We start from the raw sequence: 57,671 nt of genomic DNA on the forward strand, positions 1-57,671 counted from the left end.
TTGAATCCGCTGACTTTTCCCAAGTCAATCAAATGGTTGATGGGACCGCAAAACTTCAAGACGGACTGACTGCTTTAACTGACGGCCTGGAACAGATTCAAGCAGGGATCGATGATGGGACGAATAATCCACAAACAATTTTCAACGGGTTGGCTGCAGTTGAAAAGAATCTCTCCAATATGAGTGGCGGAATTGCATTGCTTGCAGAGAGTTATGGGAAAATGCAGGATGGTTATACCGAAATGGGCACTCACTATCAAGATGCGACCAATGCCTTGGTCGGAGTTAAAGGTGCAATTGCCCAAATGAAATCGATGATAGATTCATTAGGAAATAGTTATGTAGATTCTGATAGTGATGAAAATTTCCTGGCGTTGAAACAAGCAATTGATGGGCTCTCAACATCATTAGCCCAAATTACGCCGGAGAGTATTGACGTATTAAACAAAAATTATAATTCGGTCACTGCAGGCTTTGCCACTGCAAACGAAAATCTGGCAAGTATGAAAGACGGTCTATCCCAGATGGCTGGTGGTTTGAAAAAGTTGAAGGATGGACTTGGACAAGCTTCTTCAGGCATTGAAACAGTTGTAGCCAATATGAACACAGTAAATGCCGGATTGAGTGAAATGAAGGCAGGTCAGCAGCAGCTTGTAGCAGGGCTAAATGGATTCGGTGAATTTGGCGAAAGATTAACAGATGTCAATAATGGGCTGGAAGGAATATCGAATGGACTTGAGCAAACAAATGGCTATTTGACACAGCTTAATACAAACAAGACATTTTTCATCCCAGAGGAAGCATTAACAAATGAGGAATTTAAGAAATCGTTGGACGCATTCATGTCCGAGGATCGCAAAATCACAAAGATGACGATAGTTTTAAAGGATGACCCTTATTCTGATGAAGCCTTGGCAACAATCAATACAATCAATGACACGCTTTTTGCTGGGTTAAAAGGGTCGGTACTTTCTGATGCGAAAAGTGGCACAGTGGGAACGAGTGCAACTACAAACGATATGAATGAAGTTTTATCGGGAGATTTAAGCAGAACAACGGTTATCGTGATCATTGGTGTACTGCTTGTTCTATTCCTGGTGATCCGTTCATTCTGGACGCCGGTATTTATTACGGCATCGCTCATTGGAGCGTATTATACGGCGATGTTTATCATCAATTTTATCTTCTTGGATTTGTTGGGGTACGATGGAATTTCCTCCTTTGTCCCATTCTTCTCCTTTATCATCATTGTTGCCCTGGGAGTGGACTACAGTATATTCTTGATGATGCGCTTTAAGGAATATCCGGATCTATCGCCAAAAGAAGCAATCGTTTTGGCCTCCAAGCATACAGGGGGTGTTATCATCTCGGCCGTTATTATACTTGGCGGTACATTTGCCACATTAATGCCGGCTGGAATAATTCTGTTGACGGAATTAGCGATTGCGGTTATTACAGGATTGACTGTCCTTTGCTTTATTTTGCTGCCGCTCTTTGTTCCGGCGTTGATGGCGCTGCCGGATGCACTAGCATCTTATGTTTCCAAGAGAAAAGACAATAGTTAACTTAGGACAAAATGAGGATATCCATAGTTATGCATATCTATTATTATTAATCAGGAGCGGTTGTTCATATTGAACAATCGCTCTTTTGCTAGTTTTGAAAGTCAGAAAGATATTTAAAGAAGTTAAAATATAGGAAATGATTGAAAAAATGATATGATACTGATATGAATAGAGATATTGGAAAGGGGAAATCATTTTGAGCCTGGATACTATTAGACGAAATAACGTACATATTAGTGGCAAGGGGGAGAAAGCAATCATTTTTGCGGCTGGTTTTGGATGCGACCAAACAGTTTGGAAAGATGTTTCACCCGCTTTTGAAGAGGAATACCAAGTTATTTTATTTGATTATGTTGGTATGGGCAGTTCAGACGTTTCAGCTTTTGACCCTGCTAAATATAGTAAACTATCTGGTTACGTGCAGGACGTCATAGATGTTTGTTCGGCTTTAAATTTAAAGGACGCGATATTTGTCGGGCATTCCGTAAGTAGTATGATCGGTTTATTGGCATCTATTGAAAAACCGGAATACTTTTCACAATTGATTATGATCGCACCTTCACCGTGCTATTTGAATGATCCTCCCCAATATAAAGGTGGTTTTGAAAGAGAAGACTTGGAAGGTCTATTGGCCATGATGGAGAAAAACTATATAGGTTGGGCCAATGCTTTCTCTATGAATCTTATAAATAATAATAAGCGTACGGATGTGGCAAAAAATTTAGAAGATCGTTTCTGCTCAACGGATCCTTTCATTGCTAATACTTTTGCAAGGGCATGCTTCTTTACGGATAATCGCCCTGATATCGCAAAAGCGACTATCCCTTCACTTATTTTGCAGTGCTCTGAGGATATAATTGCACCGAGGGAAGTTGGCGAATATTTGAATACCAATATGCCAAAAAGTTCACTAACATACTTGAATGCAATTGGTCACTGCCCGCATATGAGTGACCCCGATGAAACGATCGAGACGATAAAAAATTACTTAACTGATCGAGCTACATTACTGATTGGGGAGGGTGTAGGTGAAGTTTAAGTGGACGAATTAATAGATAATGCACCATGTGGATTTTTAACTCTAACGAAAAACGGTATAATTCAATCCATTAATAGGACATTGCTTGAGATTTTGCAATGGCCATCACCTAAACTTCTTATAGGGAAACATTTTAATGAGATACTGCCTAATTCAGCACAAATCTTTATGCAGCTTTACTTCATTCCGCTTATTAAATCTAAGCACAATGTCGAGGAAATGTATATTTCATTGCTTGCAAAAAGCGGGGCTGAAATTCCAGTTTTATTAAATGCATCTCTTCAGAAAAACAATGAAATCATATGTGTGATTGTCCCGATGTACAATCGGAATGCATTTGAGGATGAAATCATCAATGCCAAGAAAATGGCTGAAAATGCTTTTCGGGAAAAAGAAAAGACGCTTATAGAATTGGAGTGTGCCCTTGAATCACTTGAAGGCAAGCAACAGGAACTTCTTATAGCCAATAAACAGAATGCAAAATTCAAGATGGATACCGAGCGGGAATTGCAGCTTGCAAAAAGAATACAAGAAACGGCCCTTACAAAAGATATTGTTAATGATCAAATACAAATGTTATCCTATTATCATGCTTCAAAAGCATTGTCGGGGGATATTTATGGGTTTTATCAAGTAACACCGGAAAAATATGGGGTTATCTTGTTGGATGTAATGGGGCATGGAATATCGTCAGCCTTAATTACGATGTCACTTCAATCGTTGTTTCAGAAGTTGATTTCGCAAGGAGTAAGTGCGGAAAGTGTAGTGCAGGAGCTGGACCAATATTTGCATGAATTATTCAGGAATAACCAAGATGCATGGCATTATTGCACGGCTATTTACTTAAATATTGATACTAGTAATCAGACTGTCGAATACATTAATGCAGGGCATCCACCTGCGATACTGCAAAACTTGAATGGCGAGCAGCAAGAACTGTTGGCAACCAGCCCTCCTTTGGGGACATTTGAAAATATTGCTTATAAAACAAAAACGATAAACTATGAGCAGGGAACGAGAATTCTATTATATACCGATGGAGTGTCGGAGGCCTTTGAGATCAACACTCTCAATTACTTGCTGCATGACTCGTTATCAAGCCCGGTTTCAGAGACAAAAGAAATTATTCAAAGCGCACTGGAAAATAGGGAAAATAAATTCGAAAAATACAACAATGATGATCAATGTTTCATTTTGATTGAGTTGTAACTATATTTCATCAAGAGAGAATTACTCAAAGATTTATTCTCTTGATTGACAGGAAAAGGGATCGAAATTTAACTCATTTCGATCCCTTTTGGGCTGTATATTTCTTTAATATTCATTCATCGTATCATTCAGTTGATCGGCTAGTTTGGATACCTTCATACCCGCTTCACCTATTTCGTGCAATGTGCGTGTAAAATTAGCCATTTGCTCATTATTTCGTTCGTTTTGTTCCCTATTTGTGTTGCTTGCTGTCAGGATTTCATCAAAACTTTTTGCTGTTTCTTGGACATTTTGATTAGCCGATAACGATTTATCATTAACATTATTGATTTGTTGGACGACATTTTCAATTTGCTTCGTTGTTGTGATAACCAATTCCGTTATATTACTTGAAGAGAACTTTGTCTGCTCGGCTAACTTCTTCACTTCTGCCGCTACTACAGAAAACCCTTTTCCGTTCTCCCCGGCTCTTGCCGCTTCAATCGCTGCATTGAGGGCCAAAAGGTTTGTTTGGTCGGCAATGGAAGTGATCACTTCGACGATGTTTCCAATTTCTCTTGAATTCGTTTCAAGGGAGCTGATGCTTGATTTGATTTCAGTTACACTTTCGTTTAAAGAAGCGGTTTCCTCGATAACCGAATCTAACTGGTTTCTTCCTTTTGAGGAAATTTTCGATGTTAGGATAGAAGATTGCATCCCCTCATTTAGATCTGTTTTCATAATTTCTGAACGTTGAACAACGCCGGCAATCGTTGACTCAACTTCTTCGGACATTGCAGCAAGTTCTTCAGTGATGGTCCCGATTGTTTGTTTCACGTTCTGTTTTGCCTGAATTACCTGCTGGACCGTTTCTGCAATTTGCAATTCTTGCAGTGCGGATAAGCAAAGTAGTGTTTCCAGGTTGAATAATTTATTTAGAACACTGGAAGCAAGTGCCAGGCTTTCCATATCATGATCAAATTTCCTTTTAAGAATATCGAGTATGTTGTTGACGAGCATCTGGTAAGCACAGAGGTACCATTTTATCTCGACGCCTGACTTCAGATAGAAACCGCCAAGTCGTTTCCGAATAAGTGTATAATTATCATCAATGATTCCACTGAACAAGCCTACAATGTATTTTTTGGAATTTGCTAAATCAACTCCAATTGGTGTCATGTCCACCACTTTTCGTATGCCATCATGCAGATTGTTGTAAACAGGTGCATATATCTCCTCGATATGTTCGTGAATAATAGGCTGCAGAGCTTTGGCTACAGCCAAGTCCTGTATCGTAAGGTTCATAATAGATAACTGTAATTCTAGTTCATTATCTTTTAATATTTGTATCTTTACATCTTGTATATGTCGTTCGCTTTCTAGTTTCAATTTAGAGATTTGTTGTTTTTTTGTTAAAAATCCCATGATCGGTTCCCTGCTTCCAAATGATTTATAATATAGTCTTGAGTAATAAAGTTAAATATATGAAAATAATATCATAACCATTGAATGTGGACTATATCTTTTTTACTGGTTTTTTGGACATGAATGGATATAGGTACTAAAAATGTGTCTAGGAATTTTTAAATATAAGATAGATAATCGAGATGGGCTGGATGAATCCGCCATTTTATAATTTATATACACATTCCAAGCAGAAAGAGGAGGTTAATCATGACACTGCAGCAATTGAAATATGTAATCGAAGTTGCGAGGAGTCGGTCCATCAGTAAGGCTGCTCAAAATTTGTTTATTAGCCAACCAAGCTTGTCCAATGCGCTGAAAGAGTTGGAGAATGAAATTGGAATAATGATTTTCTCCAGGACGAATAAAGGCATTATACTGACAGCGGAAGGGGAGGAGTTTTTAGGTTATGCAAGGCAGGTAGTCGAACAAGTGGCGCTTCTAGAAAACCGATATTCAAACACCCAATCGATACAACAACATTTCTCTGTTTCGGCGCAGCACTACGCATTTGCTGTCAGTGCATTTGTGCGGTTGTTAAAAGAGTACAAAAGAGACGAGTACGAATTCACGCTAAGGGAAACAAAGACCTATGAGATTATTGAAGATGTTAAAAATCTGCGAAGTGAAATTGGCATACTATATGTAAATGATTTCAATAGGAACGTCATTCAGAAATTCCTTAGGGAAGGTAACCTCATTTTTCACGAACTATTCGAAGCTAAGCCACATGTCTTTATAAGTTCGGGGAATCCGCTCGCGAAGCAAGAATTTGTGACATTGCCGGATTTGATTCCTTATCCGTATCTTTCCTTTGAACAAGGTGATTATAATTCTTTCTACTTTTCTGAGGAAATCTTAAGCACTTTATCGAGGCCAAAAAATATACGTGTTAGTGATCGAGCGACACTATTTAATTTACTAATCGGATTAAATGGGTACACCATTTCTACGGGAGTGATTAGTCAGGAATTAAATGGCAAAGAGATTGTGTCGGTTCCTTTACGTGTGGATGAAAGAATTACCGTCGGGTATATTACACACAAAAATGTGACAAATACCCCTCTGGCGAATATTTATATTGAATATTTAAAAGAGTCCATTGCTGAAGAACAAGTTTAACTATTGCTAAAAACTATAGTGAAAGGTGTTTTCTGCTACAATTTTACCGTGCTATACTTCCCTTACTTGTCTGCGGATGTACAACAAATTCAAAAAAGTGCCTAAAAATGCAGCGAGAAGTGTATAGTCTTCTGCTTATTCAGTTAGTAAGAAAAACATTCCAACACAGCAAAAAAGGGACCGGAAGTTTGGCCCCTTTGCTGTTTGAACGTATGTGTAAAGATTATGAAAATGGTATTTTGTATTAGTCCAATATAGTCACCTTTAATTGTTTAACACCATAATTTATTGCATCTTGTTTAGATGGGATAAAGACATCAATTCTATTTCCTTTAATGCCTCCACCAGTATCGCCTGCAATCGCTTCACCATAGCCTTCTACATAAACTCTGCTGCCTAATGGAATAACCGATGGATCCACCGAAATGACTTTTGCATTTGGATTTTCCTTAAGGTTAATGCCGGTCGATGTAATGCCGGAACATCCTTCACATGAAGCGGTGTAGGCGGTAGCTTCCACAATTAATTCCTTAGTTTCCGAACTTTCTGTCGAAGGATGAGTTTCTTCAGTTACACTCGCTTTTGGAGCGTCATGTTTTTCAACTGGTGCAGTCGCCTCCGAGGTGCTTTCCTTTGAAACTTCATGGCTTGGCGATGCTGCATTTACCTTTGGTGTGCTTATCTTTGATGCATCACTGTTTGATGATGAAACAGTCGATTGAGGTGCATTTTCCCTATTTTCTTGTGCAGCAGGCTCTGCTGTTTTTTCACTCACGGCGATTTTCCCTTTTTTAGCACCTTCAAAGATTACTAAGTTTGAGTCGGGATGAATAAGGTCCGAGTGTAAATTATTCCATTCTTTGATCTGCGATATCGTAACATCATTAGTGTTTGCGATGTCCCATAAAGTATCGCCTTGTTTAATTGTATATCGTTTTTCCTTGGCAATTGTCAGTAGATCACCAGGGTGAATAAGATCCGTCTTAAGGTTGTTTACTGTCTGAATAGTTTCGACAGATGTGTTATTGGCACGGGCTAAATCCCAAAGCGTATCTCCTTTTTGTACGGTATAGGATGCCGCTTGTACATTCGCACCGACTGTTAAAGTAAGTGCAGCAGCAGGTACTATTGAAATTAACTTTTTAAGCATTTAATTTTCCTCCAAGTTTTGAATTCTAAGTTGCTAATTTGAGATAATCGTAACATAGAATGTTTCGTAAAAAAGAACAAGGAGGTGTTAATTCGTTTACGTCTATGGCATTTATATTGCGGCAATATTTCGATGGGTGATTGTCTCCTTTATAATAAGAAGAAACCTAGTGTACATGTGGAAAATATATAAATAATTTGAGATAATTGTTAAAATGGAAGTGGTGGGGTGAGATAAGTGGAAAGATTTGAAATAACTTTTAGAAATCCTGTCGTAAGGGTATGGTTTTATACAGTTTTTCCGACAATCCTTGCTTCAATCCTATTATTATTAATTTTCCCAATCGAATATCAATACATAGTATTAAATATTGAAGCGTTTATCATTATCGCCTTTTGGGTTTGGAACTTTATCTATAAGAAGAAACAACAGTAAATTGAAATGTGTGAGTGATTCACCTATTCGCAAATGCTAGGCCACTTAAGAAAAGCAAAGGATTGAATTCGGTATATTTTATCGGATTCAATTCTTTTTTTGTAGTTAATTATTTTCCAATAATAAGCTTGAAACTTTCTGGAGCAGTTTTCGTTCTAATAGTAATGTAAATGGTATTTTAATAAAATTACAATAAAATAACAAATATGTATAGATTCTTGCAATCTAAACTATACTTGCTAGTGTATACAGCAGAAATGAAAGGTTATTAGTGATTTGGAGGTAATTAGATAATTTTACTTAAAGGTAACTTGACAAAATTCCGTATAAGATGTAATGTATATAAGTTCTAGAAAAACATCTAGATAAATCAATAGTATTATAGTTTACCAAAATCTTCTTCTAATGTAAAACTTAAATATCAGTCTATAGATCAATATTTAAGTTGTGGATACATTTAGTCTATTAGAATAATAGGAAGGTGGAAAAATGGAAGGTTTAATGAATAAAAAAGACAACTTTTTAAATAAATTTTTTGGTTTATATACACTTGCCGTAATCATGTTATGGCTTAAAACATATATCACGCAAGTAACCCAGTTCAACTTGGGGGTGGAAGGGCCACTGCAGCAATTTCTTCTATTTATCAACCCATTAGGTTCTGCAATGCTATTCCTTGGCTTTGCGTTTTTATTTAGAAGAAGAGGACGATATGTATCCCTAGTAATCATTTACACATTTATGTCCATCCTTTTATTTGCGAATGCGGTATATTATCGATTCTTCAGTGATTTTATAACATTGCCGACAATCTTCCAAACGCAAAACTTTGGAGATTTAGGCGGCAGCGTGTTATCACTGTTGCATGTGTCGGATATTTTATTCTTTGTGGATGTATTTGTATTAATTTACCTATGTTCAACTAAAAAATTACAAAAAGACAGTACTAGAATGGGCTACAAAAGAGGCCTTGCATTGATTGCTTTCATCATCGGATTTTCCGCAGTCAATCTGGAACTTGCGAATGCCGATCGCCCGCAACTATTAACACGTGGGTTTGATAGAAGTTATATTGTGAAGTACTTAGGAATGTATAACTATACTCTTTATGATGCGACAGAAACGGTAAAGGCGTCTTCCCAAAGGGTATTGGCAGATAACGATGATATGACGGAAGTTATCAACTATACCAAATCGAATTATGCTGAACCGAATCCAGAATACTTTGGTGCGGCAAAAGGCAAGAATGTAATCTATATCCATTTGGAGTCATTCCAAAACTTTTTAATCGACTATAAATTGAATGGTGAAGAAGTTACTCCATTCATTAATTCTTTAGCTGGAGATGCAGGTTCATTATACTTTGATAATTTCTTCCATCAAACAGCCCAAGGTAAAACGTCGGATGCCGAATTTATGCTGGAAAATTCAATCTTTGGTTTACCACAAGGATCGGCCTTCATTACAAAAGGTCAAAATACGTATCAAGCAGCTCCAGCAATATTAAGTGATAATGGCTATACATCGGCTGTTTTCCACGGGAATAGCGGTACTTTCTGGAACCGTAACAAGATTTATAAAGCATTTGGCTATGAACATTTCTTTGATGCTAAATATTACGATACAAGCAACGAAATCGATATGGCAGAATACGGTTTATTGGATAAGCCGTTCTTTGAACAATCAGTGCCGCTGCTGGAAACATTGCCTCAACCGTTCTATACGAAATTCATTACGGTTGGACATCATTATCCTTACAAAATCAATCAAGATCTAACAACAATCGGTAAAGCGGATACTGGCGATGCAAGTGTCGATGATTATTTCCAAACAGCTCGTTATGCCGATGAAGCCATTGAACAATTCTTTGCTTCTTTAAAAGAGGCGGGGCTATATGAAAATAGTATTTTCGTTCTTTATGGGGATCACTATGGTATCTCGGAAAATCATAATAAAGCCATGTCAAAACTCATGGGCAAAGAAATTGGTTCATTTGAAAGCACAAATTTACAACGAGTTCCATTAATCATCCATGTTCCAGGAATGGAAGGTGGAGTCAATCATACTTATGGGGGACAAATTGACCTTCTACCGACATTACTGCATTTACTTGGAATCGACACTCATAATTATGTTCAATTCGGTACAGATTTATTATCAAAAGAGCATAATGAGGTAGTGCTGTTCAGAAATGGCGACTATGTCAGCCCAACAATCTACTCTATTAGTGATAAATACTATGATGCGAAAACTGGTTTGCCATTGGATGAGAGCCAACTAGAATTAGCGAATGAGTACAAAAAAGAAGTAAATTATAAATTGCAACTATCAGATAGAGTGGTGAATGGAGATTTATTAAGATTTTACACTCCGGCAGACTTTACGAAAGTTGATCCATCAAAGTTCAATTATAATAAAAATTTGGAAACAAACGGTAACCAATAATTAAAAGGGTAAGATATGACAATTCAATTTGTGATATCTTACCCTTTTTGTTTTCATATTATTAGCCATCAGAACTTCCGTATAAAAAAGGTTGGATATAATTTGGAGGATACCATGCCACAAGAGAAGCAACCGAACCCCGATAATCGACACAATAATGTTGAACGTTTACATGACATGATAGAAAATACGAAAAGCAAACTTCATGAGGCGGAAATCAGTTTGGAATTTGCAAGTCCGGAAGAACGTGAAATGATCCAAAGTAAAAATGAACGCCGAAAGCAATCGATTGAAGCGATGGAAAATGAAATGCAAGACGAGATGAATGCACGTAAAAACGGGGAATATTAAAAAGAGCTTAACTATGCTTGATGGCCAAGCTCCCAGCGTGTAGACAAAGTCGATATTCGGCTCTGTTTACACGCTTTTTTAAGTTAATTCCTTATAATGAACGAGACAACCAACGCGAAGGTCATTTATGAACCGTTTTGGAGCTTAACCATGTTTGGTGGTTAGGCTCTAGTTTTGAGCATCAAGTAAGTCACTTATAATTCCAACTTTTCGACCAAGGGAATCCCGATTTTCTTTAAAAGCAATGATAGCAGTTTCCAGAAATACTTTTTGTGGAAGGGGAGATGGCCCACATACAATGCTGTATATTCAGGCGTTCCTTCTCCACTTCTAGCTTTTTTGAAATTTCCGGCTCCTGCACTTTGGTGATATAAATATTGGTTATCCAGCGCCAACCTCGTATTTAAGTGCCGTAATATCCGATAGAGTTGGTGCTGTGGAAATAATGAAAGGTTGTATCCATAAATCGGATTTGTCATCATGTTATTCAGTACAAAGGTCCCTGAAATTGCTTCCAGCCTCCCGTTGATTTTTATCCCCTGAAATAAAAATAAGTCTTTGTCCAGTAATTTCTCAATGAATTTGTATGTGAATTGGGGATTCAAGACGGAATACTTTTCAATATATAATTGATTGTAAAGCTCAACAATCCGACCAATATCCTCCGTTGCTAAATCTTTATTTGTTACGATGGTCATTCCTTCCGTGAGGCCCTTTTCATCTTGCCTTCTCTTTTTCCGCTCACTTTTAGTTGGCGTATTCAATCTGTCGTACGTAGAAATATAGATATATCGACTCGGCAATAGTTCAAATCCTTCTTCTTCGAAAGACACCATCATATCCTTATGGGTAATTGCATTTATCGAACGGAAACCTAGTTGATATTTCGGAAACTGTTCGGTAAGCAAATTCCTCAACGCACGAATCTCCCTTTTGGATAAGGCAGATACTAAATTTGTAGACAAGCAATAATTGTTAATGTAAACAATTTTGTTAATTTCAATAGATTTAGCAAAAGAACCAAAAATATTGATAATTGCCGCCAAGAGGGTTCTTAGCGCTTTTGGGGAAATGAAGCGTAATTCTTCCTTTGCGTAAGTAATGTAATGTGTGTATGGTGAACAAACGTAAGAATTGTTGTATTCAGCCTCATTCACTGTGCAGGGGATTAATTTGCGTCCAATGGCTGCCAAAAAAATTTCGGTATCCACGTTTTTCATATAGGCGGTTGTATCTGTGATAAATTCATCGAAATATTCTTTTAAGAAAGCGCCATTTTCATAGAAACTCCAATCCAATTCAGCCATGTCGTCTTTACCGTATAGTTTTGCTCTAGATTTAGAAGGCACTTTGGACAACCTTATTTACCTCCATGTTATTTTTAATTCGTTTTAGTTTTGCTGTGCGATCATTTTCTTGATAGGCACGAAAAGTTATTTTTGGGCTTTCGTAATACTGTTGAAAGAAGGCATTTAAATTAGTCCTAATGTTTTCCTCGGTTCTTTGCCTTTTTGTTTCATCAAATACAAGACATTGCACCTCAATGTCATGCGGATTGTGTTGCATCACTATATATTCTTTTAGATTTTCCGAAGCCGAGATACAGGCCCGTCTGACGAAGTCAGGAAAGACGTGCTCCAAATTGCCATTGTGTTTATTTTTAAGAATAAATAAGTCATCCATCCGGCCTTCTATCTGCTCAATCGCCAACATCGGCGAGCCGCAAGGACAGGGTTCGGACTTAAGAGTGAGGATATCGTTTAATCGATAACGGATAATTGGTTGTGTACGTCTTTTAAAATCGGTAACGATTGGATAGAATTTCGTTCGATCGTTATCAAGGAATTCTTTTTCGATATATACAAGATCTTCGTTTAAATGTATTGTCCCGTGGGAGCATGAGCAGCCCAGGAAGCCCTCTGTACATTGATAAACTTGATGGATTTTTTGATTGAAAACACTTTCGATGAAGGATTCGTCCAAAGGGTCCAACACTTCAGCCATTGTGATAATTTTGATAGGGCTTATGCTAAGCTTATTTTCACTTACAGCACTGGCAATTTGTCTGATCATTGAAGGAGGTGCGGCCAAGATAGTTGGCTGATACTCTTCCAATCTTTTAATATGGGTGTCAAAGTGGTCCAGCAAATCATAAAATGCAAACTCAATTTTTTTATTTCTTACAGACTCATACAAATTACTGTTCGCACGTAAGAAGAATGCAATCTTCTCCTTGCTTTTAAAGCCATTGGGCAACAATTTGGCTAAAATCGTCCCGGCCCAAGCCGATTGTTCTTCTTTGGAAACGAGGAAGATTCCTCTGTTTCCTGATGTACCAGAAGATAATCCGACTGTAATGCTGCCTATTGTCGGGGAAAAATTCCTGTTTTCCTCCGCTTCTATGGCAACTCTAAAAGCCTCTTCTTTTCCCACACCTTTCGTATTCAACTCGTCGAAGTTTTCCATCATTATTTGTTTATTCATAAAAGGATACTGAGCCAAATCTGGTGCTTTTAATAAGTCATTCTTCTTTAGTTGTTCAAAATAGGGGGAATGAGTGTTTATCCATTTTAGATGCTTTTGTAATTGTTTGTTTTGCCACCTGCGAAATTTTTCTGGCGAGTACTTTTGTATTCTTTTGACTTTTAGATAATTTTTTAAAATGTTCATTAATTTAATCATCAGTTACCTCTTTGCTTGTGGAAGTCGTTTGTTGGTATGGTTCCTCGCAATGAGAAGGAATGATTTTGATTTCTTTGTTCAATGAGTGCAACCGGACCATTTTTTTAAAGTTCTCTTTATAGTCTTTAATATTATCCATAATCACGTATGCTAGTTTGCTTGGTGGGCGATTCTCCCGAAAGCCTGCGCTTCTCCATACCGAATCTGCTGCCAGAAAGACCGTCTCCCCTTTATCGTTTTCAAAAATCAATCCATATTGACCTTTTGCATGCCCTGATAAATTCAGGGCTAAACAACTACCATCACCCCAAAGGTCAAAAAGCGGCTTCTGAAAGACTTCACTAATAATGCTGGAAGGGCGGTTTTGAGCTTCGGTGGGCTTTGCATCTTCAATAAAGAAGACTCGATCCTCAAAGTCACTCGGCAATAGATTGGGGATATAAGCAGAAATGACGGCACCGATGCCTTTTTTATTTTTAACGTGTTGATATGCTTCTTTTGAACAGATAAAAATACTGTTAGGGAAATCTCTAAGCCCACACATATGATCTGCATGAAAATGACTTAGAAAAATATATCGAATATCATCAGCATGAATATTTTCCTTCTCCAGCTGGGCCAATATACTTTCTTTTGAATTTACATGGACAGGTGTTATTTTGGCATAGATGGAAAACGGGAACCTCTTTGTCTCTTCATAAAATCTCTCGGAATATCCAGTATCGAATAAAATATACCCTTTAACTGGATGATGTAATAAAACTACGGTCGCCGGAAATTTCATCTCATAGGATGGTTCACCTTTTAAGGCTACTTTAGCATTATGAGTGCAGTAACCGGTTTGAAATAATTTATATGGTAACATTTTGTACTTTCCACCATTCCGCAAATTTATGAATGCCTTCTTCGACCGAAATGCGCGGATTATATCCTAATTCGGTTCTAGCTGCATCAATGTTTAATGTTTGGGAGTGTGCCAGTACCGTCACAGTGTAGGGAGTGATAATCGGTTCCTTTTTAATATGCAGTAATCGATAAGTTTTTTCCAGGATGCTTGCGACCCGTAAAATGCTCCCATATTGGATATTTTTCTTTTTCATCGGCTGCCCAAGCAATGTAAAAACTTTCTCCAGAATATCGTTTAAATACATCGGTTCACCGTTCGTAATGTTATATTTTTTTCCGACAGTCCGCTCATCTGAATGAAGGCACAGACATATTGCATCCACAACATTTTCGATATATGTAATATCCGTCAATATTCTTGCTTCATCAATGAATGGCAGTCCTGATTTTTGATTCGTTTTAATCAGTCTTGGAATAATGGCATTATCTCCAGGTCCAAACAGTGCACGAGGCCTAATTGTGATCGTTTGCAGGCCTTTAATAAAAGCTTCATCGACAACCTCTTCGGCCATCCTCTTCGTCTTTGCATAGTAGTTAACGGCAGGATCGGGTAGTGCGCTGTCCTCTTTCACATCGAGTTTTGAGCGTTCCTGCAGACTAAAATAGATGCTTGGTGTGGATACGTGGACAAATCTTTTAATTTTGTAGAAGAGGGCAGAATCGACCATATTCTGTGTGCCGAGGACGTTCGCATTATAAAAAGCGTCATATTTCCCCCATACAGAAGAAAGTGCCCCACAATGGACCACCAATTCCTGATTCTGCATTGCTTGAAAAATTGCCTCCCTATCTTCCAGTGAGGCTTGTACAAATCGAACACCCCGGGGAAGAGCATTGCCAATAGTTTTGTTGCGACCTATTGCCGTTACACGATATCCCTCTTCAGCTAGCCGTTTAACAAGATGTTGACCTAAAAAACCCGTGGCTCCTGTTACTAAAATATTTTTGTTCAAAGTTCTCACTCCTCTCCGTTCCATTCAATGTCCAAGGTGCTCAGTTGATAACTGGATACTTTTCTCCTCCTCGATTCCTTTATCAAATATAGGAAGCTGGTTATTTGACCGAAAAACGCATATGGATCATTTGAATTCCAGACAATGTCTTTTGCCTTGGCCATTTTAAGGATTTGTTTCCATGGATTTTTGCTAACAAATGTACGAAGCATTGCTAAACCGAGCATCGTTGTTTCTGTACCGACATGATAGGATTGCGTAATTTGCCTGCGTTCTGTAAGAGGGAATAGGCAGATCCCGCTTGTTGTTCTTGGGTTACATTCAATTGGATATAACGCATCATTGCCGGACAAGATTAAATCAAAGGCGATTTGACCTGTATATTCATTTTGCTCGATATAACGTTTTACAAATGCCTCTAATTTCGGGTTACTAAATGGTTCAAAATAGATTGTAGCGCCTAGTCCGACATTATCGTTCGTTTGATAGGCGCTGTAACATTGCATTCGGCCTTTATCCGCAATTGCGTAAGTACAAATTTGAATCCCTTCGATTTTTTCTTGGATAACCCAGATGGTTTGCTTCAAGAGAAGGAAGTCCGGTATTTCGGAACCTTTTTTAAAAACAACTTCTGTTCCAAATCTTGAAAAGGCGGGCTTACATACATATACATTATCTGATTGTAGGTGGTGAGTCTTCAAATAATCTGTAATTTCCGACCTGGAGTTAATTCTGGTTGTATCGATGACTAGCGTGGAAGGAACGTGGATATATTCACTAAAGCCATTCCTCAATGTATCGATGAACAACCCTTTATGGTGAAAAGTTTTTAATTTCTCCAACGGCTCGCAAAGTACTCGGCAATAGTTTGATAGTGTTTCATGTGCATAGGCAATGTGGAACACTTCTTCACAAGTGGGTATTAATAGATCAATATTGTATTCTTGGATAATCTTGATTAGATTTTGGATGTATTTATGACGGTTCTCATTTGGAGAAATGACTTGAAAAGTCTTTTCAAATAATTTCGAGCGCATACATAAGTGTTTGGGTAAACTTTCTGCCATAAATAGGTTGTTGCCTTGCTGCTTTAACAAGCGGGCGAAATAATATGTTGCAGGAGCACGTCCGCCTGTTAGAAGGACATTAGTACTCAAATACAACCCCTCCGATAGATAGACCTGCCGAAGTACCCAACAGCATAATTTTGTTGCCGCGTTCAATCTTATTTTGAACTATCGCTTCGTGCAGTGCCATAGGAATGCTGGATGCAATGGTGTTTCCATGATTGTGGATAATGTTCATGAATTTTGCTTCTGCAATGCCTAGTTTTTTCCTTAAAATCCTCATCGCCATTCCACTTGCCTGGTGTGGAACAACCAAGTCTATTTCATCTATCGTGCAATTGGAGGCTGCCAATAATTTTTCCATAAAAGCGCCAAGTTTTCTTGACGATAATTTGAAAATTGACTTTCCATTCATATCAAATAGAAAGTCCGTTTCATCTGCACTTGAATTATTAGGGTGTACTTTTGTTCCTCCGCCTCTAATTTCAGTGTAATGGGCACCTTCGCTAAACGTTTCCATATGGCCGGCCAATACTTTGGAAGGTTCGTTATCCGGAGTTTTCGCCAATATGGCAGCAGCAGCACCATCTCCGAATAATATGGCATTTTCTTTCGCCTTCCAATTCAATCCGACCGATGCAATTTCACTGGAAACCAATAATACGTTCGTGTATCTTCCGCTATGTATTAGATAAGAGATAGTATCAAAACCTGTTACGAAACTTAAACAAGTGGAGTTAATATCAAAACATGGAATACTGGATTCACCCAATCCCAATTGCTTCTGAACAAGTGCAGCATTACATGGTATCGGTTGTTCCATTGTCCCGCTTACACTGACGATGCAATCTATTTCTTCTTTATGTATTCCAGCTGTTTTCATCGCTTCGGTTGCTGCATGGGCTGCCATTACTGAAGCAGTCTCATTTTCAACGAAGGAGCGGATGCCAACCCCAGATTTTTGTTCCACCCATCCTTCTTTTACGCCGATTAATTCATCGAGCTCATGTGCATATACTTTTCTTTTCGGCAAATATTTACCTGTTCCTATTATTTTTACATTTCTAACTTGAGACATAACGATTCTTTCCGCCTTCCTGAGTAAAAAACAGTTTGTCATACAAAGGTGTGATTAGTGATGTAGATGAAAGCTATTATAAAGATAAAAGAACGAAATTCCTATGGAGAAATTCGTTCCTTTTTAAAATAATGATCTGGGACTATATCTAAATTCTACTGAAACCGCGTTGATTTAGGTCATTATAATACTTCAAATATTATATCAAAAACTAAATATATTTGTTTATACTTAGTTAAGAATTCCACTGCCAAATTAATCCCTTTTTCATGTGGACGAAATAAAATGATGCAGTCATAATTTACTATCTATGAACAGTACTTACTATATGGTATTATCAAAAAAGAGAATGGTATTAATGTAACAGGAGGAAATACCTATGGTTTCTTTGAAAAACCTCATTCCGAACATTCGAAACAAGCATACACAGAGAGGTTTATCAGAAAATCAGGTACACGTCGAGCACGATGAGTTGCTTCCTTTTTTAAAGAAACACGGGGGTAACCATGTATCGCATCTTATCTTTTTGCAAGATAAACAACAATTTTGGATAAAAGATATGAATGTGTTGATTGTGTATAAAAGAATTCTCGATAAATACGTAGTGCTTGGCGATCCGATTGGAGAAGAATCGAATTTCCATATCGCAATAAAGGAGTTCAATGAGTATTGCAAGGTGAAAAGGGTCAAGCCTCTCTACTACCAGGTCAACCCTCGTCATATGCCACTTTATCATGAAGTTGGATTTCGATTTATAAAACTAGGTGAAGAGGCACTTATTAATCTTAATAACTTTTCAATTGAAGGGAAAAAGGGGGCGAAGCTTCGTACAAGGCTTAATAAATTTACTCGTAATGGTTTTACATTCACTGTAGTAGAACCGCCACATACTTCTCAACTTATTTCAGAGATTAGAAGAATTTCGGATTGTTGGTTGGGGGAAGAAAAAGAGAAGGGCTTCTCCGTGGTTTCATTTAGCGATGGATACGTCTCGCACTTCCCGATTGCACTGCTCCGTAATTCTCAAGGCAAGATTGTTGCATTTGCAACTCTTGCAAATGACTACAAGGAAACAATAGCGATTGACCTTATGAGAAACTGTAAAAACAGTCCGCATGGCACCATGGATGTATTGTTTACCAAGATCATCCTGTGGGCAAAGGATGCCGGCTATCGCAATTGTAGTTTGGGTGTGGCACCATTGGCCAATGTTGGAATTTGCGAGCATTCATTTATGAGTGAAAAGATTATTCATTTTGTCTACCGATACGGAAATGGGAAGTACAATTTTAAAGGGTTGAAAGAATTCAAAGGGAAGTTTGCAACTGATTGGGAACCGAAATATTTAGCTTATAAAAAATCGTTTTTACCGATTGCCTTCCTGCAATTAGTAGTATTGATCAACCGAAAAAAACAAGATCCTGAAACGCTCTTAAACAAAAAAAATGTTCGGAAAGTAATTGATAATAAATTATATTTCGAATAACCAGGAAAGGTAAGGCATGGTGCTAAAGAAAGTATTCGGAAAGTTCATTAAATATAGTTTGGTAGGTTGTGTAAGTACGGTTATCTATTTTCTGGCGGTTTATATTCTTATAGAAGGTTTCTATATGGAACCTGTAATGGGTTCAGCCCTATCATTTATCATCATGACCATTGCATCCTTTTTCCTGAATGTAAAATATACTTTCAATAGTATTATTACCGGGCAGAAGGCGATGCGGTTTATGATGGTATCCACGATAGGGTTTATCTTGAATTTTATATTGATGTTTATCATTGTTCATGTTTTTGCTTATCACTATTTCATTGGAGAATTGGTTACCATTTTAGTTATCCCTATCGTTAACTTTTTGCTTAATAATTATTGGACCTTCCAAACGAATACATAATACAACAAAATATAGGTGAGATTCTAATATTAATATCGTTTCTAAACTATAAAAACGATGGTAAGGATGTATCATATGAAAATTAAACTAGGCACTAAAATTAATATAATCGTCATCTCCATCATACTTCTCTTATCAGCAGTCATTGCTGTTGTAATCAATCATGAAGTTAGGGCGGGAATTAAACAATTTGCAATCCAGAAAGCAAATAGTGATTTGAAGCTATCTTCGAACTATATTGATAGTAAGTATCCAGGTCACTGGGAAATTAAAGATGGCAAACTCTATAAAGGTTCCGTCATGATTAATGATAATGTGGATCTAGTGGATGCAATCGGAGAAGACACCGGGGATACAGTGACCATTTTCCAGGGGGATACACGGATTGCAACGAATGTTATGAAGGATGGGGAACGCATCATTGGGACACAAGTTTCGCAGCAAGTTGCTGAAGTTGTTATTGGAAAAGGTGAAACTTATCTAGGTGAAGCGAATGTGCAGGGGGATATTTATCAAGCAGCCTATATGCCATTAAAAAACGCCGAAAATGAAATTGTTGGCATTTTTTACGTAGGGGCGCCTCAAGATATTATCGAAACCATCACTTCAAAAGTAATTAAGCAATTCTTCTTTGTATTGGTTGCCATCCTTGCGTTGGCCATTATTGCTGTTTATTTATTTACAAAAAGAATAAAAAACAGATTAACGCGTATGTCAACAATTCTCCAATCTGCAGGTGAAGGTGATTTTACAGCTGTCATCGAAGATAAAACGGGTGATGAACTAAGTGATTTGGCTACAAGTTTTAATCAAATGTCCCATAATTTGAAAGCGATGATAAACGAAGTAACAATCTCCTCCAACCAACTATCCGATGCCGCTGAGGAGCTATTGGCGAGTTCGGAAGAAACAACGGCGGCGACGAATCAGGTGGCGGTTTCTATCACGGAAGTCGCCAAAAATGTAGAATTCCAAGGGAAGAATACAGAAGAAAGTGCACAGGCGATAGAGGAAATTACAGTAGCAATTACAAAAATTGCAGACAATGCTTCAAGTGTAGCCGGGTCTTCCTCAGAAACGACCAATCAAACAGAAGTGGGTTATAAATATGTTCAAAACATGATTGAACAGATGAAAACCATCTCTCAGGCAAACTCGGAGACGAATCAGGTGATACGGGAACTAGAAAGTAAATCCAAAGACATCGGCAACATTCTTGAAGTAATCACGAGTATTGCAGATCAAACAAATTTACTTGCGTTGAATGCAGCAATTGAGTCTGCACGTGCCGGCGAACATGGAAAAGGTTTCGCGGTTGTAGCCGATGAAGTCCGTAAACTTGCGGAACAATCGAGTGCTTCAGCCTATCAAATTTCGGTTATTGTAAGTAAGATTCAAACTGAGACGCAAAAAGCTGTGCAGATGATGCAAGAAGCGAACCTAGAGGTAACAAATGGAGTTTATTTGGCCGAAGAAACCGGCAAAACGTTTAATGTCATTAAGCATTCCATACAGGACGCCACTTTGCAAACCCAAGAGCTGTCCGCAATTTCGGAAGAATTATCAGCAAGTGTCCAGCAAGTAAATGCTTCTATCGAAGAAGTAGCACAATTAGCGAAAGTAACTACGGATAATGCCGGTCAAATTGCTGCTGTGACAGAGGAGCAGCTTGCCGCAACGGAAGACGTATCAATATCTGCTGCGTCATTATCTAAACTGGCCGAAAATCTTCGGGAACTGGTCAATAAATTTAAAGTTTAATAGTCTTTGATAAAAACGCTACTAATCCATTTTGGAATTGAGTAGCGTTTTTTATTGGAGATTTTTATTTGCAACGATAACACATTAATTGAGATAGAAAACATGAAAGTGTTGGGAAATATTGTTCTTTTTCTATCGTTAACTATTTAATATTGAAAAAAATAACAATAATTTACAGAATTAACATTGATTTTAATACGAATTTACAAAACCTTTACAAATGAATTGAAGAAAATTTACAGTATGCCTTTATTCTTTAATTAGACGTAGTGCGATAAAAACCTAACATAATTTCTTGGAGGTAAGAAATGGGCATTATAGGAAAATTAAAGTTTGCTTTACTCATAATGGTTGTACTGGCTGTCCTTTCAGCTTGTACAAGTGATGATAAAAATAGTTCACAGGCATCAACAAGTAAGGATGAAACAATCGCTATTTCCGGATCAACGTCTGTAGGGCCACTTGCTGAAAAGCTGGCACATAAGTATGCAGAACAAAACAATACAAATATTGAAATTAACCAAATCGGTTCTTCAGCAGGTATCACGAACGCAATAAGTGGAGTATCCGAAATCGGAATGTCTTCAAGGGATTTAAAGGAAGAAGAACGAGCGAACAAGCTGAATGAAGTAGTCATCGCTTACGATGGAATAGTCGTTGTAACCCATCCGTCAAATAAGGTGAAAGATTTAACATTGGAGCAAGTGAAACAAATCTTTACCGGGAAAGTAACGAACTGGAAGGAGTTTGGCGGAGATGATATGGAGATTGTAGTTGTCTCCCGAGAGGATGGTTCGGGATCCCGGGATGCTTTCCAAGAAATTGTAGACTATAGTTCCGGTCAGTTAATTAAAAATGCAATCATTGCAAGCGGAAATGGCAATATCAAAACTACTGTTGCGAACAATAAGCATGCAGTCGGATTTATCTCCTTTGAATACATCGATGATTCGATTTCAACAATTGACATCAATGGTGTAGAAGCAACTGCCGACAATGTATTGGAGCAAAAGTATAAATTATCCAGGCCGTTCTTATTTGTCTTTAAAGAAGGTCAACTATCTGAAGCAGGACAAAGATTTATCGATTTTATCTTGAGTCAGGATGGACAATCCATTGCAGCAGAAGCAGGGGCAATCCCGATTAAGTAATTAATGAAGATGGAAGACAACATAAAATTTTTGAGTGTAACTTTGGAGGAGTAAAGGTGTCTATCCCAACAACAAACGATCAATCCGTAAAAATGGACAAAGCAAATAAAAGAAAGTACTTGCTTGAAAAAGTGTCATCTAAGGTATTTTTAATTTGTGCCCTTTTATCAGTACTTACATTATTACTTATTATTGGATTTGTATTTTATAAAGGAGCCCATCCTTTCGTAGCAGGGGGTTATAGTTTTACTGATTTTCTTCTAGGTACCGATTGGGTGCCGAGTGAAGATAAATTTGGTATATTGCCGATGATTGTTGCTTCGATTTATGCGACGATTGGAGCCTTGATCATAGGGGTGCCAATAGGTCTGTTTACAGCGATTTTCCTGGCTGAAATTGCTTCAAAAAGGGCGGCGAAAATAATATCACCAGCGATTCAATTGTTGGCGGGGATTCCATCTGTATTGTACGGTGTATTTGGACTGGCAATCATCGTACCTTTCTTGCAAAATACTTTAGGATTAGTGAAAGGTCAAAGCTTGATTGCAGTTATTTTGGTGCTTGCAATCATGATGTTGCCCACAATCGTCACAGTAGCCGAAACAGCCATTCGGGCAGTACCTAAAACTTATCGTGAGGGTTCTCTGGCGCTTGGTGTATCACAAATCGGGACCATCTTTAGAGTTGTAGTACCAGCCGCAAAATCAGGGATATTGACAGCAATCGTACTTGGTTTAGGAAGGGCAATTGGCGAGACTATGGCAGTGATCTTGGTTGCGGGGAACAGTTTAATCTTGCCGACGAGTTTAACCGACAGTATCAGACCATTGACAACAAACATTGCATTGGAAATGGGTTACGCAGCAGGAACACATCAAGAAATGCTCTTTGCAACAGGTATCGTTTTATTTTCATTTATCTTGATACTGAATTTCGTATTGGCCAAAATCAGCGCGAAGGGTGGTAACTAGGATGAGGCATTTTAAGGATAACTTACTGTATGGATTATTATGGTTATCGGCATTCTTATCTGTCGCTGTTCTCGTAATGATTGTCGGGTTTATTTTTTATAAAGGGTTTGGGCTTATTAGTTTTGATTTCATATTCGGTGACTATTCCCCAACTGGTGGGGGAGGAATATGGCCGATGATTATTACAACAATCTACACAATTGGTATTTCGCTGATTATTGCCACACCAATTGGTATTTTGGCGGCAGTTTACTTACAAGAATATGCAAAACAAGGTCGTCTAGTAAAAGTGATACGGTTTGCAACCGAGAGTTTAACAGGGATTCCGTCAATCATTTACGGATTATTTGGAGCGGTATTTTTCGTAACGACATTGAGATTGGGCATGTCAATTATAGCGGCATCACTTACATTAACCATCATAGTATTGCCAGTTATCATACGGACAACCGAAGAAGCTCTGAAGACCGTTCCTGCTGCTTATCGGGAAGGTTCATTGGCGCTTGGAAATACAAAGCTGCAAACATTATATAAAGTCATCTTACCTAGTGCGATGCCGGGGATTTTATCAGGAATTATTCTCTCGATTGGCCGAATTGTTGGAGAATCAGCCGCGATTTTTCTAACAGCAGGTACTGTAGCGGCGATGCCGGAGAGTATTTTTTCATCAGCAAGAACGTTAACAGTTCATTCCTATTTAGTTACCCAAGAGGCTGGGGATATTGAACTTGCAGCAGCAATCGGGATTGTGCTGATCGTTTTGATATTGGCAATCAACCTATCAGCAACATTTATTTCAAAAAAACTAAACAAAGCTACAAACAAATAAGGAGCTTGTTATGATTACATCAGTAATGGAACGTACAAATACATTGATTGAACAAACTGAAACAGGGAAGGTAGTATCGGAAATGGTGCATCATAAAGAAGGAACATCGAAAATAAATGTTAGAGATCTAAATTTATTTTATGGCGATAAACAAGCATTATACGGAGTTTCTCTCGATATTCATGAAAAACAAGTAACTGCGTTGATAGGTCCATCTGGTTGCGGAAAATCTACTTTCTTACGTACCTTAAACCGAATGAATGATTTAATCGACGGTGTCAAAATTACAGGCGATATAATTATTGACCAGGAGAATATCTATAATACGAATGATGTCATTAAATTACGCACTAAAGTAGGCATGGTCTTTCAAAAACCAAATTTGTTCCCGATGAGTATTTATGACAATGTAGCTTATGGCCCAAGAGGACAAGGAGTAAGAAATAAAAGAGAGCTGGATAAGATTGTAGAGGAAAGCTTACGCGGTGCTGCAATTTGGGATGAGGTGAAAGATCGCTTAAAGACCTCTGCCTTGGGATTATCGGGTGGACAACAGCAGAGGGTATGTATTGCACGCGCGATTGCCATGAAACCAGATGTAATCCTGATGGATGAACCCACTTCAGCTTTGGATCCAATTTCCACATTAAAAGTCGAAGAACTAATTACAAACATGAAAAAGGACTACACAATTGTAATCGTAACTCATAATATGCAACAAGCTGCACGGATTTCTGATAGAACGGCATTTTTCTTAAATGGAGAAGTAGTTGAATACGATAATACAGATGAGATATTCTCGACGCCACAAGATCAGAGAACAGAAGATTACGTAACAGGCAGATTCGGATAAATAGGGGGATAACTATGGTCATTCGTGAAAACTTTGAGAAAAATTTAGAAGAATTAAAAAGAAAAATCGGTGAAATGTCCGAGTTATCTGTGAGTGCACTCGAAAAATCCTTCAAAGCTTTAAAAACGCAGGATATAGAATTGGCCTTGAAGGTGATTGAGGGAGACAATGCAATCGATAATCTAGAGTTGGAAGTCAATCAATTCGCCATTTGGCTAATCTCAAAAGAGGCACCGGTATCCAGAGATTTACGTGAAATTATCGGGGCAATAAAAATATCCTCTGAAATTGAAAGAGTTGCTGATTTTGCAGTAAATATCGCAAAAGCAACAGTCAAGATTGGGAATGCTCCATCCTTACTGGAAATCACCAAACTTGAGAAGATGAAAGAACTTTCAATCGAGATGCTCCATAAAGCGATCCAATCCTTTATAGAAGAAAATATTTCACTTGCAAAAGAGGTTGGGGAACTGGAGGATGAAGTCGATCAATATAATGGGGAAACTTATAAAAGCATTACAAACTATTTAAGTGATCATCCTGAAGAAACAAATCAGCTTTTACAACTGTTGTTTGTCAATCGACATCTCGAAAGAACGGCAGACCATATAACGAATATAGCTGAAAGTACGGCCTACCTTATTAAAGGACAAATATATGATTTTAATTCTTGATTTAAGGACGAATTCTGTATAGGAATTCGTTTTTTTGTGCAATTTGTTGCAGGAATTTATTATAAGAAAAATGAGAATATTACGGCATTTTACACTTTTAATGCTATACTGTTATAATTTGAGAAGATAAATGATGTACTAATTTTTGCTCGTAATAGTGGCATTATTCTAATTGGAACTCTATTTATAGGGGAACTGTATCAACGCAAAGATGTCTGCATAATGAAATTAAAGCCTTTTAATTGTTTCACAAAAGTAATTTAAGATGAAACTTAATAGGGTTGAAGTAATGGAGCGTTTACTTAAAATGAAATCGATATTCCAAAGGTTGTTTTGTACTTTAGAAAAGATATTAAGGAGGAAAGTAGATGGAATGGTTTGGTAGTCTGTTAGGAGAAGTTAATACATACTTGTACTCTTACATACTGATAATCTTGTTAGTAGGTGTAGGGCTATTTTTTACGTATAAAACGAAATTTATCCAATTTCGAATGATTCCTGAAATGTTCAAACTGCTTGTCGAGAAAACGCCAACAGATAAATCAGGGAAGAAGGGAATCTCCTCTTTCCAAGCATTCACAATCTCTGCGGCCTCCCGAATTGGGACCGGAAATATTGCGGGTGTAGCTACAGCCATTGCCCTGGGTGGACCAGGTGCTGTTTTTTGGATGTGGATGATTGCGTTAATTGGGGGAGCCTCAGCATTAATTGAGAGTACCCTTGCACAAGTGTACAAAGTTAAAGATTCACAAACGGGCATGTACCGTGGGGGCCCTGCCTATTACATGGAAAAAGGGCTAAACAAAAGATGGATGGGAGTACTTTTTGCAGTTGTCATTACGTTAACGTATGGTTTCGTATTTAATGCCGTTCAGGCAAATACCATTACGATTGCATTTGAGGAAAGCTTTGGTACAAATCGTACTGTTGTGGGGATCATCATCTCCATTTTAACCGCGATTATTGTCTTTGGCGGATTAAAGCGCATTGTAAGCGTTACGCAAGTAATTGTACCGGTTATGGCAATCGCATATATTTTAGTTGCCTTGCTGGTCGTGATACTGAATATCACTGAAATTCCTCATATGTTTGTTCTCATTTTCAAATCCGCGTTCGGCTTGGAAGAAGCCTTTGCAGGGGTGATTGGGGCGGCCATTATGAATGGGATTAAACGTGGGCTCTTCTCAAATGAAGCAGGTATCGGTTCAGCACCGAATGCAGCGGCAACAGCCTCCGTTACCCACCCTGTAAAGCAGGGGCTGATCCAGACATTAGGTGTATTCATCGATACATTACTTGTTTGTACTTCAACTGCAGCAATCGTCTTACTAAGTGATGCGTACCGTCAATCAGATGCAGCTTCGATTAATTTAACACAAGCTTCACTGATTTCGAATTTGGGCGAGTGGGCCGGAATTTTCTTGGCTATTGCCATTTTCCTTTTCGCCTATAGTACTGTAATCGGAAACTATTATTATGGCGAAACAAATATTGGTTTTATCAAAGAATCAAAAACAGCACTACTCGTATTCCGTATCTTAGTTGTAGCTTTCGTTATGTTTGGCTCGGTTGCGAAAGTTCAAATTGTATGGGATTTAGCCGACCTTTTCATGGCCATTATGGCGGTCATCAACTTACTAGCCATCTTGATGCTATGGAAAGTGGCAAAACCAGTTATCCAGGACTATATTGCTCAACGTAAACAAGGAAAAGACCCTGTCTTCTACAAGAAAAACGTTCCGAATATCGGAGAAGTTGAATGTTGGGAAGATGAAGAAGAGAAAAGATAACATAAAAAACGAATTCCTGAGTTTAGGAATTCGTTTTTTAAAATTAAATAAAAATGCAAAATGATGTGGAGATATTTTTAAAGCAACTGCATGTTACTTACCATTTGGTTTTCTTTTTGTTCACTACAAGGAATCAATAAATCGTTTGATGCGTTTTATTGCTTCTTGTAATTGTTCCAGTGAGGATGCGTAAGAACAACGGATATGACCTTCGCCGCTTTCTCCAAACACATCACCCGGAACCACGGCTACACCTTCTTGCAGTAATAGCTTTTCGGCAAACTCTTGTGAGGTTAAACCTGTTGACTGAATGGAAGGAAAGGCATAGAATGCTCCTCCTGGTTCATGACATTCTAATCCTATCTCATTAAAGGACTGCACGATATAATTTCTGCGTCGTCGATAGCTTTTGACCATTTCCTCTACATCAAAACGCCCATTTTTGAGTGCCTCTATAGCAGCGTACTGACTCATTGTGGAGGCACACATCAATCCGTATTGATGAACTTTTAACATCGCACTTGAAATTTCAACAGGCGCACAAACAAACCCTAGACGCCAGCCCGTCATGGCAAACCCTTTGGAGAATCCGGAAACTAAAATCGTTCTCTCAAGCATCCCGCCAATAGCCGCCATACTAGTATACTCCTCATCATAAGCAAGCTCGGCATAGATTTCATCGGCAATTACCAATAAATCATACTTACTAGCCAAGTCAGCCAGCCCTTGTAATTCCTTTTTATTCAACATCGTGCCTGTAGGATTATTGGGAGAACAGATCATGATGGCTTTTGTTTTTTCGGTTATAACAGCTTCTATTTGATCTGGCAATATTTTAAAATCATTTTCTTTTAATGCTTGAACTTGAACAGCCACGCCACCTGCTAATTCAACCATCGGTACATAAGAAACGAAGCACGGTTCCACAATGATGACTTCATCACCAGGATCCAATATTGTTCTTAATGCAATGTCAATGGCTGAACTTGCTCCGACAGTAACAATGATTTCCTCCGATGGGGAATAAGTTACATCAAATTGGGTTTTCATGTAATAGGCAATTTCTTCACGCAACCCCAATAATCCCGCATTTGGCGTGTAAGATGTATAGCCTTGCTCAAGGGAAGAAATTGCAGCTTCTCTGATATGCCAAGGCGTTACAAAATCAGGCTCTCCAACCCCCAAGGAGATTACACCTTCCATTCCTGCTGCCAAATCGAAAAAGCGCCGAATTCCCGAAGGTTTTAAATCATGCACCAATTTCGATACATACGTGCGTTTTGTTGATTCCATTAAGGTGACACCACAATTCTTTTATCTTTGTTTTCTGGTTCAAAAATGATCCCGTCATGCTTATATTTTTTTAATATAAAGTGTGTAGTTGTAGAAATGACAGAGTCAAGAGTAGAAAGCTTCTGAGAGACAAAATTCGCCACTTCATTCATCGATTTTCCTTCGACAATAATCGATAGATCATACGTACCGGACATTAAGTAAACCGAGTTTACCTCATCGAAACGATAGATTCTTTCTGCGATTTCATCAAAGCCAACCCCGCGTTTTGGTGTTACTTTTACATCAATCATTGCCCGCACTCCTGAATGTTCTTCAACTTTTGTCCAATCGACAATGGAGATATATCTGACAATTACCTTATGTTCCTCGAGTTTTTTTATGGATTGCTCGGTTTCTTCAACGCTCAGGCCAATCATCTTGGCAATATCTCCGCTTGCGGTACGAGCATCTTTTTCCAGAATTTCAACTATTTCCAGTTCTTTTTCATTTAGTCTCATAAAAGACCTCCATATGTTATGAAATATTTTTTATTATAGCAAAATTCCGAAGGTAGTATAGTGGGAAAGTTGATTTTGATATACTTTCCTAAAATGTTAATGATAGCGAGAACATTTGAGGAGAAAAAGCGGATTCGTGCACGTGATATAAGATGTGTTCTATAATGGTGTATGATAGATGGAAAGTGACTTATGTGATAAATTAAGGAATAACGAATTTTCAACTGGTAAGTAAAAGGAGAAGCAACATGACAAATAATGATTTACTAATTCGATTACGATATGCACTCGATATTAAGAATACGGATATGGTCGAGATCTTTAAATTGGGCGGTATGGAGCTATCAAAAGCAGAGGTGCTGAAAATCTTGTCGAAACCGAAATTCGACGAAGATGGTGAAATAGATTTAAATAATCCGGATTTTGAACTTTGTGATTATGAAACATTGGAATTCTTTTTAAATGGTTTTGTCACGTTTAAGCGCGGGAAGCAAGAACAGAAGGCGAATCAAACAAAAAAAACTCCTGAGCCAACAGGGAAAAGAGATACTGCAAATAACCTATTCATTAAGAGGGTCAAAGTTGCTCTAAGTTTAACGACCGAAGATATGATTGATATTTTTTATGATGCAGGACTTAATGTGTCAAAAGGTGAAATTGGTGCAATTTTGCGTAAGGCAGATCACCGCAATTATAAAGAGTGTGGTGATAATTTTACTCGCAACTTTATAAAGGGACTAACAATGCGATACCGCGAACCACTACAACAGTAAAAAAGGAGCTGCTTCACGTAAGGTGAAACGGCTCCTTTTCTTTTTGACGATTAACCTTGTGAACGTTTATTGGCTATATCGGCAGTTGCTGTAAACAATACATCCGAAGACGAGTTGAGGGCAGTTTCACAAGAATCTTGCAAAACACCGATGATGAAGCCAACGCCTACAACTTGCATCGCGATATCATTTGAAATACCGAACAAGCTACAAGCCAGAGGGATAAGCAATAACGATCCACCTGGAACTCCAGACGCCCCTGCTGCTGAAACAGCGGATAAAACAACTAAAATAATAGCGGTCCATATATCGACATCTGTACCTATTGTATGTGCAGTTGCCAGTGTTAAAACCGAGATTGTTACGGCTGCACCTGCCATATTAATTGTTGCCCCAAGAGGAATGGAAACCGAATAGGTATCTTTATCCAGACCCAGTTTTTCGCATAACGCCATATTCACAGGGATGTTCGCCGCCGAACTGCGTGTGAAGAAGGCTGTTAATGCACTTTCTCTTAGCGTTCTAAGCACCAAGGGGTAAGGATTTTGACGAGTATAAATAAATGTAATTAAAGGGTTAATAACTAATGCGACAAAGAACATACAGCTTAGAAGTAAAACTAAGAGCTGTCCATATTCCACTAATGTTTCTAGACCATTTGTATATATCGCATCGAATACTAGACCTAAAATACCAAATGGTGCTAATTCGATCACCCATTTTACGATGTTGGTAGTAGCATCAGAAAAATTAGCAATCATTGTTTTTGTACTATCTGCGGACTTTTTCAGTGCAAACCCAAGTAAAATTGCCCAAGCCAGGATACCTAAATAATTCGCATTAATAATAGCACTTACTGGGTTGGCAACAATGTTATTAAGTAAAGTTTGAATTACTTCTAAAATGCCTTCAGGAGGAGCTACTCCTTCTGCACTAGGTTTAAGGGTTATCGATACTGGGAACAAGAAGCTTGCAACAACCCCCACAACCCCAGCCAAAACAGTTCCGATTACATAGAGACCAATAATCGTTTTCATATTCGTCTTTTTACCAGCTTTGTGACCCGAAATGGCATTCATAACGAGGAATAAAACCAAGATTGGCGCCACTGCTTTTAAGGCCCCTACAAATAAAGAACCCAAAATGGAAACCCAGCTTGTAGCTTCAGGTATTGTTAGAGCCAATAATATACCCACGATAATTCCTATTAAAATTCTTTTAACTAAACTGATTTGACTCCACTTATGTACGATGTTTTTCATGACGTCCCTCCGAGTGTAATAGATACTATGTTAGTAGAGCGTACAACTGTATTGTCCAAGAGGACAAGTTAGAACAAAGTGTATCATATTTATTTGAAATAGGAAACATGAAATTATTGCATAATGGAATACTTACGAATGAGAAGAGTTAAATCTATCATTATTATATGAAGTATGAATTAAAAACCGAACTTTACAATTAAATATTTATATAACGTTCGCCATCGTTACCTCCGCTCATAATTTATGTTGATATTTGGATTCTAGCTATTCAAACCTAAATAGAAGCTTAAAACATTTGTAGACATGTAGGAGTTATAGTAGAAACATATACATCATTCAAAAATCGCAAGAAAAAACATTTCTCGGGAAATAAAGCGACAATTCTCTACAATTTTTTGTCAATAAATAAAAGCGCAGAATGGAAGCAAGACAAGAACATTCTACGCTTTTATTTTGTTATTTATATTAGAAAGCCCAGTCTCCATTACGGAAGATTGGAACAATGGTGCCATCTTGTTTGATGCCGTCGATATTCATATTTGGTGAACCAATCATAAAGTCCACGTGCACTGTAGATGTATTCATGCCGTTTGCACGCAATTCCTCAGGACTCATCGTTGTACCACCTTGGATGGTAGTTGGATATGCCGAACCGATAGCTAAGTGATTTGAGGCATTTTCATCATATAAAGTATTAAAGAATATGATGCCTGATTGTGAAATAGGTGATGGATCTGGGACAAGCGCGATTTCACCTAGGCCAGTTCCTCCTTCGTTATCAAAGACTAGTTTTTTGATTGCTTCATCACCGGTTTCAGCTGAGATATCCACAATCTTGCCTTCTTTGAAATGAACCTCGATTCCTTGAATCAATGTACCTGCATAGCTAAGTGGTTTTGTACTGCGAACAACGCCATCCATGCGACGAGTATCTGGTGCAGTAAATATTTCCTCGGTAGGCATGTTGGCAATGAATTCTTCGCCCTTTGGACTATAACTTTCCGCACAAGCCCAAATATGATTTTTAGGTAAACCAAGTGTTAAATCAGTGCCGGGAGCTGTATAGTGAACTGCGTCAAATTGAATTCCATTCAACTTTGCAGCTTTTTCATTTAGTAGCTTTTTATGCTCATCCCATGCAGCAATTGGATCATCTTCATAAACGCGGCATGTTTTGAATATTTGATCCCATAAGGCATCGACCTGTTCTTCCTCTGTGCCAAGATGAGGGAATACTTTCGCTGCCCAACCAGCACCTGAAGCTGCTGCCACAGTCCACTTCAAATCATCATTTTGAGTTGCTTTTCGTTGTACATGAAATACTTTCCCAAAAACGCTTTGGTATGCTGCTACTTTAGCTGGGTCAGCTTCATTTAATAATCCCGGATCACTGGACAAGATTGATAGTCTGCTCACACGATGATTTAATACATGATCTTCCGATTCATCAATTTCATATTGAGGAATGTCTGTCAATACTTCTACTGGTTGGTGGAGGTAGTGAAGCTTCGTGATTTCATCGTCCGACCATTTGATAATGACTTTTTCTGCACCAAGAGCATATGCTTCTTTTGTTACGAGGCGGGCAAGAGGTGCTTGATCAACGGTAATGGTCATCTTTACCCAATCACCCGGTTGTACATTGATTCCTTTTGCAACTAAAATTTTTGCATACTTTTGTAAGTTTTCTTCAAAGTTGGCTAACATATTAAATTCCCCCAATATTATTCTTTCATATTCAATATTATCACAATAGAATGAAAACTATTTATTATTGGATTCATTTTTGTAAAAAATGAAGGATTTCTACAAGTTGGATGAGTCCTATTGAACTTCTGCTATTTTGTGAAACGATTTGCATAGCTGCTCGCAACAAATGAGTGAGGTTTAATTTTCGCTTTCACCCCAAGAGTATTCATTCGGGAAATCATTTCTTTCACAAATATGCTCGTTTTATTTCTTTTTCCCGCACCAATATCAATATGCCCTTCGACTGTAAAGCTTGCGCCTCTATAAACATTAGGCAATACAATGTCGATCAAAATGTCTTTTTTCTCATTGGAAAAGAGGGATACGACTTCTTCCGTTAAGGTTGTTTCATAGGAGATGCGTTCATAGAGGTTGGTCATTTTCCTTGGAATTATGACCTTTCTGAAGCAAGCCCAAACGCCTTTTCTTTCTTGCTGAATTACAATCCCGGTTATGAATCTTGTTTCTCGACTAAATACTTGTGAATCGGTCCCAAACATTAATTTAAAGTTGCCGGTGGGGTCTTTTTCCATAAATTGTTCAATATTACGAAAAACCCTCTCAAATGACATGTCCTTGTTACTTAAATTTTGAAAGGTAATATTACTTGCGTAATCTTTTGCCATTCTTCCTACCCTTCTCTTGTTAGTCGATTAATACAGCTTATTCTTCAAAATGAAAAAATAAGATAAATTTTGAATAACCTAAATCAAAATTCATCAAACTTGGAAACGACCTGCCAATGGATAAATCATTATAAGTATAAAAAGTTGCGATTTGGCTAATAAAAGAGAGGTATTAGGAGCTTTAATCAAGAATAGTTCATTATAATTCTTGCAAAAAATGAACCTTGGAGGGATCAATAATGGGAAAAGTAATTCATTTTGAAATTCATGTAGATGATATGGAGAGGGCCAAGAACTTTTATGGAGAAGTTTTCGATTGGACATTTGAAGATTGGACTGATTATGCCGGAATGCCTTACTTTGGTGCGGTTACCGGGGATGATGGAAAACTTGGAATCAATGGAGCGCTAATAAAACGTCAAGGTGCTTCGCCGGAACCGAACCAAAGTGTAAATAGTTTCGTTTGTACATTGGGTGTCGATGATTACGATGCAACAGAAAAGAAAATTTTGGAGAATGGCGGGAAAGTTGCCCTACCGAAATATGCATTGCCGCAGATGGCGTGGCAGGGATATTATATTGATACAGAAGGAAATATTTTCGGAATTCATCAAGCAGATGAAAATGCCAAGTAGATAATAAGTTGTTATAAAGATGAATCAGTTTTGAGAATTTTCAACCCTTAGGCTTTTTTTTATCCCAAAATATAGCACAACAGTCATAAAACAAATAGTGATTTAATTATGGCCTATGAATGTAATTTAGAAATCATTAAACGTGATTTTGTGCTCATGCAGTATTGCGAATACAACAACAAAGAGCGTGAATTGAGTTCGCGCATGATAATACATTTTAATAAAGATGATAATTTACCGCCTGAAGAAGTTCATAAATATGGAGTTAATTTGCGGAAAATTATTTAAGTTTAATTAACTTAGGAGTAATGTAAGTTGAGTAGACCTGAGATGTATGTAAGTTTAGTCGTTGGACCGAATTGTGATATGGAATCGTATGCTATAAGATCAGCACTGGAGTATTTTGGCGCAAGGGTTAATATACATTGGATAGGTAGACCCAATGATTTACTTGATGTTCTATCTGGTAAAGAACTTAATCATAAAGTGGACTATTTAATTTTAAATTTCCATGGAGATGAAGGTAGATTTTGTATGCCTGAACTTGGTGAGGATGTTTATGAGTGTAATGAACCAAGAGGGGAATTTTTTGGGGATCAAGAGGTTAAACAATATACGAATTTAAAAGATATAAAAGTTATTGCATCTGGTTGTACATTAGGTATGAAACAATTAGCGAACGCTTTTCTTGAATGTGGTTGTCAATCTTATATAGGTCCGGATGATTACATAGATGGTAATGCTAATTTGATGTTCGTTATAACGTTTATGTATGAAATTATAAATAATCATAGAAGCCAAGAGGAAGCTTTTGAAATTGCTAGGTCAATTGACAAAGAAACAGCAATGTACAAATTGTATAAGTTAATGTGAAGGAAAAAGTAAGAGGATCATTCGCAACAAAGTAATCTCATTAGGTCTTTAGAATAAACGAAATTTTACTACTATAGTTAAAAACAGAAATTTAATCTTGCAATGGACTTAGTGTTTTAAACTGCTATTTCCTGACAGTAACCTTATTCAAATAGAAAAGGACTGGATGGCAGAAGTCATCCAGCCCAAAAATAATCCCTTATTAAGTAACCTTGTTCTTTAAGGAAAAGGACACAGTTTCTTATTGAAGGATTACCCAGACTGTATTGCAAACGCTTGGCAGACAATGCGGGCAGTCGAGTTCGAGTGAAGACCCGAATAGAACATTGCGTTCTTGAGGGGACGAGCGAGACAACCAACGTAGGATAAAAGCGTTTTCAACAATCTGGGGCAACATCTTCTGCGATGAAGAATGTTGCCTGCCTTGAATTATTGGGAATTTTTTAAGTCGTGTTTTTTGCCGGATGCCGATTCGGGTGGTTTCGGCTCTACATGTTCTTTTGCTATTTCGGTATTCATTCGCAACGTAGCTGCATCCAGATTATTATTTAATGCCGCTTCTTCATTAAGTTTTTCCTCTTTTTTCATCACTCTAGTTCCTCCTGCGTATCGCGTTTACTTTAGATTGCCCACATATCCTTTTAAAATGTATCCTCTTGGGGATGAATTAGGTAAGAGATGTTTAGTCTTTATAGAGAATTGCACAAAATAAAGCTAGTAAGGAGTGATTAAGATGGCAATATGCCCGTTATGCAACTCGCTAAAAGTGATGGAAGTTGATTGTCCAAATTGCAATACACGGTTAGAGGATTCCGGAAAAGTATCCGATTATTTAGATCCATATGGTCATTATAATGATGAAGAAACGGTGAAAATGGGGGACGGTTACCCAAATACCGCCAAAGATCAGATTTGCCCACATTTAATGGTTTGCAAAACCTGTGGGTATGATGAAGTTAGATTTATAGAGGAAGAATAAAGGCTCGGTTCTATATTTGATAGAACCGAGCCATATAACCAGATTGTTTTAGTCATCAATTTCTACGTTTAAAATCTCACCTGACTCGGCATTTACCTCTACTTCAACCTCGGATCCACCTTTTTCAAAATTTACTGTATAGATGTGAATTCCATTTTCTTCATCCAATGACCAACTCTCAGGAAGCAATTCATTTGTTTCACGTACAGATGAAGCGGATTTTATTGCAGCTGAGGGTTCTATAATGATCGAAAAATCTAAAGTGCCTTCACGTTCAGTCTCTGTATCAGTTTCTTCTTTTAGCACTTTTTTAGTTTCAGCATCAATCGTTAATTCATATTCTTTAGATGCGTCTTGTCCGGTTACTTCATATTCATATTTCCCAAAACTTGTATCCAGATCAACTGAATGGATGGCAGCTTCAGGATAGGACTCTTGGAAAATGTTTGCGGCATCTTGAAGCGACATAGTAACCTTCGTAATATCAGCTGATTTTTCACTAGTTGGCGATTCTTCAACCTTCCCTGCTTCCATATTGACTTCTTCTTTTGTTGGTTGTACAGTGCCTGAATTATTTGTTGATTGCTCTGAATTGTTGCATGCTGTTAATAACAATAATGTACTTCCTGTAAATATCAATTTTTTTAACATATCTATATCTCCTTATGTGTTTGATTTTATTATTATTTTTACCTGCTTTATAGTAAAACATAAACATTAGAATATGCTGAGAGACACATTAAAAATTGATGAACCATCTACAAAATAAGAAGAGAAAGTTATAAAATGGAGAGGTGGGAAAATTCATAAAATTCGAAATTGGTTTGTTGATGGGGGATAGCGATGAAAATATTAGTTATTGGAAATGAAGATCGATATAAAAAATATATGCCAAATACAGAAATCATAAAGGAAGCCGATATAACGTTTTGTACACTCGGAACAAGCGATGAAGATCTAATCAGGCTAGGAAAAGACGCTGAGGTATTGTTGGTTGATGCGATTGCTCCGGTAAGTAAAAACTTAATAGAGAACTTACCTAACCTTCAGCTCATCCATTCTGAAGGTGTTGGATATAATGCAATTGATATACATACTGCCAAAGAACGTGGTATTTATGTTTGCAACAATAAAGGGATCAATTCGGGTGCGGTTGCCGAACAGACAATTCTGCTAATGCTTGGGTTATTAAGAAAAGTAGCAACAGGTGATCGGAGCGTACGGGAAGGCGATCAATTAAAGACAAAAGAAAAGGCGATGATTGAAGGGATAACTGAGCTGGCGGATTGCAAAGTGGGGTTGATCGGATTTGGAGATATCGCAAAAGCAACGGCAAAACGACTCCATCCGTTCGAATGTGAAATCTACTATTATAGTAGAACACGTCTAACAAAAGAAATGGAAGACGAGTTCCATGTTACGTATTTGGATTTAAATGAACTAGCGGCCACATGTGATATTATAAGTATTCATGTACCGGTAACAGAAGAGACAACAGGAATGATAAATCAGGAATTCTTAAAGAAAATGAAGAAGACAGCTTATCTAGTTAACACAGCCCGAGGAGAACTGATAGATAATGAAGCGATGAGGCAAGCTTTAATCGACGGTGATATTCGAGGTGCAGGTTTTGATACGGTTTATCCAGAACCTACAACAAAGGACAACCCTCTGGTTGATCTTCCTGACGATGTAGCAGGCAAAGTATTGTTTTCACCACATATCGGTGGAATTACATCCAGCACATTTTACAGAGCTCATGAAAATATATGGTCAAATGTACAAGCGGTCACGAACGGACAGAGGCCAAATTATGTGGTAAACGGTGTGTTGAAGATTCGGAGAGGTTAAAAAGGATGAAGAATGGGGCCGTAGAAAGGAATTTTCAACAAAAGAGGCCTTAAAGAAAGTCCACTTTTTAATTATTTCACCTTGTTCTTTTGTTGAGCACTTTTTGTATATGACCTGTTACACCTTGTTCCACTGCACTTTCTTCACGGTTATTTGCTTTTTTGTCTTTCTTCAAAGGCTTAATTCACCTCGTCATCAGCTCCAACGTCAAATTGCACCAAGTAGGAAAGAATAGACGTGCGCAACAAAAAAGAAAGTTGTAATAGAAAAAATAAAACAGGGCGACGAGTCGCCCTGTTAAATTTATTAAATATTAACTTCTTCAAATGTGTTTAGAATTGCTTGTAATGAGGCCATTTCGTCACTATTTAACGGAATCATTGGCAAACGTACACCGCCAACTGGAATTCCGTTTAGATTCAGGGCTGCTTTTACGGAAGTGGGATTTGGTGTTGCAAATAAGGCTTTCATGACTGGCAGGAGTGTACGATGATCCTTTGCAGCCCCCGCTAAATCACCATTTTGAAATTTATGAATCATCGATTGCATTTCATTGCCAACAATGTGAGCCGCAACGGAAATTACACCTGTTCCGCCAATCGATAAAATCGGTAAAGTTAACCCGTCATCCCCGCTATATAAAGAGAAGCCTTCCGGTGTCTTTTCAATCATTTCAGCCATGGCATCAAGATTACCGCTAGCTTCTTTGATGGCAACAATATTATGGATAGCTGAGAGGCGGATTACAGTTTCGACTGATAAATTTACAACACTGCGACCAGGGATATTATAAAGAATAATGGGCAAAGTAGTGCTTTTTGCTATTGCTTTAAAATGCTGGTACATTCCTTCTTGTGAAGGTTTATTGTAGTAAGGTGTTACAAGCATGATGCCGTCGACACCCGCGTTTTCGGCTTGTTTTGTCAAGATGATTGAATCTCGTGTATTATAAGAACCAGTTCCTGCAATGACAGGTACACGACCGTCTACAACTTTTACGGCAAATCTAAACAAATCAAGCTTTTCTTGTTCACTCAAAGTAGGCGATTCTCCTGTAGTGCCTGATACGACCAAGCCATCAGTTCCATTTGCAATTAAATAGTTAATTAAATTTCTAGTAGCATTCCAATCAATTTCTCCAGACGCATCAAATGGCGTCACCATAGCAGTTAAAATTTTTCCAAAGTTCATTGCTTCTCCACATCCTTTAATTTTTTAGCAGAAAAGAAGGTAAACCATCTTTTCCCCTTACAGGCAACCAAGGTCAGTCAATCGCGTCAACCTATAGTTTTCTAAGTAAATAGAGGGAGAAGGGCGTTATGATAAGTAAACGCAAAAAAGCAACAACGAGGGTTCGTTGTTGCGAAGAAATAAAGTTCATTTCCTTGCGTAAGATAGCCCTCCATATAGAAACCTATATGACAGTTCTGCATTTGTTCAACAACAGAACCAGCTCGTGAGATTATGAGTTTCTCAAAAGCTTCGGCAAATTCCCCTTTTCACAATCTTCTTCGGATCTCATAGTCCTCAAACTGTGTACTGATGGTTTTTGCTCCTCTATCCTTACTTCAAAAGTTCTTGAAATAAGTGATTATTTAATTTAAATAAAATAATACCTCTTTCAATTATTAAATGCAACCCCTTTTGTGCAAGTTTTTTGAATCTTTAGCCTATACTATTTAAAGTTTGGAGGATAGATATACATATAATTTCCATCTTAAAGTCCAATATTCGGTTATGTCCCAATTGTAATGCTATGTTTTGACTTGATAGCCATCCTGAATATTAATACGAGGAAAATTGATGCTGGAAAGGAATGTTTAGCAACGTATTAAAAATGCCTCTTTGACCATTCTAATCTCACAAGGAGGTGAGAGAAATGGCTTCTAATAGAAGTTCCAACAAATTGCTCTTCCCAGGTGCTCAAGCTGCAATGGATCAAATGAAGTTTGAAATTGCACAAGAGTTTGGAGTTAACCTTGGACCAGATGATGCTTCACGTGCCAATGGTTCAGTTGGTGGTGAAATTACGAAACGACTTGTACAAATGGCTGAAGCACAGTTAAAAGGACGTTCCGGTCAATAGATTAAAAATAAATAAAAGTGACTGAGGGCTGTTACAAAAAATACTTTTTGTGACAGCCTTTAAAATTATACATATAAAGGCCAAAGACTATTTCAGAAATTCCATATTCATATTAATTTTTCAAAAAATAGAAAAATTGCTATATTTATATTCTGCTTTTTGATAAAATTCAATTGATTTAGAATTTTACCAATTAGGAGATGAGTTTTAATGTGGAAAAAAGTTTCCGCCTCTGCTTTAGCACTGTCAATTGCAGTAACAGGTTTTACAAATGTGAACAATGCAGATGCTGCGAAGGTTGATCAAGTAACAAGAGGAGAATATGTAAAAGCTGTTATTGAATCAATGGGAATTGAATTGGGTTCAGGAAAAACAGTGAAATTTAGTGATGTTCCAGATACGCTGAAACCTTATGTTGAAAAAGCGATTGAATTAAAACTTATCGATGTGAAAAATGGCAAGAACTTTAAACCTGATGCGAACATCACTCGTGAAGAGGCGGTTGTTGGCCTAACAAATGCAATCCAAGATGGAAAAACTTACCCAGAGGATATCTTGAAAAATTATAAAGACATTAATTCGGCAGATAAGGAGAATTTTGACGAATTAGCAAAAGCTATATCGCTAGGATTTTTAACAGGGTATTCCGACAAAACATTAAAGCTTAAAAATGCATTAGCTGAAAATCACTTTGATTTATTGTTGGAACGTTTCCTGAAAGAATATAAAACAAAGGTATCTTTACGTATTTTGGGGACTTCGGATATTCATACAAATATTATGAATTATGATTATTACAAAGATACTGAATCAAATAGTTTGGGACTTGTAAAAGTCGCAACATTAATTAAAAACGCACGCGAAGAGAATAGCAATTCCCTTTTATTTGATAACGGTGATGCAATACAAGGTACGCCACTTGGTTCTTACAAACAAGCCATTGATGTATTGGAGGATGGAGAAGAGCATCCATCTATTACGGCTATGGAATACTTGGATTATGATGCGTCCACTCTTGGAAACCATGAATTCAACTATGGCTTGGATTATTTAGATGAAGTTTATGATGATGCTAATTTCCCATTCGTGAATGCAAACATCCGCGATGCAGCTAGCGGTAGCTATAAGTATAATCCTTATGTCATTGTCGAAAAAGAAGTGGTTGACTCCAAAGGTAATGAATTAACAATTAAAGTGGGGGTTACAGGAATTGTACCACCTCAAATCTTAAATTGGGATAAGTCTCACTTGCTTGGAAAAGTAACTGTTGATGATTCGGTACAAGCGGTTGAAAAAGTCATTCCAGAAATGCAAAATGAGGGTGCCGATGTAATCGTTGTCCTTTCACATTCAGGCTTAGGAGACACGACTCATACTGAAGGTGAAGAGGATGTGACATATCTTCTATCTAAAGTGGACGGCGTCGATGCCATTATTTCTGGACATGCACACGGAGTGTTCCCTGGCGAAGTGGATGACTCTTTAACTGGTGTGGATATCGAAAAAGGTACTATGAATGGAGTGCCGGTAGTTATGCCAGGTAAATATGGCAGCCATTTGGGTGTGATTGACTTAACACTTGAGGAAAAAGGTGAAGAGTGGGAAGTCGTAACTGGTACAAGTGAAGTGCGCGAAATCGCTAAGGATTCTTCTGATGTAGACCAAGCATTGGCGGCAGCAGTGCAGGAAGCACACGATGGAACAATTGAATACGTACGTCAACCGGTAGGGAAAACTAGTGCGGATATTCACAGTTATTTCTCGCAAGTATTAGATGATCCATCTATCCAAATCGTAACAAATGCACAAACACTATACGTACAGCAGAAAATTAAAGGCACGGAATTTGAAAACCTTCCAGTTCTATCAGCTGGTGCACCATTTAAAGCAGGAACTCGCAGTGACCCTGAATACTACACATATGTACCTACAGGTGAATTAGCGATTAAGAACGTGGCAGATCTTTATTTATACGATAATACATTGGCAATCTTGAAAGTGACAGGGGCAGATGTTAAAGAGTGGTTGGAAATGTCGGCGGGACAATTTAATCAAATCGATTCTGCAAGCAAAGATGAGCAGCAGCTAATCAATGCTGATTTCCGTTCATATAACTACGATGTGATTGACGGTGTCACTTATGAAATCGACGTTACTCAACCGGCTAAATATGATGCGAGTGGCAATGTAGCAAATGAAAGTGCAGAAAGAATTGTTAACTTGCAATATAACGGGCAACCGATCGATTTAGACCAAGAGTTTATCGTTGCAACAAACAACTATCGTGCAAACGGTTCGTTCCCTGGTGTGCGGAATGCTTCGCATATAGAAGTGTACCCAGATGAGAATCGACAAGCAATCATCGATTATATCATTGCCAACGAAACAATCGATCCATCTGCAGATAATAACTGGAAATTCGCAGAGCTTCCAACGTCTGCAAATGTTGTTTTCGAATCATCGAAAAAAGCGGTTGATTTCATTCCGGAAGGTAGCAACATTCAGTATGTGGGTGAAGGTACAGACGGATTCGGTAAATACTCAATAAAATAAAACGCTCAAAACTCCTCATAAGCAATATATGAGGAGTTTTTTTCGTCAACGTTTTCAGTTTTTCTAGAATGCGTGACCAAGATTCCCTTATTTATGTAAAAGAAATGAAATGGCTGTAGTACAGAAGGATTTAAGATTTGAAAAGAGCGACCTAGATATAAATGAAATACTGTGCGTCAAAAATAAGCGGACGGGTTTATAGATCAACGCCGTTACTAGTAATAATAAAACATAAAAATAAATCGAAGTAATTTTGGGTTGGATAGAAAAAGAATCAAGTAACGTAACAACTATGGAAAAACTTAAAATCTCTAGAAGAATAAGTTGGGTAATCTTATTTTCTCTTAGTTTTGTTTTCGGATTGTTCATCGATAACTTCCTTTTATAAAATTTTGACAATATAATTTTTGACCTAAATTATAAAATATATACAGTAAAAAAGTTAGAGGAATGAGTGGTCAATAATTTGTTTGGAAAAACCCCATACTATGTTTGAGGTGGATGATATGTACAAACTATTAACTCATAATGACTTGGATGGAGTCGGCTGTGGTATTTTGGCAAAATTGGCTTTTGGCCAAGATGTGAGAATACGTTACAATTCAATAGCTTCATTAAAACGTGAAATAGAATTTTTTTTGGACAGTGATTCTAAAGAGACTTTTTTATTTATTACGGATTTATCGCCGGATGAAGAAAATGAAAGGAGATTACAAAGCTACTACTCTGAACATGGCAATATTCAGTTGATTGATCATCATAAAACAGCCCTGCATCTGGATGACTATGAATGGGGCTATGTAGTAGTGAAGGATACTGAAGGGAATTTGACATCCGCTACCTCATTGTTTTATGAATATCTTGTATCCATGAATTATTTGGTAGCGACAGAGGCAGTATCGGAATTTGTAGAGCTTGTAAGGCAGTATGATACTTGGGAATGGGAAAAAAATAACAATCAAAAAGCTCACTCGCTTAATTCCCTCTTCTATTTAGTTTCAATCGATGAATTTGAGGAAACGATGATTGAACGGTTATCCACTAATAGTCATTTCGATTTTGATGAGTTTGAAAAGCGGTTGCTCAATATGGAAGAAGATAAAATAGAGCGCTATATCAAACGCAAAAAAAGGGAGATAGTACAAGCGAAAGTCCGAGATTATTATGCTGGTGTAATCTATGCAGAATCTTACCATTCCGAGGTGGGTAATGAATTGGGGAAGGAATACGGCCATCTCGACTATATTGTTATATTGAATATGGGTGGCAAAAAAATTTCCTACAGAACTATACACGACCACGTAGATGTGTCTGAAATAGCCGCAATTTACGGTGGTGGGGGACATCAAAAAGCATCCGGAAGTTCAATTACTGATGAAGCATATAAAGACTATGTTTTAGACACGTTCCATCTCGAGCCAATACAAGAGGATGCAAAAAGAAATCGTTATAATGTCAAAAACTCTACATTTGGTTCTCTTTATCGAAACAAAAGGAATGACACCTTATTTTTATACCCTAAAAATGAGATTTGGGTTATCGAGCAAAATAAGAAGCTGGTGGAAAATCAGACGTTTCCAAACTTTGAACAAGCAGAAATGTTCATTAAACGAAAGTTTGAAGCATGGCTGGTAAAAGACGACTTATTTGTGGAGTATTTAATAAAAGAAGTAAAGAGTAAGAAATAAAATAAAGTTGGGACGAGCCTAAAAGCCCCATTTTCCTCGAGAAAATGGGCTTTTTGATATCTCCCATAGGTAATGCGAGTGCAAAGTAGAAAGCTTAAAAACATCCAAAGTTAAAAACAGCAAAATTGAAGCAACTTCCACTATTCATGTATCATTAAGCTATTGTCAGGAATGAAGGAGTGGAGTGTAGAGATGGAAATAGGGCTAACAACCTTTGTAGAAACAACACCCGATATAAAAACAGGAAAAACAATTAGTCATGCAGAACGTATTCGCGAAGTTGTAGAGGAAATTGTGCTGGCTGATGAAGTGGGACTGGATGTTTATGGAGTGGGGGAACATCATCGAGAAGATTATGCATGTTCTGCGCCTGCCGTGTTGCTCGCAGCCGCTGCAGCCCGAACTAAAAATATCCGATTGACGAGTGCAGTTACTGTCTTATCATCGGACGACCCAGTCAGAGTTTTCCAAGAATTTTCAACAGTGGACGCCATTTCAAATGGCCGAGCTGAAATTATGGCCGGACGCGGCTCATTCATTGAATCTTTCCCGTTATTTGGCTATGACTTAAAGGACTATGATGAGCTCTATGAAGAAAAATTGGAGTTATTATTACAATTAACAAAAAACGAAATAATCAATTGGAAAGGGAAGCACCGGGCCGATATTCAAAACCGGGGGGTATACCCTCGGCCTGTTCAAGATCCTTTGCCAGTCTGGATCGCCAGCGGGGGTACGCCGCAATCTGTAGCACGTGCAGGCTATCTTGGTTTACCATTAGTATTGGCAATTATAGGTGGTAGCCCTTTACAATTTTCAGCACTCGTAAATTTGTACTATAGAGCAGCGCAGGAAGCAGGTCATGATCCATCGAAACTGACGGTTGCCTCCCATTCACACGGATTTGTGGCAGAAACAACAGATTTGGCAATCGAAAAATTCTTCCCGCCCACACAGTATGCGATGAATGTATTAGCAAGAGAACGTGGTTGGGGACAATATACTCGTGAATCCTTTGATTATGCCCGAAGCTTGGAAGGAGCACTTTATGCAGGTGATGTGAAGACGGTTGCAGAAAAAATCATCCTTCTTCGGAAAGAAGTTGGAATAACACGTTTTATGTTGCATTGCCCAGTTGGCTCAATGCCTCATGAAGATGTTATGAAATCAATCGAACTGCTAGGTAAGGAAGTTGCTCCAATCGTCCGGGAAGAAATTGAACGTTGGGAAGCTGCTGGTCAGCCACAATAAATGATTAGCCGCGCCACATCCCAGTAAATGATCATATTTATAGGTAAAGGACCGTATATTCTACATCAGAGAATATATGGTTTTTTTATTGTACTGAATTGTTTAGGCGAATTTCCGTCTATTTTCCATCATTGATTAGTAACAACAGATACTACGTCTCAAGGCTTAGAGTGATTTACAGCAAAGGGTCGTTATGTGAAATCAATTTAACGTGTATGATAAGTATTAAAGTGAAATAATGGAAGGGAAAGTGTAAAGGTGGAAAAGAAGAAGGTCTTTATTTGGGTGGCTTTAATTGCCATTATTGCTGTAATTGTCTTTCAGGTTCTAAATAATGGGGAAGAGGGAGACGTTACAATCGATAAAGATTTCTCCCATGTTGAAGTAGAAAGTGATAATGCGGATATTATGATAATGCCTATTGAAGATGATCAAGCATCAATCGAATTGGATCGCAACGATAACAATCGCTACAAATTGGATGTCGAGGTAAAGGATGAAACTTTAGAAATCAGGGTCGAACGGAAAGGGTTCAAATGGCTTTCGTTTGGTTTCTTTTCAAAAAAACCTGTAGTTATGGTAGGGTTGCCTAAAAAGGATTATGGTACGATAATAGCAGAAACCGATAACGGAACAATAAATGTCAATCAAACGAGCGTAAGAGAGTTAATGACTTATACGGATAATGGGGACGTAATGATTGAAGGGACTGACAGTAAAGAAGTATTGGCAGAATCAGATAATGGAAATATTACAATAAAAAACATCTCAAGTCAGGACATTTTTGTGGAAATAGACAATGGCGACACAGTTATAGAAGACAGTAAAGGAAGGATTGAAGCTGAATCATCCAATGGAATGCTAACGGTAATAACAGATAAAATAGAGCAACCAATGGAACTAGTCACAGATAATGGTGAAATTCTAGTGGAAACAGAGGATAAATCCGATAACGTACGTTTTGAAGTAAAAACAGATAATGGAAAAATCAATATTTATGGGCAAACTATAACTGACGCAGTGAATGGAAAAGGTGAGATTGCAGTTAAATTGGTCTCGGATAATGGGAGTATCACTGTAGAGTAAAGGTCCTTAATAAAGGATTTTGTGGTATGTAAGGTGAACTATTAGAAGAGCATGAAGAAATGTTTGTAAGGTGACAACTAGTTCAAGCATATCATGATCGGCAAAAATGAGTATTATGCAACGATTCATAAGAGGCTCAAGTTTAAAAGTTTGAGTCTCTTATTATTTCTTTCTTTCACGAAAAAATGGCATCGTTTTTTATTTAAATGTTTTGTATCCGTTTCTTCGATCCTACAAGCTTCGTCAGTGTTACGGCTAGCAACCACATAGATTTTTGCTGCATCATAACGGTTGCCCATAGAACAGCTGTCCACTTCACAAACAACATCTGAAATTATCAAAAATACCTCCTTTACACCTTTTAACAAATTGTAAACTTTGATATTAATGAGTTGCAGTTTTTATCCATTTTTTGTGTTGTTTCTACATAGGGGCATTTAGATGCCGCAATCCGAATAATATTTAACTACATAAATTAAATTTTGTACCTTAATTAACAAAATATATTTCAAAAGCAGTGGTCCACTTATCCAGAAAAAAGAACAAAAGGCAAGGGTGAAAACATGAAAGCAGTGATAAATGCTGATCGATGTTATCGGCAAGTAGAAGAACAAGCGCGACATTATTTTCAACTGCTGAACGAGCAGGTTGCAGAAAAGAAATATATCCCAAGACTAATTGATGATTTTCAAAAGTGGAAAGTCGATCATATCCATCATCCTTCCTTTTTTTCATTTTTTTCTTCCAAACATAAAAAGCCGAGTTCCAAAGAAACAGTACATTATATTAAATGGCTGAACTATACAAATAAACTAGAGGACTATTTAAAGCGAAGTATTTCCTATATTTATTTACGTGATTTAGGCAAAATACTCAATGATCGTGAAACACAGTCAAAAATTAATCGTGATGTCGGTGATCTAAAAAATACGCTTATGGATTCAACAAAAAATGAGGAAAAGGAATTATTTAGCTTAGATTGGATGATTAAAACGGGGAAAGATGAACATATTCTTCTAACGGTGGATTGGCTACTTAATAAGTTGTATACGGTGTCCGCGAATATTCCTAAAGAACTGGATGCCGTGAATGCGCAGCGGAAACTCATTAAAATTATCGCAGGTGTCTTGCTCCATACAATAGATGGATTTCATGATGGAACCTCTGCAAGTGAGCGGAAGGAGAAGCTCGATAAGGCTATCAGGTTAGGCTACTGTTATGGGTTAACCTATCCCTTTATAGATGATCTACTCGATTCCGATTTATTATCAATACGAGAAAAGGAACAATATGCCCAGTTAATCCGTACTTCACTCTTAACCGGTACTGTTCCACCTCTAGGGAAAGATTGGCGGGAGAAAACTCGCCAAATACTGGAATATATTCATGCAGAACTGAAAGAAGCATTTGAATTTATTCAAGCACAACAGGCATCCGCTAAGTTTTTTGAGCAAGCCTTTGTCTTCTTCCATTCTCAAGAATTAGACAGGCAAAAGGAGCTATCCAATAGTACGTATACAAATGAGGAACTTTATGTTCCGATTATCCTGAAATCTTCATCCTCCAGATTGGTTGCTCGTGCTGTTATACAAACAACCGACGATGGGTTTGAGCAACGAACATTTTTGTATGGTATTTACAATCAATTGGCAGATGATTTTGCGGACATGTTTGAAGATCTAAAAGCGGGTGCTGTTACGCCGTATACGTATTTTATAAAGCATCGGCATCACCGAAACGATTTGATTAACCCTTTTGAAATGTACTGGGCGGTGATATCAAATTTAATTCATAATGTCTATCATTCGGATAACCTAACTCGTGAGGTGATTTTGAATAGAGCCATTAATGGGTTGAAGCGGTTTAAAGAAAAGCATGGTAGGAAGAAGTATGATGAGGTGATGAAGCAATTTGCTTCCGGCTTCCACCAATTTAATACTTTCTTGCAAAAAATGGTGGATAAGGGCGACGATGTAGATTTCTTTGATAAGCTTTTGCGTGATCATATGATCAATCATTTAAAGAGGCAGCGTGAAGAAAAAGAAGAGTTTAAAGAAAAATTACAAAGTGTAAAAGAAAGAGTAAATCAAGCTCTGTTTATTTCTTCTGCCGACGAACCGATGTTAGAAGATCCTGTTCTGGAGGCGGCTAATTATAGTTTAATGGGCGAAGGGAAACGATTAAGACCAATTATGGCATGGTTTGTAGGCGTTGAGATGTATGGCTTAAAAGAAGAGAGTCTCGTTCCGCTTTTCAGGTCGTTGGAGTATATGCATACAGCTTCCTTGCTTTTCGATGACTTACCTTCCCAAGATAATGCTTCCTATAGGCGGGGCCGTCCAACAATCCATGAAATATACAATGTCGCCATTGCGGAATTGACAGGTTTGTTCCTCACCCAAAAGGCGATTGAACAACAGACCTGCCTGGAACAATATGATACAAAAACCGTTCTTGAGTTAATCAGATACTCTGCCCAAGTAACGGCAAATATCTGCAAAGGGCAAGCCATGGATTTGGACTCGAAAGAGAAAATGCTATCAAAAGATGAGCTTGAAACGATGTGTTTTTATAAGACAGCTTTAGGTTTTGAAGCTGCTTTCGTGATGCCCGCAATTCTAGCAAAAGCAGACGAAAGAGAAAAAGATGCATTAAAGAAATTCGCACATCATGCTGGAATTGCCTTTCAAATAAAGGATGATTTGCTCGACAGTGAAGGGAATTTTGAAAATCTAGGAAAACCCGCTGGATTAGACAAGGAAAATCATACTTCAACTTTCGTAACAGTCTTGGGGATAGAAGGGGCTAAAGTAGAATTATGGGAACACTATTGTTTAGCGATGGAAGTATTGGAAACTATGCCTGGAAATGCGTCTTTCCTGAAGTTGTTTTTGAACAAGATTGTTCATCGCGACCGGTAAATAAATGTCCCAAAGGTTTGTATTGCTCACCTTGGGACATTTTTATAGAGGAATTAGTTTGATTTCCTTTTGGTTATAGGAACGCTTGGTCAACCCGACTTGTTTGGGTCAAGCTGTGTTTTACGAATGGTATTATGATTTTTGCCATAAAAGTTAACAAGGATAACGCTGGATATGGCAATCAGTCCTCCAATAATTGAAATGGAATTTGGAAGTTCGCTTAACCAGACCCATGCAACAATTATGGCGATTACCGGTTCCAGGTAAAGTACTGTTGAAATGGAACTGGCATTGCTTTGAGATAGTGCAAGAGCCCAAGTCAAATAGGCGATGGCTGTCGGGAACACGCCAATATATATTGCGGTTATATTTACTTCGACCGGTACACTTTGGATGGCTTCCAATAAACCAGGTGCGAAAATAAGAAAAGGTATTGTACCAATCCATGTAAAATATGCCGTCAACTCGATGGCCGAATATTTTTTAAACAGAGGCTTTTGATAAACAAAAAAGATGGATGTTGCAATGGCAGCCAAAATTGTTAAGAACACCCCGGGTGCGATGCCGAACGATGTATTGCCTGAACCGATTGCAATTAACGAAATGCCCGAAAATCCAAAGGCTAGTCCAATCCAGCCAACTTTGCTCAGGCGTTCTTTTAACACGAGGATGGCAAAGATTGTTGTGAAAATAGGACCCGAACCAATCAACATCCCGGACGTACCGGCACTGATTGTCAATTGTCCAAAGGTAGCACAAATATGATAGCCGTTAATCCCGATAATTCCCAATAAAACAATTTTCCAAATATCTTCCTTCTCCGGTAAACGGAATTTCATGCTCGGGATGAGGGCGATACCGGCGAAAATGATTGAAGCTACAACAAACCGAAACAGCAGTAAATATCCTGCCGAAAAGCCACCCTGCAGACTGAAGCTATTTGCCGCAAAGGTAGAACCCCAGATGAGAACGGTAAGGAGCCCTAATAATAATGCTTTTGTATTCAAAAGTGCCCACCAATCTTTCTATTAGAATCAATAGAGACTATCTTCTCATGATAATAGACTGATTAGCAAGAACAAATTTATACGTGCCATATACAAAAAAAGCCCCTCCTGCAAGATTGCAAGATAGGGGGAAGTGGGATTAGAAAAATTTTTTCTGGCCTTGTTCGTCTTTCAAAATTTCCACAGCTTCTCTAAAACGCAGGGAATGAACAATTTCCCTTTCGCGCAAGAATTTCAAACCATCATTCAAATCTGGGTCATCTGATATGTCGATAATCCATTGATAAGTTGCGCGGGCTTTTTCCTCTGCAGCGATATCCTCATAAAGGTCCGCTATCGGATCTCCTTTTGCCTGGATGTATGATGCGGTCCATGGAACACCGGCAGCATTATGATAGAATAGCGCTCTATCATGATTTACATAGTGATCCCCTAGACCAGCAGCCACCATTTGTTCCGGGGTGGCATCTTTTGTGAGCTTATAAATCATTGTAGCAATCATTTCAAGATGGGAAAATTCCTCCATAGCAATATCATTCAGGAGACCAATCACCTTATCCGGAATTGTATAGCGTTGATTCATGTACCGGAGGGCAGCTGCCAACTCTCCATCAGCCCCTCCGTACTGTTCAATTAAAAACTTCGCAAGCATCGGGTTGCATGTACTGACCCTGACAGGATATTGCAGTTTCTTTTCATAGTAAAACATTCGTACTTCCTCCCCTCACAATACTCACTTATTAGATACTGGCGGGCGAGCCCGCTTCACTTTTCTGATTGTCCAGTTGCGCGGGCTAGCCGCTCGGAAACTTCAACTTCCTTCGCGTGTGCAAGCACACTTGTCGGAAGTCTCCAGTTTCTTTCGCGGCTGGACGAGCCCGCTCCACTTTTCTGATTGTCTAGTTGCGTGGGCTAGCTCCTCGACAACTTCGGTGCTGGCTTCAAGGGCAAAAAGCGCCCTTGCTGCCAGCCCCTCCAGTTGTTGTCGGAGCTGGACGAGCCCGCTCCACTTTTATGATTGTCTAGTTGCGCGGGCTAGCCGCTCGGAAACTTCAACTTCCTTCGCGTGTGCAAGCACACTTGTCGGAAGTCTCCAGTTTCTTTCGCGGCTGGACGAGCCCGCTTCACTTTTATGATTGTCTAGTTGCACGGGCTAGCTCCTCGACAACTTCGGTGCTGGCTTCAAGGGCAAAAAGCACCCTTGCTGCCAGCCCCTCCAGTTGTTGTCGGAGCTTAGCGAGCCCGCTCCACTTTTCTATACTTGCCATGGCCATGGGGAGTCGTCGATATTCCAAGGGTAATTTGAGTAACTTCTGCCAAAGTTCATCAGTGGGTGAAATTTCTTTTCAAATTCTACTTTTAGTTGCATGCTCATTTGTGCAGTTTCATTGAATTGCTGAATGGCATCAAAGTCGTTTGGATGGGTATCTAAATAGAGGTTTAGTTCCACTAATACGAAGTCCAGAGCTTGGATTTCTTCCAGACATTGATAATACTCCGGCGGCATTTTTTTAGCCATGCGGTTTCCCTCCTTTGTGTGGATCTGGGTAAGGGCTATATAGTTGCGGCCAAAGTGTACCGGACATTAGTGCTTCATGAGGAGTGAATTGTTGAAGACCTGGTGGCTGAAAATTCATGTACAGTTGCGGAGGGGTATTGTAACTTTTGACGCGTATTGGTTTGCATGGATCAAATGGACCGACGAAAGGTTTCCAATACTTATACTGAGAAAACATAAAATCCTCCTTTCATTTTGACAGATCACTAACCTATCTGCACCATATACAACCAAGACTGATTGTCAAATGAATGCTAAACAATTAGCCTAGTTTCTAACAACCCATGTATATGAACTCCCCAATCAAAATATTCATAAAAACCGATGGGCATAAAATAAGGATATCTAACTGCCAAGGACTCCTCATTCATTGATTTGTTTTTAAGGATGTATGGTTTCCTGGATGGAAATCACCCAATTTACTGACAGTCATCAAAAAAATATTAAAAAAGTATTCGGTATCATTAAGTCATTCGCTTCATACATTGATAAAAACTCACCCTGAATGGAGGTAATTACTATCGATATATTAAACAGGGTTAGGCGCTACAAAGAAGAAGAGGATAGCTTGAAATGGGAAGGTACATTCGCCGAATACTTAGCGTTGGTTAAGGAAAGACCGCAAGTCGCTCAAACAGCCCATTCCCGTGTGTACAATATGATTAAAAGTGCTGGAGTAGAAGAAAGAGATGGCAAGAAGATGTTCCAGTTTTTTGGAGAACAAATTTTTGGCCTTGAAACCGCATTGGAAAGACTGGTGGAGGAGTATTTCCATCCGGCAGCCAGAAGGTTGGACGTACGTAAACGCATTCTCTTATTAATGGGGCCTGTTAGTGGTGGTAAATCTACCATTGTTACACTTCTCAAACGGGGATTGGAGCAGTATTCCCGGACTGACGAAGGGGCGGTATATGCAATAAAAGGCTGTCCGATGCATGAAGACCCGCTTCATCTAATACCTCAGCATCTTAGGGAAGACTTCTATAAGGAATATGGAATTCGTATAGAAGGAAGCCTATCTCCATTAAATACAATGCGTCTTGAACAAGAATATGGCGGTCATATTGAAGACGTCATCATTGAACGAATCTTTTTCTCGGAAGATAGACGGGTTGGTATTGGGACCTTTACCCCTTCAGATCCGAAATCGCAGGACATTGCGGATTTAACAGGAAGCATTGATTTTTCCACAATTGCGGAGTTCGGTTCGGAATCGGACCCAAGAGCGTATCGCTTTGATGGGGAGTTGAATAAAGCAAATCGGGGAATGATGGAATTCCAGGAAATGTTGAAGCTGGATGAAAAGTTTTTATGGCATTTATTATCCTTAACGCAAGAAGGAAACTTCAAAGCTGGTCGTTTTGCGCTTATCAGTGCAGACGAGCTCATTGTCGCCCATACAAATGAAACTGAGTATCGAACGTTTATTTCGAACAAAAAGAATGAAGCGTTGCACTCCCGAATTATCGTGATGCCGATTCCTTATAACTTGAAGGTAAGCGAGGAAGAGCGCATTTACGCTAAAATGATACGTGAAAGTGATATGGCGCATGTTCACATCGCCCCACACGCACTTCGGGCAGCGGCCATCTTCTCCGTCTTAACAAGGTTGGAAATACCAAAAAAACAAGGCATTGACCTAGTGAAGAAAATGCGTCTTTATGATGGGGAAAGTGTGGAAGGATTCAATTCGGTAGACGTTGAGGAATTGAAAAAAGAATATCCAAATGAAGGCATGAATGGCATTGACCCCCGTTATGTCATTAACCGGATTTCCTCTGCCATTATTCGTAAGGAAGTCCCTTCAATAAACGCCTTGGACGTTTTACGCTCATTAAAAGAGGGGCTCGATCAACACGCGTCGATTTCGGATGAAGATAAAGAAAAATATATGAATTATATTGCAATCGCAAGAAGAGAATACGATGAAATCGCGAAAAATGAAGTACAAAAAGCGTTCGTCTACTCATATGAAGAGTCTGCAAAACATCTCATGAACAACTATCTAGATAACGTGGAAGCTTTCTGCAATAAAAACAAGCTTCGTGACCCGATTACGGGAGAAGAAATGAATCCGGATGAAAAACTGATGCGCTCGATTGAAGAGCAAATTGGCATTTCAGAAAATGCTAAACGGGCATTCCGTGAAGAAATTTTAATCAGACTTTCTGCTTTTGCCCGTAAAGGCAAGAGGTTCGATTATAATTCCCACGAAAGATTAAGAGAAGCCATTCAGAAAAAATTGTTTGCCGATTTAAAAGACGTGGTGAAAATAACGACTTCTTCCAAAACACCGGACGAATCGCAGCTTAAGAAGATTAATGAAGTAGTTGCAAGATTGATTGATGAGCACGGGTATGACTCCAACTCAGCCAATGAGCTATTAAGATATGTAGGAAGTTTGCTAAATAGATAGTTAATAGAAGGAATATATTGTTAGGAGTGTCCATAAAATTTAGGACACTCATTTTTTTATCTTCATACCGCAAATGGTAATACAAGAGATAATTATCGGAGTGTTAGAATATTTTGTATTAAATGGGGATTTTGTTGAATAAAGCAGTGCAATTTGTCAGAAAATTCGCATATTATAAGAAAAGTGATTTTCTACTTTTGAAAAATGAAACTTTAATAAAGATGGGTGAGGATAACATGAGTGAAAATCAGAATCGAAACTTTGTCGTCTCTCAGGAAAACTGGTCACTCCATCGTAAAGGGTACCAAGATCAACTACGGCATATGGATAAAGTAAAAGATGCGATTAAAAACAATTTACCAGACTTAATAAGTGAAGAAAGTATAATTATGTCTAATGGAAAAGAGGTTATCAAAATACCGATCCGTTCATTAGATGAGTATAAAATCCGTTATAACTATGGAAAGTCAAAACATGTTGGTCAAGGACAAGGCGATAGCCAAATTGGGGATGTTGTTGCCCGTGATGGAAAACCGGGGAATCAAGGAGCACAAGGTCAAGGCAAAAAAGCCGGTGATCAGCCCGGTCAAGATTATTATGAAGCAGAAGTCAGCCTGGAAGATGTTCAAAAAATGTTATTCAAAGAATTGGAGCTTCCGAATCTGCAAAGAAAAGAAACAGCAGATATTTCAACAGAAAAGATAGAGTTCAATGATATTCGAAAAAAAGGTCTAATGGGAAATATCGACAAGAAGAAAACAATTCTGACAGCCATCAAGAGAAATGCGATGAAGGGTAAGGCTGAAATTGCCCCGATTTCCAACGATGACTTACGTTTTAAAACTTGGGATGAGGTAACGAAGCCTGAAACAAAGGCTGTCGTGCTTGCCATGATGGATACGAGTGGTTCTATGGGGAATTTTGAGAAGTTTTGTGCAAGGAGCTTTTTCTTTTGGATGACCCGTTTTTTACGTACAAAGTACAAAACCGTTGAAATTGAATTTATTGCGCACCATACAGAAGCAAAGGTTGTGACAGAGGAAGAGTTCTTTACCAAGGGGGAAAGTGGGGGGACGATTTGCTCTTCAGCCTACTCGAAGGCTTTGGAATTGATTGAGCAAAAGTATAGCCCTGTTCGTTATAATATTTACCCTGTGCATTTCTCGGATGGCGAAAATTTTTCAACCGACAATGAGAAATGTTTAAGGTTGGTAAATGAGTTAATAGAGCTATCCAGTATGTTTGGCTATGGCGAGGTCAATCCAAACAACCGCTATTCCTCATTGATGTCGACCTTTAAAAAAATTGATAATCCAAAATTCCGTCATTATGTGTTACGTCAGAAAAAAGATGTATATGATACATTGAAAAACTTTTTCCAGAAGCAGGAGACGACTGTTTAACAAAAAGTATTCATAGAAATAAGTGAAAGAAATTCACTTTTTGGTGAAAATCGTGTTTTTTTATTGGGGGAGATAAGGTGGAAAAAGAGCTGCATAAAGCAATTGAAGATATAACTGATGTTGCCATAGGTTTTGGCCTCGATTTCTTTCCAATGCATTATGAAATTTGTCCGGCAGAAATAATCTATACAATCGGTGCATATGGAATGCCGACGCGTTTTTCACATTGGAGCTTCGGAAAACAGTTTCATAAAATGAAGTTGCAATATGATCTTGGTTTGAGCCAAATCTATGAATTAGTCATTAACTCCAATCCTTGTTACGCATTTTTATTGGATACGAATACGTTGACCCAAAATAAACTGATTATCGCGCATGTATTGGCGCACTGCGATTTTTTCAAAAACAATGTTCGTTTCTCCAATACAAGGCGAGACATGGTGGAAAGCATGACCGCTACTGCAGATCGGATCGCGAGCTATGAGCGGCTTTATGGGAAAGAGGAAGTTGAACAATTTTTGGATGCAATCTTGGCGATACAGGAACATATCGATCCTTCTATTATGAGGCCAAATTTATTGCAATATGAAGATGAGCTCGATGAAGATGAAATCATCGTTGCAAAATCACCGTATGATGATTTATGGGATTTAGATAAAAAAGAGGAGCCGAAGCTACAAATTCGATATAAGAAAAAGAAATTCCCTCCAAAGCCTGAAAAGGATTTGCTTCTGTTTATAGAAATGCACAGTCGAGAGCTTGAAGAATGGCAGCGCGATATTTTAACGATGATGAGAGAAGAGATGCTGTATTTCTGGCCGCAATTGGAAACAAAGATTATGAATGAGGGTTGGGCGTCTTATTGGCATCAAAGAATAATGAGGGAACTAAATTTAACGACCGATGAAACAATTGAGTATGCAAAATTGAATGCTGGTGTTGTCCAACCATCCAAAACATCCATTAACCCATACTACTTAGGATTGAAAATCTTTGAAGATATCGAAAGACGCTACGACAACCCGACAGAAGAAATGATGAATATGGGTGTAAAACCTGGTTCTGGACGGGAAAAAATCTTTGAAGTTCGTGAAATTGAATCGGATATCTCCTTTATTCGAAATTACTTAACAAAAGAGCTTGTGGAGCAAGAAGATATGTATCTGTTCGAAAAGAAGGGGACAGATTACAAGATTACCGACAAGGATTATCGCAATGTCCGGGACCAGCTTGTTTCCATGAGAGTGAATGGTGGATTCCCATATATTGTTGTAGACAATGGGGACTATTTAAGGAATGGTGAGTTGTATTTAAAACATGGTTTTGAAGGTATGGAGTTAGATCCGCATTACTTGGAGCATGTATTGCCTTACATTTACCAATTGTGGGGTCGCCCGATCCATATTGAAACATATGTAGAAAATAAACCAGTGCTCTATACGTACGATGGAAAACGGAATTATAGAAAGGCGTTATGATGGTCGATAATATTAAGATAATGCGCAAAAGCCCGTGAACATGTTGGTTCGCGGGCTTTTGCAATAAATTAGTATGGATCTGCTTCTTTTCCTTTTTCCACTGCTTCATCAACAGCTTTTGATGCATTTTGTGCGCCGAGTGGATGCGGGGTGAATTCTGAACCAAATTCTTCTTTAGTATCCATTGATTTAGCTTTTTCCGCAATGCCTTCACGCAAGCGACGGCCATATTCTTCATCGGCTTCTTCGGCTAGTGCAATCATTTTATCCTGGATATCTTTTGGGCAAATTACTAAATCATTTACCAAATTATT

General features: G+C 38.2%; 53 protein-coding genes and 1 riboswitch (2 of these 54 cut by a window edge). Of the genes, 30 read left to right on the forward strand and 23 right to left on the reverse strand.

Going from position 1 to position 57,671, the window contains the following annotated elements; genetic code table 11:
• From CD33_RS05350 to CD33_RS05360, 3 genes are all read left to right on the forward strand, one after another.
• A protein-coding gene (locus CD33_RS05350) for an MMPL family transporter (RefSeq protein ID WP_036198825.1) crosses the window boundary here: on the forward strand, positions 1-1,565 show its 3' portion. The gene continues 1,495 nt to the left of window position 1, outside the view; only the last 1,565 of its 3,060 coding nucleotides appear in the window; its start codon lies beyond the left edge, outside the window; its stop codon occupies positions 1,563-1,565.
• 196 nt (positions 1,566-1,761) lie between these two features.
• Positions 1,762-2,604, forward strand: coding sequence for an alpha/beta fold hydrolase (locus tag CD33_RS05355; RefSeq protein ID WP_036198826.1), 843 nt, complete (start codon positions 1,762-1,764; stop codon positions 2,602-2,604).
• Positions 2,605-3,813, forward strand: a complete 1,209-nt coding sequence (locus CD33_RS05360; protein WP_036198827.1) for a SpoIIE family protein phosphatase — start codon at positions 2,605-2,607, stop codon at positions 3,811-3,813.
• 105 nt (positions 3,814-3,918) lie between these two features.
• Here CD33_RS05360 and CD33_RS05365 read toward each other — a convergent pair whose 3' ends face one another.
• Positions 3,919-5,217 (reverse strand): globin-coupled sensor protein, encoded by a 1,299-nt coding sequence (locus CD33_RS05365; protein ID WP_036198828.1) that lies wholly within the window; start codon positions 5,215-5,217, stop codon positions 3,919-3,921.
• Between the two features lie 249 nt (positions 5,218-5,466).
• Between CD33_RS05365 and CD33_RS05370 the strand changes: the two genes are divergently transcribed.
• Entirely contained in the window at positions 5,467-6,378 is a 912-nt protein-coding gene (locus CD33_RS05370; protein WP_036198830.1) for a LysR family transcriptional regulator, read from the forward strand.
• 244 nt (positions 6,379-6,622) lie between these two features.
• On the opposite strand, the gene CD33_RS05375 is transcribed toward CD33_RS05370, so the two are convergent.
• The gene (locus tag CD33_RS05375) at positions 6,623-7,528 is read right to left on the reverse strand and encodes a 3D domain-containing protein (protein WP_036198831.1); all 906 of its coding nucleotides are present in this window, start codon (positions 7,526-7,528) and stop codon (positions 6,623-6,625) included.
• Positions 7,529-7,765: 237 nt separating this feature from the next.
• Between CD33_RS05375 and CD33_RS05380 the strand changes: the two genes are divergently transcribed.
• The 3 genes from CD33_RS05380 to tlp all read left to right on the forward strand — a co-directional run bounded on the left by CD33_RS05380 (position 7,766) and on the right by tlp (position 10,759).
• On the forward strand, positions 7,766-7,963 hold the full coding sequence (locus CD33_RS05380; RefSeq protein ID WP_036198832.1) for a hypothetical protein: 198 nt from the start codon (positions 7,766-7,768) through the stop codon (positions 7,961-7,963).
• Positions 7,964-8,452: 489 nt separating this feature from the next.
• Positions 8,453-10,408 carry a lipoteichoic acid synthase gene (gene ltaS / locus CD33_RS05385; protein WP_036198833.1) on the forward strand — a complete coding sequence of 652 codons (1,956 nt, stop codon included), beginning with the start codon at positions 8,453-8,455 and terminating at the stop codon, positions 10,406-10,408.
• A 114-nt stretch (positions 10,409-10,522) separates the two neighbouring features.
• Positions 10,523-10,759 carry a small acid-soluble spore protein Tlp gene (gene tlp / locus CD33_RS05390; RefSeq protein ID WP_036198834.1) on the forward strand — a complete coding sequence of 79 codons (237 nt, stop codon included), beginning with the start codon at positions 10,523-10,525 and terminating at the stop codon, positions 10,757-10,759.
• 194 nt (positions 10,760-10,953) lie between these two features.
• On the opposite strand, the gene CD33_RS05395 is transcribed toward tlp, so the two are convergent.
• Genes CD33_RS05395 through CD33_RS05420 form a run of 6 tightly spaced genes read right to left on the reverse strand, consistent with a single transcriptional unit; the run spans position 10,954 to position 17,445 of the window.
• Positions 10,954-12,117 carry a hypothetical protein gene (locus tag CD33_RS05395; protein ID WP_036198835.1) on the reverse strand — a complete coding sequence of 388 codons (1,164 nt, stop codon included), beginning with the start codon at positions 12,115-12,117 and terminating at the stop codon, positions 10,954-10,956.
• The gene (locus CD33_RS05400; protein ID WP_036198928.1) at positions 12,098-13,438 is read right to left on the reverse strand and encodes a F390 synthetase-related protein; all 1,341 of its coding nucleotides are present in this window, start codon (positions 13,436-13,438) and stop codon (positions 12,098-12,100) included. Before CD33_RS05400 ends, CD33_RS05395 begins: the two co-directional genes overlap by 20 nt.
• The gene (locus tag CD33_RS05405) at positions 13,434-14,306 is read right to left on the reverse strand and encodes an MBL fold metallo-hydrolase (RefSeq protein WP_036198836.1); all 873 of its coding nucleotides are present in this window, start codon (positions 14,304-14,306) and stop codon (positions 13,434-13,436) included. Before CD33_RS05405 ends, CD33_RS05400 begins: the two co-directional genes overlap by 5 nt.
• Positions 14,293-15,288, reverse strand: coding sequence for an NAD-dependent epimerase/dehydratase family protein (locus CD33_RS05410; protein ID WP_036198930.1), 996 nt, complete (start codon positions 15,286-15,288; stop codon positions 14,293-14,295). Before CD33_RS05410 ends, CD33_RS05405 begins: the two co-directional genes overlap by 14 nt.
• A gap of 17 nt (positions 15,289-15,305) precedes the next feature.
• Positions 15,306-16,457: an ATP-grasp domain-containing protein gene (locus tag CD33_RS05415; protein WP_036198837.1), complete on the reverse strand. Its 1,152-nt coding sequence runs from the start codon at positions 16,455-16,457 to the stop codon at positions 15,306-15,308.
• A complete protein-coding gene (locus CD33_RS05420; RefSeq protein ID WP_036198838.1) occupies positions 16,447-17,445 on the reverse strand; it encodes a beta-ketoacyl-ACP synthase III in 999 nt (332 codons plus the stop codon). The genes CD33_RS05415 and CD33_RS05420 overlap by 11 nt, the downstream gene beginning before the upstream one ends.
• 379 nt (positions 17,446-17,824) lie before the next feature.
• Between CD33_RS05420 and CD33_RS05425 the strand changes: the two genes are divergently transcribed.
• From CD33_RS05425 to CD33_RS05465, 9 genes are all read left to right on the forward strand, one after another.
• Entirely contained in the window at positions 17,825-18,931 is a 1,107-nt protein-coding gene (locus CD33_RS05425; RefSeq protein ID WP_052130026.1) for a phosphatidylglycerol lysyltransferase domain-containing protein, read from the forward strand.
• Positions 18,932-18,947: 16 nt separating this feature from the next.
• Positions 18,948-19,337, forward strand: a complete 390-nt coding sequence (locus tag CD33_RS05430; RefSeq protein ID WP_036198839.1) for a GtrA family protein — start codon at positions 18,948-18,950, stop codon at positions 19,335-19,337.
• Positions 19,338-19,412: 75 nt separating this feature from the next.
• On the forward strand, positions 19,413-21,098 hold the full coding sequence (locus CD33_RS05435; protein WP_052130028.1) for a methyl-accepting chemotaxis protein: 1,686 nt from the start codon (positions 19,413-19,415) through the stop codon (positions 21,096-21,098).
• Between the two features lie 308 nt (positions 21,099-21,406).
• Positions 21,407-22,249 carry a phosphate ABC transporter substrate-binding protein gene (locus tag CD33_RS05440; RefSeq protein WP_176400115.1) on the forward strand — a complete coding sequence of 281 codons (843 nt, stop codon included), beginning with the start codon at positions 21,407-21,409 and terminating at the stop codon, positions 22,247-22,249.
• A gap of 56 nt (positions 22,250-22,305) precedes the next feature.
• Entirely contained in the window at positions 22,306-23,220 is a 915-nt protein-coding gene (gene pstC, locus CD33_RS05445) for a phosphate ABC transporter permease subunit PstC (RefSeq protein ID WP_036198842.1), read from the forward strand.
• A 1-nt stretch (position 23,221) separates the two neighbouring features.
• Positions 23,222-24,049, forward strand: a complete 828-nt coding sequence (gene pstA, locus CD33_RS05450) for a phosphate ABC transporter permease PstA (protein WP_036198843.1) — start codon at positions 23,222-23,224, stop codon at positions 24,047-24,049.
• Positions 24,050-24,131: 82 nt separating this feature from the next.
• A complete protein-coding gene (gene pstB, locus CD33_RS05455; RefSeq protein WP_036198936.1) occupies positions 24,132-24,902 on the forward strand; it encodes a phosphate ABC transporter ATP-binding protein PstB in 771 nt (256 codons plus the stop codon).
• Between the two features lie 14 nt (positions 24,903-24,916).
• Complete coding sequence (gene phoU, locus CD33_RS05460; protein ID WP_036198844.1) at positions 24,917-25,576, forward strand: phosphate signaling complex protein PhoU; 660 nt, start codon at positions 24,917-24,919, stop codon at positions 25,574-25,576.
• A 368-nt stretch (positions 25,577-25,944) separates the two neighbouring features.
• The gene (locus CD33_RS05465; RefSeq protein ID WP_036198845.1) at positions 25,945-27,366 is read left to right on the forward strand and encodes an alanine/glycine:cation symporter family protein; all 1,422 of its coding nucleotides are present in this window, start codon (positions 25,945-25,947) and stop codon (positions 27,364-27,366) included.
• A 123-nt stretch (positions 27,367-27,489) separates the two neighbouring features.
• On the opposite strand, the gene CD33_RS05470 is transcribed toward CD33_RS05465, so the two are convergent.
• Positions 27,490-28,659, reverse strand: a complete 1,170-nt coding sequence (locus tag CD33_RS05470) for an aminotransferase (RefSeq protein ID WP_036198846.1) — start codon at positions 28,657-28,659, stop codon at positions 27,490-27,492.
• A complete protein-coding gene (locus CD33_RS05475) occupies positions 28,659-29,159 on the reverse strand; it encodes an Lrp/AsnC family transcriptional regulator (protein WP_036198848.1) in 501 nt (166 codons plus the stop codon). The genes CD33_RS05470 and CD33_RS05475 overlap by 1 nt, the downstream gene beginning before the upstream one ends.
• 248 nt (positions 29,160-29,407) lie before the next feature.
• On the opposite strand from CD33_RS05475, the gene CD33_RS05480 reads away from it, so the two are divergent.
• Positions 29,408-29,932 carry a YehS family protein gene (locus tag CD33_RS05480; RefSeq protein ID WP_036198850.1) on the forward strand — a complete coding sequence of 175 codons (525 nt, stop codon included), beginning with the start codon at positions 29,408-29,410 and terminating at the stop codon, positions 29,930-29,932.
• Between the two features lie 50 nt (positions 29,933-29,982).
• On the opposite strand, the gene sstT is transcribed toward CD33_RS05480, so the two are convergent.
• The 3 genes from sstT to CD33_RS05495 all read right to left on the reverse strand — a co-directional run bounded on the left by sstT (position 29,983) and on the right by CD33_RS05495 (position 33,572).
• Positions 29,983-31,194, reverse strand: coding sequence for a serine/threonine transporter SstT (gene sstT / locus CD33_RS05485; protein ID WP_036198852.1), 1,212 nt, complete (start codon positions 31,192-31,194; stop codon positions 29,983-29,985).
• Positions 31,195-31,662: 468 nt separating this feature from the next.
• A complete protein-coding gene (locus CD33_RS05490) occupies positions 31,663-32,904 on the reverse strand; it encodes an aminopeptidase (RefSeq protein ID WP_036198854.1) in 1,242 nt (413 codons plus the stop codon).
• Between the two features lie 131 nt (positions 32,905-33,035).
• Complete coding sequence (locus CD33_RS05495; protein WP_036198856.1) at positions 33,036-33,572, reverse strand: ribonuclease H-like YkuK family protein; 537 nt, start codon at positions 33,570-33,572, stop codon at positions 33,036-33,038.
• 239 nt (positions 33,573-33,811) lie between these two features.
• Here CD33_RS05495 and CD33_RS05500 point away from each other — a divergent pair, with 239 nt between their 5' ends.
• Both CD33_RS05500 and CD33_RS05505 read left to right on the forward strand, forming a co-directional pair.
• On the forward strand, positions 33,812-34,207 hold the full coding sequence (locus CD33_RS05500) for a VOC family protein (protein ID WP_036198857.1): 396 nt from the start codon (positions 33,812-33,814) through the stop codon (positions 34,205-34,207).
• 315 nt (positions 34,208-34,522) lie between these two features.
• On the forward strand, positions 34,523-35,080 hold the full coding sequence (locus CD33_RS05505) for a hypothetical protein (protein ID WP_036198859.1): 558 nt from the start codon (positions 34,523-34,525) through the stop codon (positions 35,078-35,080).
• 429 nt (positions 35,081-35,509) lie between these two features.
• Here CD33_RS05505 and CD33_RS20130 read toward each other — a convergent pair whose 3' ends face one another.
• Positions 35,510-35,671, reverse strand: a complete 162-nt coding sequence (locus CD33_RS20130) for a hypothetical protein (RefSeq protein WP_156967295.1) — start codon at positions 35,669-35,671, stop codon at positions 35,510-35,512.
• 142 nt (positions 35,672-35,813) lie between these two features.
• Between CD33_RS20130 and CD33_RS05510 the strand changes: the two genes are divergently transcribed.
• Positions 35,814-36,059 carry a hypothetical protein gene (locus CD33_RS05510; RefSeq protein WP_036198860.1) on the forward strand — a complete coding sequence of 82 codons (246 nt, stop codon included), beginning with the start codon at positions 35,814-35,816 and terminating at the stop codon, positions 36,057-36,059.
• A 48-nt stretch (positions 36,060-36,107) separates the two neighbouring features.
• On the opposite strand, the gene CD33_RS05515 is transcribed toward CD33_RS05510, so the two are convergent.
• A complete protein-coding gene (locus CD33_RS05515; protein WP_036198861.1) occupies positions 36,108-36,710 on the reverse strand; it encodes a PepSY domain-containing protein in 603 nt (200 codons plus the stop codon).
• Positions 36,711-36,902: 192 nt separating this feature from the next.
• On the opposite strand from CD33_RS05515, the gene CD33_RS05520 reads away from it, so the two are divergent.
• Positions 36,903-37,910, forward strand: a complete 1,008-nt coding sequence (locus tag CD33_RS05520) for a 2-hydroxyacid dehydrogenase (RefSeq protein WP_036198862.1) — start codon at positions 36,903-36,905, stop codon at positions 37,908-37,910.
• Positions 37,911-38,216: 306 nt separating this feature from the next.
• On the opposite strand, the gene dapA is transcribed toward CD33_RS05520, so the two are convergent.
• On the reverse strand, positions 38,217-39,101 hold the full coding sequence (gene dapA / locus CD33_RS05525) for a 4-hydroxy-tetrahydrodipicolinate synthase (RefSeq protein ID WP_036198863.1): 885 nt from the start codon (positions 39,099-39,101) through the stop codon (positions 38,217-38,219).
• A 196-nt stretch (positions 39,102-39,297) separates the two neighbouring features.
• A riboswitch (Lysine riboswitch) is annotated at positions 39,298-39,478 on the reverse strand.
• A 311-nt stretch (positions 39,479-39,789) separates the two neighbouring features.
• On the opposite strand from dapA, the gene CD33_RS05530 reads away from it, so the two are divergent.
• From CD33_RS05530 to CD33_RS19390, 5 genes are all read left to right on the forward strand, one after another.
• Positions 39,790-39,996 carry an alpha/beta-type small acid-soluble spore protein gene (locus CD33_RS05530; RefSeq protein WP_036198864.1) on the forward strand — a complete coding sequence of 69 codons (207 nt, stop codon included), beginning with the start codon at positions 39,790-39,792 and terminating at the stop codon, positions 39,994-39,996.
• A gap of 210 nt (positions 39,997-40,206) precedes the next feature.
• Positions 40,207-42,549 (forward strand): bifunctional 2',3'-cyclic-nucleotide 2'-phosphodiesterase/3'-nucleotidase, encoded by a 2,343-nt coding sequence (locus CD33_RS05535; protein ID WP_036198865.1) that lies wholly within the window; start codon positions 40,207-40,209, stop codon positions 42,547-42,549.
• 506 nt (positions 42,550-43,055) lie between these two features.
• Positions 43,056-44,237, forward strand: a complete 1,182-nt coding sequence (locus CD33_RS05540) for a DHH family phosphoesterase (RefSeq protein ID WP_036198866.1) — start codon at positions 43,056-43,058, stop codon at positions 44,235-44,237.
• Between the two features lie 192 nt (positions 44,238-44,429).
• Complete coding sequence (locus CD33_RS05545; protein WP_036198867.1) at positions 44,430-45,488, forward strand: LLM class flavin-dependent oxidoreductase; 1,059 nt, start codon at positions 44,430-44,432, stop codon at positions 45,486-45,488.
• Between the two features lie 258 nt (positions 45,489-45,746).
• Positions 45,747-46,574 carry a DUF4097 family beta strand repeat-containing protein gene (locus CD33_RS19390; protein WP_052130030.1) on the forward strand — a complete coding sequence of 276 codons (828 nt, stop codon included), beginning with the start codon at positions 45,747-45,749 and terminating at the stop codon, positions 46,572-46,574.
• Positions 46,575-46,699: 125 nt separating this feature from the next.
• Here CD33_RS19390 and CD33_RS20590 read toward each other — a convergent pair whose 3' ends face one another.
• Positions 46,700-46,915, reverse strand: coding sequence for a hypothetical protein (locus CD33_RS20590; protein WP_036198868.1), 216 nt, complete (start codon positions 46,913-46,915; stop codon positions 46,700-46,702).
• A gap of 222 nt (positions 46,916-47,137) precedes the next feature.
• On the opposite strand from CD33_RS20590, the gene CD33_RS05560 reads away from it, so the two are divergent.
• The gene (locus CD33_RS05560) at positions 47,138-49,495 is read left to right on the forward strand and encodes a polyprenyl synthetase family protein (protein WP_036198869.1); all 2,358 of its coding nucleotides are present in this window, start codon (positions 47,138-47,140) and stop codon (positions 49,493-49,495) included.
• A gap of 89 nt (positions 49,496-49,584) precedes the next feature.
• Here CD33_RS05560 and CD33_RS05565 read toward each other — a convergent pair whose 3' ends face one another.
• The 5 genes from CD33_RS05565 to CD33_RS05580 all read right to left on the reverse strand — a co-directional run bounded on the left by CD33_RS05565 (position 49,585) and on the right by CD33_RS05580 (position 52,238).
• Complete coding sequence (locus CD33_RS05565; protein WP_036198870.1) at positions 49,585-50,502, reverse strand: DMT family transporter; 918 nt, start codon at positions 50,500-50,502, stop codon at positions 49,585-49,587.
• A gap of 139 nt (positions 50,503-50,641) precedes the next feature.
• Positions 50,642-51,211, reverse strand: a complete 570-nt coding sequence (locus CD33_RS05570) for a manganese catalase family protein (protein WP_036198871.1) — start codon at positions 51,209-51,211, stop codon at positions 50,642-50,644.
• A 303-nt stretch (positions 51,212-51,514) separates the two neighbouring features.
• The gene (locus tag CD33_RS20135) at positions 51,515-51,652 is read right to left on the reverse strand and encodes a hypothetical protein (protein ID WP_156967296.1); all 138 of its coding nucleotides are present in this window, start codon (positions 51,650-51,652) and stop codon (positions 51,515-51,517) included.
• 105 nt (positions 51,653-51,757) lie between these two features.
• A complete protein-coding gene (locus CD33_RS05575) occupies positions 51,758-52,021 on the reverse strand; it encodes a spore coat protein CotJB (protein WP_036198872.1) in 264 nt (87 codons plus the stop codon).
• Positions 52,014-52,238 carry a spore coat associated protein CotJA gene (locus tag CD33_RS05580; RefSeq protein WP_036198873.1) on the reverse strand — a complete coding sequence of 75 codons (225 nt, stop codon included), beginning with the start codon at positions 52,236-52,238 and terminating at the stop codon, positions 52,014-52,016. Before CD33_RS05580 ends, CD33_RS05575 begins: the two co-directional genes overlap by 8 nt.
• 327 nt (positions 52,239-52,565) lie before the next feature.
• Here CD33_RS05580 and prkA point away from each other — a divergent pair, with 327 nt between their 5' ends.
• The 3 genes from prkA (at position 52,566) to CD33_RS05595 (ending at position 57,357) form a co-directional block, all read left to right on the forward strand.
• Positions 52,566-54,476 carry a PrkA family serine protein kinase gene (gene prkA, locus CD33_RS05585; RefSeq protein ID WP_373906682.1) on the forward strand — a complete coding sequence of 637 codons (1,911 nt, stop codon included), beginning with the start codon at positions 52,566-52,568 and terminating at the stop codon, positions 54,474-54,476.
• Positions 54,477-54,712: 236 nt separating this feature from the next.
• Positions 54,713-55,879, forward strand: a complete 1,167-nt coding sequence (gene yhbH, locus CD33_RS05590; RefSeq protein WP_036198945.1) for a sporulation protein YhbH — start codon at positions 54,713-54,715, stop codon at positions 55,877-55,879.
• A 77-nt stretch (positions 55,880-55,956) separates the two neighbouring features.
• Entirely contained in the window at positions 55,957-57,357 is a 1,401-nt protein-coding gene (locus CD33_RS05595) for a SpoVR family protein (RefSeq protein ID WP_036198874.1), read from the forward strand.
• Positions 57,358-57,425: 68 nt separating this feature from the next.
• Here the strand turns inward: CD33_RS05595 and CD33_RS05600 are convergent, their stop codons facing one another.
• Positions 57,426-57,671 carry the end of a catalase gene (locus CD33_RS05600; RefSeq protein ID WP_036198876.1) on the reverse strand. It continues 1,386 nt past the right edge of the window, so 246 of the gene's 1,632 nt are visible here — the last part of the coding sequence; its start codon lies beyond the right edge, outside the window; the stop codon is at positions 57,426-57,428.

The organism is Ureibacillus sinduriensis BLB-1 = JCM 15800, assembly GCF_000772955.1.
In the GTDB taxonomy this organism is placed as follows: Bacteria; Bacillota; Bacilli; order Bacillales_A; family Planococcaceae; genus Ureibacillus; species Ureibacillus sinduriensis.

Bases quoted from the DNA above. Each gene is read 5' to 3' on its own strand.
- CD33_RS05365 (WP_036198828.1), bottom strand. From the start codon at position 5,217: ATGGGATTTTTAACAAAAAAACAACAAATCTCTAAATTGAAACTAGAA.
- CD33_RS05370 (WP_036198830.1), top strand. From the start codon at position 5,467: ATGACACTGCAGCAATTGAAATATGTAATCGAAGTTGCGAGGAGTCGG.
- CD33_RS05375 (WP_036198831.1), bottom strand. From the start codon at position 7,528: ATGCTTAAAAAGTTAATTTCAATAGTACCTGCTGCTGCACTTACTTTA.
- ltaS (WP_036198833.1), top strand. From the start codon at position 8,453: ATGGAAGGTTTAATGAATAAAAAAGACAACTTTTTAAATAAATTTTTT.
- tlp (WP_036198834.1), top strand. From the start codon at position 10,523: ATGCCACAAGAGAAGCAACCGAACCCCGATAATCGACACAATAATGTT.
- CD33_RS05405 (WP_036198836.1), bottom strand. From the start codon at position 14,306: ATGTTACCATATAAATTATTTCAAACCGGTTACTGCACTCATAATGCT.
- CD33_RS05420 (WP_036198838.1), bottom strand. From the start codon at position 17,445: ATGTCTCAAGTTAGAAATGTAAAAATAATAGGAACAGGTAAATATTTG.
- CD33_RS05425 (WP_052130026.1), top strand. From the start codon at position 17,825: ATGGTTTCTTTGAAAAACCTCATTCCGAACATTCGAAACAAGCATACA.
- CD33_RS05430 (WP_036198839.1), top strand. From the start codon at position 18,948: ATGGTGCTAAAGAAAGTATTCGGAAAGTTCATTAAATATAGTTTGGTA.
- CD33_RS05435 (WP_052130028.1), top strand. From the start codon at position 19,413: ATGAAAATTAAACTAGGCACTAAAATTAATATAATCGTCATCTCCATC.
- CD33_RS05440 (WP_176400115.1), top strand. From the start codon at position 21,407: ATGGGCATTATAGGAAAATTAAAGTTTGCTTTACTCATAATGGTTGTA.
- pstA (WP_036198843.1), top strand. From the start codon at position 23,222: ATGAGGCATTTTAAGGATAACTTACTGTATGGATTATTATGGTTATCG.
- pstB (WP_036198936.1), top strand. From the start codon at position 24,132: ATGGTGCATCATAAAGAAGGAACATCGAAAATAAATGTTAGAGATCTA.
- phoU (WP_036198844.1), top strand. From the start codon at position 24,917: ATGGTCATTCGTGAAAACTTTGAGAAAAATTTAGAAGAATTAAAAAGA.
- CD33_RS05465 (WP_036198845.1), top strand. From the start codon at position 25,945: ATGGAATGGTTTGGTAGTCTGTTAGGAGAAGTTAATACATACTTGTAC.
- CD33_RS05470 (WP_036198846.1), bottom strand. From the start codon at position 28,659: ATGGAATCAACAAAACGCACGTATGTATCGAAATTGGTGCATGATTTA.
- CD33_RS05475 (WP_036198848.1), bottom strand. From the start codon at position 29,159: ATGAGACTAAATGAAAAAGAACTGGAAATAGTTGAAATTCTGGAAAAA.
- CD33_RS05480 (WP_036198850.1), top strand. From the start codon at position 29,408: ATGACAAATAATGATTTACTAATTCGATTACGATATGCACTCGATATT.
- sstT (WP_036198852.1), bottom strand. From the start codon at position 31,194: ATGAAAAACATCGTACATAAGTGGAGTCAAATCAGTTTAGTTAAAAGA.
- CD33_RS05490 (WP_036198854.1), bottom strand. From the start codon at position 32,904: ATGTTAGCCAACTTTGAAGAAAACTTACAAAAGTATGCAAAAATTTTA.
- CD33_RS05495 (WP_036198856.1), bottom strand. From the start codon at position 33,572: ATGGCAAAAGATTACGCAAGTAATATTACCTTTCAAAATTTAAGTAAC.
- CD33_RS05500 (WP_036198857.1), top strand. From the start codon at position 33,812: ATGGGAAAAGTAATTCATTTTGAAATTCATGTAGATGATATGGAGAGG.
- CD33_RS05510 (WP_036198860.1), top strand. From the start codon at position 35,814: ATGGCAATATGCCCGTTATGCAACTCGCTAAAAGTGATGGAAGTTGAT.
- CD33_RS05515 (WP_036198861.1), bottom strand. From the start codon at position 36,710: ATGTTAAAAAAATTGATATTTACAGGAAGTACATTATTGTTATTAACA.
- CD33_RS05520 (WP_036198862.1), top strand. From the start codon at position 36,903: ATGAAAATATTAGTTATTGGAAATGAAGATCGATATAAAAAATATATG.
- dapA (WP_036198863.1), bottom strand. From the start codon at position 39,101: ATGAACTTTGGAAAAATTTTAACTGCTATGGTGACGCCATTTGATGCG.
- CD33_RS05530 (WP_036198864.1), top strand. From the start codon at position 39,790: ATGGCTTCTAATAGAAGTTCCAACAAATTGCTCTTCCCAGGTGCTCAA.
- CD33_RS05535 (WP_036198865.1), top strand. From the start codon at position 40,207: ATGTGGAAAAAAGTTTCCGCCTCTGCTTTAGCACTGTCAATTGCAGTA.
- CD33_RS05540 (WP_036198866.1), top strand. From the start codon at position 43,056: ATGTACAAACTATTAACTCATAATGACTTGGATGGAGTCGGCTGTGGT.
- CD33_RS05545 (WP_036198867.1), top strand. From the start codon at position 44,430: ATGGAAATAGGGCTAACAACCTTTGTAGAAACAACACCCGATATAAAA.
- CD33_RS05560 (WP_036198869.1), top strand. From the start codon at position 47,138: ATGAAAGCAGTGATAAATGCTGATCGATGTTATCGGCAAGTAGAAGAA.
- CD33_RS05570 (WP_036198871.1), bottom strand. From the start codon at position 51,211: ATGTTTTACTATGAAAAGAAACTGCAATATCCTGTCAGGGTCAGTACA.
- CD33_RS05575 (WP_036198872.1), bottom strand. From the start codon at position 52,021: ATGGCTAAAAAAATGCCGCCGGAGTATTATCAATGTCTGGAAGAAATC.
- CD33_RS05580 (WP_036198873.1), bottom strand. From the start codon at position 52,238: ATGTTTTCTCAGTATAAGTATTGGAAACCTTTCGTCGGTCCATTTGAT.
- prkA (WP_373906682.1), top strand. From the start codon at position 52,566: ATGGAGGTAATTACTATCGATATATTAAACAGGGTTAGGCGCTACAAA.
- yhbH (WP_036198945.1), top strand. From the start codon at position 54,713: ATGAGTGAAAATCAGAATCGAAACTTTGTCGTCTCTCAGGAAAACTGG.